Below are 43145 nucleotides of genomic sequence, written 5' to 3' on the forward strand. Positions count from 1 at the left end.
CCCAGCATCCCCGTCGACGGTAGTCTCCTGAGCGCCAGTGGTCTCATCGCCCTGGCCATCGCCGTCCTGGTTCCCCTCATTGGGGCGATCCTTGGCGGCAAAGCCGGCATGCATTTCCACCGCAAAGTTGACCAGGCCGGCATCGACCACCAGGCCGGGCTGACCTCCTAACCCGAAACACCAGGCCTGGCCAGGCGCGCAGTTCAGCATCGCGCGCCTGGTCAGGCCGTCTTCCATCACCCCACCAGATTGTTGAGGCAAGGCACCATGCCAAACGAGGTCCCCACAGATGCACACGACAGCTCCACACCCCGCGCCGGACAGGATCCAGCTGACCAGGACATTTTTGATGAACCTTCCGAAGGGGATTCCGGGCAGGCAGAAAACTTTCTTGAGAAACTCTCCGAAGCTCCCGCCCTTGAAGTGGACGAAGACAGCCTGGTGAAACCGGAAAACAGCTGAGCCCTAGGGTTATCTTGGCAGCACGGTTGGGGAGGCTAGGTCTGCAAGAGGAGGTGAGCAGGTGCTCGTCGGGATGTTCTGGCTGTGAGCGGCTCCGGTCTCTGGTCGTATCGTTTTACGCTATCGAACTTCTGAATGAGGACCCATACCGGCATCGACGCCGATGGGGCTCTTTCACCTCCAAAGCCCGGGCGACAGGGTCGGTGGAGGAGAGCAGCGTTTCGGCGGCAGTGGCACTGAAGATGGGCACTGCCGCGCCTGATATCAACGAAGGAATCAGCCAACTATTTATACCCGCAAACCTGCCCGTGGCGCATGGACAAATAAGTTCCGGCGGTGGTGCACGAATTGATCTACGCTGGTATTGCTGCCCCAGACCCCGACAGTGCTTACGACCGGAAACTCCGGCCGGATTCCAGGCAAGGGGTCAGCACATGCAACCTGGCAGCGAAGCATCCGGTGCAGTCCGATCCGATGTTCCAGCAGTCCCTTCCCACGGTATGCCACCACGGCAACCGGCCATCACCCTTAGGGATAAGGACAAAGCCGTGCGCAGGGTTCAACTGCTGCCTCAGAACAGTGTGGTCGCATCCTATGCCGCGCTCTTGAAGGAGGTGCGGCGGGACGGTCTCCTGGTGAGATGCAGGCGTTTCTACCTCACCGTAATCCTGATCCTGATGCTGGCTGCAGGCGCCGCGGCGGCGGGATTTCTGCTGCTCGGCGATACCTGGTTCCAACTGATCGTCGCCGGCGTCCTGGGTATCATCCTCACCCAATTCGCGTTTTTGGGACACGAGGCCTCCCATCGGCAGATCTTCGAGTCACGGGCGGTCAACGAGAGGGTGGGCCGCTTCCTTGCCGCCGGGGTGGTGGGGATCAGCTACGCGTGGTGGATCGACAAGCACACGCGCCACCACAATGATCCGAACACTGTGGGGAAGGACCCGGACATCGCCATGGGCACCTTGGCGTTCAGGGAGGAAGACGCAGCCCCGCGAACAGGCTTTCAGGCCTGGTTCACCCGGCGTCAGGGATACCTGTTCTTCCCCCTGCTGATCCTTGAAGGCCTCAACCTCCACGTGCAGTCCATCCGGACCCTCACCCGGCGTGCAAAGGTCGAGGGCCGGTGGCTGGAACTGGCGCTCATTGGTTCACGGTTCGGAGCCTACCTCGGCATATTGTTCTGGTTCCTGCCGGCCGGAATGGCTCTAGCGTTCCTGGGTGTTCAGCTCGCCGTCTTCGGGATCTACATGGGGGCTTCATTCGCCCCGAACCACAAGGGAATGCCGATGCTTCCCGACGGCAGCACCGCCGATTTCTTCGAGCGCCAGGTGCTGACTTCACGCAATGTGCATGGAGGTTCCTTCGTCAACACCGCGTTCGGTGGCCTGAACTTCCAGATCGAGCATCACCTGTTCCCCGACATGCCCCGCCCCCACCTGCGCAGGGCCGCGGTGATCGTCCGCGAACACTGCCAACGCCTCGGCATCACCTACACCGAGGTCGGCGTTCTGCGTTCCTATGCCGCGGTGATCACCCATCTCAACCGGGTCGGCCTCGCCGCCCGGGATCCTTTCGACTGCCCCCTTGCGCACCTCTACCGCCGCCGCTGACCGGGGCGCCATGCTACCTGGAAGCGGAAAGGGGGTCCAGAACGCGCCGCCTGTGCCACACGCAGGCACCGCATCAACGGATCTGACCGCGCCCGTGAGGCGCCGCGGCGTTGGAGCGTTACGGTCGCGGCGCCTCCGGAACGTAGGGCCCACGCCTGAACGCGGGATGACTTCAAAAGAGTCATCCCGCGTGCCGAGCGCAGCCATACGGACTCGAAGCTGAGAGAGGGGACCCGTGGGATGAAGAGCAGGCTCAGGTCATTCACCGCTCTCCGTGCGGTGCTTTCTCAGATCTGGTTGGTGCCTCCGTCGACGTAGATGTTCGAGCCGACGACGTAGCTGCTCTGTTCCGAGGCCAGGAATGACACGACGGCGGCGGCCTCCTCCGGCTGACCCATGCGGCCCTTCGGGACCGTTGCGGCGACGTGCTCCTTCATGGCCCGGGCGGTTTCTTCATCGCCGAAAGCTGCGGTACCCCCCGGAGTCTCGATCCACGCCGGCGACACCACGTTGACCCGGATGCCGCGGTCCTTGAGTTCGGTGGACCACGTCCGTGCGAAGGACCGGACGGCAGCCTTCGACGCCGAGTACGCACCGAACGCTTCCATGCCGCGGTCGGCGGCGGTCGATCCGACCAGAATGATCGAGGCATGGTCGTTCAGGAGCGGCAACGCCTTCTGGACGGTGAAAAGCATGCCTCGAACATTGACCGCGAAGGTCGAATCGAAGTGTTCCTCGGTGGTCTGCTCCAGTGACATGAACGAACCGATCGCCGCGTTCGCCACCAGCACGTCCAGGCCCTTTCCGCGCGCCCGGACCGCTTCGTAGAGCCGGTCCAAATCCTCAGGATTCGCGACGTCGCCGACAACCGCGCTGGCCCGGTCCGACCCAATGGCCTTTACGGCGGCTTCCAGTTCGGCCTCGCGGCGGCCGGTTATGAAAACGAACGAACCCTCGTCTGCCAGTCTCACGGCGGTAGCCAGACCAATGCCGCTGCTTCCTCCGGTGATCACCGCTGTCTTGCCGTCAAGCTGTTCCATGTATGTGTCCTTTATTGAGGCTCGTGTCGGATTGAACATGATCAATACTTCAGGAGCGTAGGGTACGATTCAACATAAATCGTCCGCATTTGTTTACACGTCGTCCGAAGGGGGCGTCATGCTTGGGTTTGGAGATCCAGTAGCCGATGCGATCGGTCTCTTGCGGCCCCGTACAGTCCTCGAGCCCAGCCTGCGGGCCGCGGGAGACTGGGCCCTGCGCTTTGACACTTTTCCCCATGTGAAGGTGGGTGGCGTCGTACGTGGCAGGTGCTGGTTGACCCTCGACGGACACGAACCGGTGCTCCTCGAGGAAGGCGACACCTACCTTCTAGGCAACCCGCCACCCTACGTCATGGCGAGCTCGCCGGAGGCACGTCCGCGCCCTGCGAAGCCGCTATGGGAGGGCCCCACTGCCGGCATCGTTAGCATCGGCCCTGACATCGAACAACATACATACCTTTGCGGCGGTCATCTCGCGTTCGATGACAGGAATGTATCCGTCCTGACGGATTTCCTGCCGCCGCTTGTGATCGTCCGCGCGGCCGATCCTCGCGGAAGGCACCTGGCGTATCTGATCGAAATGTTGGCCAGCGAGGTCGAGGCCTCGGCCCCCGGTGGATCGCTGGCGATGAATCACCTGGCCCAGATCCTGCTCGTGCACATGTTGCGCGCTCATGCCAGTCAGTCGGACCGGCCCACAGGCTGGCTGCGCGCCTTGGACGAGGACGGTGTCGGTGCAGCCCTTCGCGCCATGCATGCAGACGTGGCACATCCCTGGACGCTCACCGAGCTGGCTCAGATCAGCCATATGTCACGATCCGTATTCGCTCAGGCCTTCAAGAACCAGGTCGGGGTTCCGCCGTTGGAGTACTTGATCAAATGGCGCATAAGTCTAGCGCGTGACGCCCTCGCCCATGACAGCTCGTCCATCTCAGAACTCGCTCAAGCCACCGGGTACTTGTCGGAAAGCGCGTTCAGCACCGCCTTCCGCCGCGTGGTTGGATCATCACCCGCCCAATTTCGGCACCAGGCACGGCAGACGCTGCGCTCGACAGCGAGCGGAGGCTAAGGAGGGTATCCACGAGGAGCTATCCCAAGACCAAGGCGGTCTCAACCGGTTGGATCAGGATCCAACCATTCGCTGTGAACTTCGCCGAAGCACCACTAGCGGTATTCAGGATTTTTGTTCGAACCGGAGTGATCACGTTTCCTCCACTCCTGCTGCGAATCAAGCGGCAGCGGATTCGGTGTGGTTCTGGCTGTGGGGAACTGAAGGCGTCAGGGTATTCAGTCCTCCGGGTTGACTGATCCGCGGTTTCCTCGCCCACTTGCACGCGGGCTTTTTTTGAGTTCGGTCCGTCGTGATGACAGGCTCGACCAGTGACGGCTGAACAGGACGTGTTGGATGCAGCACTGAAGCGGGTTCAGTTCCTGCGCGGACGCGACCCTCGGTCGCTCACCGAGCTCCTCCACCCTGCGTTTGGGTGGATTTCCTATACGGGGGAACATTTCGACCGGGACTAGTACGTCCGCTCGATTACCGGAGGCTACCCGGATTGGCACGGGTAGGAGCTGCGCGACCCGGAAATCATTGTCCTAGCCGAAACCGCAATTCTTCGATGCCTTGTGGTTGACGACGTCTCGACAGGCCAGGGTCGCAGGCAGTACCGCACGCCCATGACCCAGGTGTGGGTGGACCGGGGTGGGGCATGGCTGCTGCTGGCCGGCCATGCGGGCCCGTTGTTGGAATCCGCTGAAGAGGCATAACCCTTCTGGGCCGGACAATGCGAGGTGATCAGGCGTGAGCGACGATGAGCCAACCGCGACCGGGTGCGTAGGGAAGATCGCGGATCTCAATCCGGGAGAATCCTGCTTTTGACAGTGACTGGCGAAGCGCCTCCTGTGTGCGGAAGCGCAAGGTGGACGTGGAATCGATGCGCTCACCATCGGCCAGAAAGATAGTCGGGGAATCGAAGGTCACGAACTCCCCGTCGACCTTGGTCACCTGTACCCAGTCCTCCACAGGCCCTTCGCCCTCCACCTCGACCACCCGCTGGGTGAGTTCCTTGGTCCACTGCTCCCAGCCTCGATCCGAGGGCACGCGGGTCTCGAACGCCAGGTGTCCATCAGGCCGCAGACACATGTGGATTGCCCGCAGGTTGGCGAGCCATTCCTCGTCTTCTAGGAAGACTTGAGCGACATTGGCGGTCATCGTGGCGAGGTCGTATTGATGCTGGTGGGCGGGTTCAGCGGCCACGTCGACCGCGGTTCCGACCACCCACGTTACTCGGTCTGCTCCGGGCTTTGTCTGGGCCACTGCGACGGATGCTCCAGCAGGGTCAGCACCGACCACTCGTATGCCACGCTCTGCCAAAAGAGAGCAGAAGGTCCCCGTTCCGCAACCAACGTCCAGGACCGTAGCGGCGCCGAATTCATCGGCGAGGTTCACATAGGTCTCCAGATCCCTGCGGTCAGGATCAAGAGGGTCATAAACGCGGGCGACACGGGGATGATCGAAAACAGCGTCAGGCATCACCCCAACGTACTTCATCAGGTGAAGCCAGGCCGCTGCGTCATTGACCCCAGCACGTCACCCAGCCTCTCGCCAGGACGCCGAGCCCTCCGTAGAGGGACAACGGGTTTTCACGCCTGCGGCAGAGGATGTGGTGGACGGATTAGTTGGGCAGATGATCCCGACCTTGCGCGAGGCCGTGTGCTCTTCGCCGTAGCGCTGCATAGGGTCCGCAGGTCGTTGCTAAACGCCCGCGAAGAGACCGGCACTGTAGATGATCTGAAAGCAGGTCGAGACAAGTTTCCGAGGCGGGACAGGTCCCGCGGTTCCGGGGAGCGGGCATCCTGGTCCGGACGTTGGTTCCTGTCTTGAGAAGCGTTTGTTTTGGGGAGGCAGCGGGCCCATGGTGGCTGCGATGGCGGTCCCCGCTGAGAACTCTCCGGATTCTGTTGGCCGAAGTAGCGCTGGATTCTGCGGTCCGGGTGCCTGTTTTGGTGGCTGTTTTGGAGTCTTGCTGAGGGGCTGGGTGCCGCCTTTCTGTCTCGAAGCCCGGTTTGGGCGTTCTTACTACTTCAGGGGGAGCGGCGGGGTAGCTGCATGACTTGGGTGAGGATTCTTTGACCTGGTTATCCTCCTAGCCGGGCAGCTCTGCCGAAGCATCAACCCCGCATTGGGTGGACTGCCGCCGCGGTCATAGCCGTGCGAGGCTGCCGGCGATGTGGTCCAGGGCGCCGGGGGTGAGGGAGAAGTAGGCCCAGATGCCGCGCTTTTCGCGTTGGAGCAGGCCCGCGTCGAGAAGGACCTTCAGGTGGTGGGAAACGGTGGGCTGGGTCAGGTTCAGCGGGTCGGTCAGGTCGCAGACGCAGACCGTCCCGGTCGGTGCTGTCTTGATGATAGAGAGCAGGCGGAGCCGGTTCGGGTCGGCCAGTGCCTTGAAGACCACTGCCTGCTCCTTCGCCTGGGCGGCATCCAGGGCAGGGGGCCCCGCCGGGTTGCACGCTGCGTCGCCGGGGGCCGGAGCGAGGGCGGGCTGAGGGTTCATGCACCCATTATGGCGTATCGACGCACATCAATGTCGGTCGCTGGCTGCGGCCCTGCGGTAGGGGTCAGTTTCTGGCCAGTTGCCCCTCCTGGGGAAGTACGGCGTCGTCCGCTTTGTCGGAGGCGGAAGGAAAAAGGGCCAGGACCAGGACCAGGCCTGCCGCGGCACCGATCAGCTGCGCGGCGATAAAACCCGGGACCGAGCCCGGGGCGATGCCGGCGAAGGTGTCGGTGAAGATCCGTCCAATTGTCACGGCGGGGTTAGCGAAGGACGTCGAGGAGGTGAACCAGTAGGCGGCCCCGATGTAGGCTCCGACCGCCGGGGCGGCCAGGACTCCGCGCTTGGTGGCGGTCAGAGAAAGGATCAGCAGAATTAGCCCGGCGGTGGCAACGACCTCACCCAGCAGGTGCCCGCCGGTGGCCCGGTGGGTGGTCGATAGGGAGGTTCCCACGTCGAACATGGCGTTCGCGGTGATGCTGCCGCCGATGGCGCCCAGCGTCTGGACGAGGACGTAGATGCCCAGCTCGGTGAGGGACAGTCCGGCACCACTGCGCCGCTTGAGAATCCAATCGACCAGGGACACCACCGGGTTGAAGTGCGCACCGCTGACCGGGCCAAAGATCAGGATCAGCACGGTAAGGCCCAGCACGGTGGCGGTGCTGTTCTGGAGCAGCTGCAGCCCGACGTCGTTGGGGGAGAGCTGCCGGGCGGCAATCCCGGATCCGACCACGGTCATCACGAGAAGGCTGGTGCCGAGGAATTCGGCCAGGGCGCGGCGCCGCAACGGAGGCAAAGGTGAGGTCATGGCACCAGCTTGACGGATCCGAGTCACTCAGTCAAAGTTGAGTCAATGAACACTGAACCAGCAGGGGAACTCCGCCGGAGGGCGGCCAGGCACGCCGCGCTGGCCGATCCGGCACGCCTGCGCATCGTCGACCTGCTCACCCTGGGGGACTTGTCCCCGACGGAGCTGCAGGCCGAGTTGGTGATGCCCTCGAACCTGCTGGCTCATCACCTGCGGACCTTGGAGGAGGCGGGCCTGGTGACGAGGCGCCGTTCAGAGGCCGACCGGCGCCGCAGCTATATCCGGCTTGCGTCCGGTGCCCTGGAGGGCCTGGTTCCCGGAGCCGGGCACGCAGCGCGGCGGGTGTTGTTTGTCTGCACCCGCAACAGCGCCCGGTCCCAGCTGGCGGCCGCCCTCTGGCAGCAGGTGAGCGACATTCCGTCGGCCTCGGCCGGAACTCACCCGGCAGAGCGCATCGCCGAGGGGGCCCTCGAGGCCGCCCGCCGGCACGGGCTCGACCTTGCGGAGCGGTCCCCGCAGGGCCTGGACCAGGTGGTCGGAGATAAAGATTTCATCGTGACCGTGTGCGACAACGCCCACGAGGAGCTTCCCGCCCTGCGGGGGATCCATTGGTCCGTGCCCGATCCGCTGCGGGCCAATACCGAGGAGGCCTTCGAAGACGCCTTCGCCGACATCTCCCGCCGGGTCCGTGACCTCGCCCCCCGCCTGCACGCCGCCTGATCGTCACCGGGTCACCACGCACCACGGGCGACCCGGGTCGGCGCAGAATCGGCCAAGTGCAGATATTGACAATCATCGATTTAGCGTCCGATACTCCGTATATCGACATCCATCAATGCGTGCCGGTTCGTGCGGAGAGCGGATGTACCAGCACCACCGATCCACTCCAATCCCACACCACCCTCAGGAGACCCAGTGAGTACCGATACCATCCAGAAGCCCTCCGTCCTCTTCGTCTGCGTCCATAACGCCGGGCGATCCCAGATGGCTGCGGCCTTCCTCAGCAGCCTGTCCCAGGGCGCCATCGAGGTCCGCTCCGCCGGCTCCCAGCCGGCCGAGAAGATCAACCCCGCGGCGGTGGAGGCGATGGCCGAGGTGGGCATCGATATGTCCGCGGAGGTCCCCAAGGTCCTGACCACCGAGGCCGTGAAGGACTCGGACGTGGTGATCACCATGGGGTGCGGTGATGAATGCCCGTTCTTCCCGGGCAAGCGCTACGAGGACTGGGTGCTGGAGGATCCCGCCGGCAAGGGCGTGGAGTCCGTGCGCCCGATCCGGGACGAGATCAGGGGACGCATCGAGGAACTGATCGCCTCGCTGGCACCCGCCGCGAAGTAACGCCCGATTCCGACCCGAGCACTAGGAGACTCCACCGTGAGTGAGACCGTGAACACTGAGCAGCTGATCATCATCGGCTCGGGCCCCGCCGGGTACACCGCGGCCATCTACGCTGCCCGGGCCGGGCTGGCACCGCTGGTTCTGGCCGGGTCGGTCACCGCCGGCGGCGCCCTGATGAACACCACCGAGGTGGAGAACTTCCCCGGCTTCCCCGACGGAATTCAGGGCCCGGAGCTGATGGGCGGGCTCCAGGAGCAGGCCGAACGGTTCGGCGCGAAGGTCCTCTTCGAGGACGTCACCGAGGTGGCACTGGCCGGTCACCTCAAGCGTGTGGTCACCGGCGGCGGCGAGACTTACCAGGCCCCGGCGGTCATCCTGGCCACCGGTTCGGCGTACAAGGAACTGGGCCTGCCGGAGGAGAAAAAGTTCAGCGGCCACGGGGTCTCCTGGTGCGCCACCTGCGACGGGTTCTTCTTCCGCGACCAGGACATCATCGTGGTCGGCGGCGGGGACTCCGCCATGGAGGAAGCCACTTTCCTGACCCGCTTCGCCCGCTCCGTGACAGTCGTGGTCCGCAAGGACGAGCTGCGCGCCTCGCGCATCATGGCCCAGCGGGCCAAGGACAATCCGAAGATCAGCTTCGCCTGGAACTCCGCCGTCACCGCCATCCACGGGCAGGACAAGGTCACCGGGGTGACCCTGACCGACACCCGCACCGGTGACACCCGGGAACAGGCCGCCACCGGCCTGTTCGTGGCCATCGGGCACCTGCCGCGCACCGGACTGGTCGCCGGACAGGTCGAGCTGGACGCCGAAGGCTACATCAGGGTCGATGCCCCCACCACCGTCACCAATCTGAACGGCGTATTCGCCTGCGGGGACGCGGTGGATCACCGCTACCGCCAGGCCATCACCGCCGCCGGGACCGGCTGCGCCGCGGCCCTGGACTCCGAACGCTACCTCGCGGCACTCGATGACGCGGACAGCATCGCCACCGCCCTAGTGGAAGAACCCACCCACGCCTAAACCCTGTACGACCGCCGAAATCCGCCGCTTGAGGAGACCGAGGACCCCATGGAATCAACACTTGACCTTCCCGTTGCGGTGATCGGGGCCGGGCCGGTCGGCCTGGCTGCCGCGGCCCACCTGCTCGAGAACGGCCTGGAGCCGCTGATCTTCGAAGCCGGGGAGTCCGCCGGGGCCGCCATCGAGCAGTGGAGGCACATCCGGCTGTTCTCGCCCTGGCGGTACAACCTCGACCCGGCCGCTTCCCGCCTGCTGGAGGCCTCCGGCTGGCAGCCACCCCGGCCCGCGGCGGTGCCCTACGGCGGGGAACTGATTGATGATTACCTGACACCCCTGGCCGCCCTGCCTGCAATCAGGACCCGGCTGCACACCCGGGCACGGGCCACCGCGGTGACCCGGGCCGGGATGGATAAAACCTCTACCCGGAACAGGGCGACCACACCCTTCACCGTCCGCGTCGAACACCAGAACGGGGGAACGCGGGACCACACGGTCGCGGCGGTCATCGACGCTTCCGGCACCTGGTCAACCCGCAACCCGCTGGGCACCTCCGGGCTGCCCGCCCCCGGAGAGGACGCCGCGGCATACTGGATCTCGGCGCCGCTGCCCGATGTCACCGGCCGGGACCGCGCCTCATTCGCCGGCCGCCGGGTCCTGGTCGTCGGAGCCGGCCACTCCGCCGCAAACACCCTGATCAACCTCACGGACCTGTCCAAAAAGGACCCGGCCACCCGGATCCTGTGGGCCGTGCGCGGGGCCTCCGCCGAGAAGGTCTACGGCGGCGGGGATGCGGACGGGCTGCCCGCACGCGGCCAGCTCGGCTCCCGCCTCCGGCGCCTCGTGGAGGCCGGAAGGATCGAACTGCACACCGGCTTCGGCATCGACTCCCTCACGCCCACCGGATCCGGGGTAGGCATCAAAGCCCTCGACGGGCGCACCCTGGAGACGGACATCGTGGTGCCCTGCACCGGGTTCCGCCCGGACCTGGGTATGCTGCGTGAGCTCCGGCTCCACCTGGACCCGGCCGTGGAGGCCCCGGTGCAGCTGGGCCCGCTGATCGACCCCGAATTCCACTCCTGCGGCACCGTCCCTCCGCACGGGGCCCGGGTGCTGGCCCACCCCGAAAAGGACTTCTACCTCGTCGGCATGAAGTCCTACGGACGGGCCCCGACCTTCCTGCTGGCCACCGGGTACGAGCAGGTCCGCTCCGTGGCAGCCGCCCTCGCCGGAGACCAACAGGCCGCCGACACCGTCCACCTCGAACTGCCCGAAACGGGAGTCTGCTCCACCGACGCCGGCACCAGCAGCGACATCCCCGCCGCTGCCAGGCCGGCCGCGGAGCAGGCCGGATGCTGTACCGAACCGTCACCGGGCCTGATCGGATTCCCCACCGGGCTGGCCCACGGCCGCTCCGGCAGTAACTAACCCCCGAACCGACCCCATGCATTGGAGCGTCATGAGCGAGAACTACGAAAGCCTTCTGGGACTGCAGGACAACACCGTGCTCCTGCAGCGGATCAGCACCCGCCTCGCCGACAAATACACCGGGATCTTCGCCGCCGAAACCGTCGAACGCTACGTCTTCGAGTCGTACACCGCCCTGGCCCGCACCGCGAGAATCACCACCTTCCTGCCCGCCACCACCGAGCACTTCGCCAGCGACCGGCTCACCGCCTTGGCCATCTCCAAGGGAGCTCTCGCCTCCGAGGTACCCGAGGTGTTGTTCGTCTGCGTGCAGAACGCCGGACGCTCCCAAATGGCCGCCGCCCTGCTCGCCGTTGAGTCTAGGGGAAGAATCCACGTTCGCTCCGCCGGCTCCCTGCCCGCGGCCGATCTCGACTCGACGGTCGTGGCCGCCATGTCCGAAATGGGCCTGGACCTGTCTCGGAATTACCCCAAGCCCCTCACCGACGATGTCGTACGCGCCGCCGACGTGGTCATCACCATGGGCTGCGGGGACTCCTGCCCCATCTACCCCGGCAAACGCTACGAGGACTGGGACCTGCCCGACCCCGCCGGACAGAACCTTGAGACGGTCAGGGACATCCGCGACCGGATCCACGACCGGGTCAAGACCCTGGTCCACTCACTGTCTTAGCACGCATCGCACGGACGACTTCCTAAAGGGCAGCCAGACACTGCCCCAGCGGTGTGGTCAGTTATTCGCCCTGAGCCATTTGGTGGGTGTGGGAGGAACCGGCTCAATTGTGGGTTCCTCCGGTAGGTCATCACCGACTCCTCGTCGGCGGGTGTGAGTGGGCGCAGGATGAAACAGGCAGTTCTCAGGATCAGATCGGCGTCGGGCATGTCCTCGACCACAGCGGGTGCCCAGGCAGGAATCCTTCACCGCGGCGACACATCCTGCACGGCGACCTCGGATGCAAGCAGCACGGCTTCGCGCAGCCGGAAACCAACGCGGCCCTGACCCGATGGAGCGACTGCCTGGTCGCCACCAGGTTCGGGGAGGTCTCCACCCGTACTGTGTAAATGAAGCCGGTGCATCACTCATCCCGGGGCACCTTCTGTCACTGCAGTAACTACCAGCAAAGCCAACCGTCATGCAGAAAGTGAAATGGAATGACCATAAGCCAGCGCTCCCGATCAGGGTCCATCCCTGTCCATTTCGAAACACCCCGTCTTCGCGTCCGCCCGTTTGTTGCGGCGGACGCTGGGACCTTCACCGCCTATCGAGCCCATCCCGACGTTGAGCGGTACCAAAGCTGGAGTAATTACACCATCGAACAGGGCCGAGCCCTTATCGACTCGATGCAGGGCGCCCTACCGGGCGTGCCGGGGCAGTGGTATCAGTTCGCCCTCGAGGAGCGCGAGGGCGGCGCACTCATTGGCGACCTCGCATTGAAGGTGAATGACACCGAACCGAGTATGGCCGAATTAGGGTTCACCCTCGCGCCCGAGCATCAGGGGAACGGCTATGGCCTTGAGGCAGTTCGGGGATTGCTCGGCTACGCCTTCGGGACACTGCACCTCCGCCGCCTCACCGCGGTCACCGACGCCCTGAACTATTCCGCGGCCCTGCTTCTCGACCGGGTGGGAATGCGGAGGGAGGCGTATTTCCAAGAGAACATCTTCTTCAAAGGGGTGTGGGGAAGCGAGTGTGCTTTCGCGATACTGGACCGGGAATGGGCAGCTGGGTGCGGGGTCGAGCCGGATCCGCTGATGACCCGATCCGGGCTTGTGACACCTAGCGATCAGCGAGGCTAGGGCCCGGGCCCCAGAGGCTGACGCTGGTGTCCGCCTCATAGGCACGAGGGCTGTTGAACGTCAGCACCTCGATGACCTGTCCCCACGGAGTCTCGAAGAAAAAATTGGTCAGACCGGCGAGCTCATGTGGTCCGCCTGGACTCAGGGGGCGGACCACGACACCTTCCTGGCCGCGCAAGTACGCTGCTGCCGAGGTGGCTAGCGAGGCGCTTGTCGAGAAGCTGGGCATCTCCGGTGAACGGCCGAGCGACTAGGGGCACCCCGGTAGTCGATGTGGTGAACAACTTCCCCGTGTTCACGGTCCCGGGCTACCTTCACGGCAAGGTACTTCCGAGGCCCGAAGGCGAGTCGCCGGCAGCGGCTTAGTTTGCACGCGCCGCTTATCGTTCCTCCTTCGTTAGTACGGCGAAGACCGCACTCACGACGGCGCCATACACGATGTGCGCGGACAGATCGTCGCGAAGCGTCCGTGCGTCGTAGGCCCAGATCGGCTTGTACACCTTCGCCAACGGGAGCACGACGTAGCCGGACAGCCACACCACAGGAACAAACGCGACCCGCCTCACCCACGGGTGCAATGACGCCAAACTTGCCACCGCACCGTATTGCCCACCCCATCCCACACCTGTCGCCCAGTGCATGATGTTGGTCGTAGCCCGAGCCCACTCAGGTGGCGGTTCGTGCCCCGTGGAAAGTCGTAACGCTTTCCGCCCGAGCTGCCCCGGAGCCGAGGCGTTCTCCCAACTTGTGACGTCGCTGGCAAACTCCCAACGCCAGATCCCGGACTTGCCGCCGCTGCGGCGGTACCGCTGATAGAGCACCAAATCCATCGCCGCGGTGCCGAGTGCGCCCGCCAGCAAGCCGACACCCGCGTTTCTCACCAATCTCATGGTTCTGCCTCCCTTACCGCCTGCACCATGAAGGCCGGGTACCAGTCGGGGCAACTCTCGTCCGCATCGCCGCTCCGAGACTCAAGCATGCAGTATGAGACGGCCACCCGTCGCATCGCGGTCGCGAGGTAGCGACGGACGCGCACGACGTCGTGAGGTCGTCGAAGACGGACGTCGCCAAACAACTCCGACTTTATCCCCGCCGCCCCTCGAACACTAGCCAAAGTTCCAAGCCAGTGCATCGCGTAAGAAGTAACAGTCCTCTGCGGGACCGGTGCTGGCGGGTGAGCTGAAGAACGGGCAGTCGGCGTCATCGCCGCTCATAGGGGTCGTCAGATAGTTCACTTCTCACGCCATCCAGGGTCATGATCCCTCGCGCTGACCTCGGCAGATGTGTACCGAGGGACTGTTCGACGGGCTCGTTCGCTGGCGAGCAGATGCGGCAGTCCCCACATAGCCGTGCGGCAGCGGAGCGTCTACACTGTCGCCGGAAAACCGTCGGCTCAAAGTCTTCGCTGTTTCGGGGTTCAAGGGGCCATATGCGAGTGATACAGAGTAGTCGAATTATCCCGGACCCGTTGTTGAGAACGGTCTTGTCTGGATTCTCGCCGCTCCCCACAACGGCGTGCCCGCGCATCTGATCGCCTTGGACGAGGTGACCGGCGCCGTGCGCAGCACCACGATACAAAGCTGTCATGCAGCCCTGGGACACATTGCCGTCGCTCAGCGCCGCATCTTTACGTCCAGTGACTGTGGGGTGCTGACCTATGTCTCGCGCGAAATGCTGCCCGATCCCGGCTTTGAACTGGGGACGGGTGGATGGAAGGCCTACTCCACCGGAAGCCTGACCCCGGTGACCAGCCCGAAACACGAGGGTGCCAAGGCCCTGCGCGTGACGGCCACCTCCAGCAGTCCGGGGAGAACCGGCCTAGCCCACCATTCGGTCATCACGAACAGCAGACAGGGCAAGCCCTACACCGCCTCATGCTGGGTGTACGCAACAGGAACGAACCTGAACCTCACCATGCGATTGCTCGAATACCCTCAGGACTATTCCACCAGGGTCCAATTGACTTCCAAGACAATAACCAGCCTCCCGGCCAAGGTCTGGACGAAAATCAGCGTCACCGGGACGGCGGCGAAATCAGGGGAACGCATAATTCCCCAGGTCTACTCGACAAATCAAACGACGCTTACAGGAAATATCGTCTACGACAACTGCTCGGTAACCGGCGGCTAAGCGGAGCGAGGAAGTGTATGGAGCTACACTTCCGGTTCGGAGGTTCCAAGCAGAGGCTGGACAGTATTGACGGGTATTGTCCTTCTCTGCCTAGGAGGCATCGTTCTCATCGTCGGGGTTATCACCGCGATAGCCGATGGCCCCATTGGGGAACCGTTCAGTAAGTTCGGTGAAGGGCGCGGGGCTGCCCCTACGACGTGGTGGTTGGTCGTGCCGACGCTTCTTTTCATATCGGGTTTCTTTCTGGTGAAGAACGCCAGGCGGGGGAGATAGCAACCACTGCTTTCATGGTGCAGATCCAGCCTAGCCACGCCCCGTCGGAGAGCGTGGCTCCCTCAGCGCCCGAGCGGGCCAAGATTCGTCGTCATGGTCGAGCCGTGGGGAAAGTTGAATGCGCCTTCGACGCGCAGTACGACCCTCTCCGCTCTGGGTCCCCGCTGCCGGACTATTTGCCGGAGTCCCTGGGGTGTGGACAGCGTCCACACTTCGGGTCTCGGACTGGGCCGTACCGGTGCCGGACTGGGCCGGATTGCGGATGTTTGCGGGGGAGTGGCGGATTTCCGGGGCCTGGAGTCCGGATCGAGTCCCACTTCGGGCACATGTTTCCACTAGTCAGAGGCCCTTTTGCTCTCTGACTGTGGACAGCCGGCCCAATTCTGCGGTCCGGGTGCCGGTTCTGGTGGCTGTTTTGGAGTTTTCTGGGGGCTGGGTGCTGACTTTCTGTCGCGAAGCCCGGTTTGGGCTTTCTTACTACTTCATGGGGGAGCGGCCCTGTAGCTGCATGACTGCGGCTGCGGTTTAGGACCCGGTCATCCTCCTCGGGCAGTTCAGGCGAGGGAGCCACCGTAGGTTGGCGACTGATGAGCACCATCGCTACGAGCAGACCTAGGTTGGGGTGACCTCCCGTCTGCTCGCTGGCGGCTACACACGCACAGGATGCGGCGACGTGGGATCCGAGGGCGGCCCTCAGACCCTGTCATGTGGAGATAAGACCCTGCCTGCTCCGTCTGGTCAGAAGTCAAGGCAACCCGGGGCGGTCTCGCCTGTCGGTATCGCTAAGGTAGGTGCAGCAGTGGGGTGTTCAGTGGTGCAACGATGGGGGTCGAGATGGTGGCAACAGCCGAGGATAGTTTGAACCCGGTGATTCCGGATGCGTGGGAGCTCAGCGCGCAGGGAGCCGGTGCGCTGGCGGTCGCCATTGTCGTGGTGGCCCTCATCAGCATCGCGCGGTCCCGCCACCTGACCAGCACGGCGCAGGCCGTCTGGGTTTTGATTGTGCTCGCTTTCCCCATCCTCGGTCCGGCTTCCTGGTTCGTCGTTGGCCGGCGCAGCGCCGCACCGACTCCGAGCAACCTGCAGAGCATTGCGCCAACGACCGGGAACCGCGACGGCCGATAGGCGCACTGCGGGATCCTCGACGGGCGGTTCTCCGGGCGGACCGAACGCGACGTGGGGCAGTTCGGCTTCCGGCCCTGGGGGCAATCCCGCCTCATGGACCGGCGTTGAGGTTGTAGATCTTGTCCTTTTCGGCGGATGTGAGGTCGGAGCCCGCCAGGATGTCCCGGGAACCACCCCGCGGTCGACGATGATGTCGATATCGAGGATCGGTTTGGCCGACAGACCGGGTACGGCGGTGGAACCGACATGCTCGATGGGAGGGATGGGCACCCCGCGCCGGGCCGTGTGGAGTGCGGCGGCAACGCCCTGAAACAGGGGTGGCCAGTCGGGCGAGTAGGCTACGACCTTGACGCCCCCGCGGTGTCGATCCGTCACATGAACAGGGTAGGCGTATCCGTGGGATGCTCCCCGGCGCACCCGAATATTCCAGGGCCCGTAGTTCGGTGTCTTCTGCCCCTCATGAGTCCCTGTGTACCGGTGCTCGGTACGAGCCTTTTGATTCGTCGTGTCTTCAGCTAGCAACCCCATCCTTTACCTGAGGACGGTAGCGGAAGCCTTTCCGAGGAGCCCTGTGTCGTACAGGATGCGGTGGCCGTCGCCGAGCACACGACGCGTTCCTTCGTCCAAGGGGACGTCAGCCCAGCTCGAGGGAGCGATGCCCAGCTCGACGATCAGTCCCGAGGACAACCGGTATCTGCGTTCGCGGACCGGCCCCGATGCCTTGGATCGGATCAGACGCGCCCCCGGACGGAGTTGTTCGAACCAATGCGCGTCTTCAAGGGTTTCGGGGGTGTCACCCAACACCATCAGGTCGACATCGCTGGCCATTCGCTCAGCTCCTCGGGCGTAGGACCCCACGAGAGCAACCGCTCTTACTTGGGTTTCCTGCTCCGCCCAGGCAGCGACCTCCCTGATGATCTGCTGGGCAGCCCGCCGCCGAGCTTTCAGCCTTGGTGTCATGAGAGGGATGCTATCCGCCGCGGCAGCCCCGCTGGGGATCCCTCGCTGCGACACGAATCGAGTCAGACAGCGGCAACGGTCGCTTCCCGGCCAACGATCATAGCTAAGAGGTCATCCAGAGTTCCGTGGCACTTCTCCACCTCGGGTAGGTGGGAGAACGTGCTGGTGGTCTCAGGGTTGCTGAGGACTTCCTCCGGGGAATGCAGGATTGTCCTGCTGCCTTGAGTGATCGCGGTGCCAAGCTCAACATGGGTTCCCTTCCCGTACGGATGAAGGATAACGGGGGTACCAAGTAGCCTGCCGGTCAAAACAGGTACTCCCTTTGCTATAAGTGCGGGTAGGGGCAACCTAGGCTGAATTTACCGTCGGCAGACGGCGCTGAAATTGCGTTCCAAAACTCGACAGGCCACAATCGCTGGTCCGGGTGGATGACCCGTTCACACCACGAGTCTGGGGCCGCTAGCCCACAAACTTTTTCTCCCTACTGACAGAGGGCACTCCCACGCGACGCTGCTGTGAGTGCCTGCACCGCAGCACACCATTATGGCCGTAGCCAGGGCAAGGGAGCGACCATCTTCCCATTCACAGTTATCACAGGTGTTGACGGCGCCCGCCTAGGCCCTCCCGTTGGTCCTAATTGTTCCCCGCGCAAGCCTCAGGGCGCGGTCATGTCAGCGACGGGCGTCAACGTGGGGCGGGGAAGTTCCGATGGGTACATGGTTCTATCCACACTGTTCAGCAAGGGAAGTTGGCGCAACCGAGTGCGCTCTATCTTCCGGATGAGCCGGTTTGTCGCGGTGGGAGCTTTCGGGACCATGGTCAACCTGCTGGTTATGGCACTGCTTGTTCATGACGTGGTCAACCTCAACTATGTTGCCGCCGCGGTCATCGCAGCTCAGGTCTCCATCCTGCACAACTTCGTGCTCCACGAGCGGTTCGTGTTCGGCGATCTGCGGGACGGGGCCGGATCCAAGCCGGGCCGCCTGACTAAAACCCTGTTGTTCAATAACGCAGAGGCGCTGGTCCGGCTGCCGCTGCAGATCCTCCTCGTCGAGACCATGCGCGTCGGGGCACTGCTTTCCCAGGGGGCCACGCTGGGCATTGCATTCATCCTTCGGTTCCTGTTCGTGAGCCGGGTGGTCTACCGTCCCAGGGTGGTCAAGCCGGCCGCCCGTCACCGCGGACACCGCAATGGCAAGAAGGCGATTCACGCATGAGCGTGTTGATCTTCGTCCTGTTGCTCGGCACTGTCATGTTGTTCGCCGTTTGCGCAGGAACAATGTGGTGGATGCTCCACGCGTGGCTGACTCCCGAGAATTACGAGTCGACCAACTTCCCTGCCGGCGGTGTGCTTAATCGGCACTCCTTTTCGGTCATCATTCCCTGCCGCGACGAACCCTACGATGTCATGGCCGCTACCGTTCAGAGGTTGCTGGACCAGACCCACCGCAGAGTCGAAATAATCCTCTCCGTAGGCGACGACGATGTCGACACGGCCGACCGCGCTCGGATGCTCGCCGCTCTGTACCCTCAGCGCATCCGGGTTTCAGTCAATGGCGATCCAATCAAGAACAAGCCCCGTCAGCTCAACTCGGCGCTTCAGCTCTGCACGGGGGAGATCGTTGGGATCGTCGATGCTGAGTCCCTAACCGCTCCTGGACTGCTCGCTCGGATCGACGCCACGTTCCAGCTCACCGGTGCGGACGTCGTCCAGGGAGCGGTTCACCTGGTCAACTACCGGAGTCGTTGGTTCACGCTGCGCAATTGCCTGGAATACCGCATCTGGTTTCGGTCCCGCCTGCACGGGCACGCCAGTTCCGGGTTCATTCCGCTCGGTGGGAACACCGTCTTTGTGTGGCGTCATCTCCTGGAACAGGTCGGCGGTTGGGATAGCGACTGTCTGGCCGAGGACTGCGAGATCGGCGTGCGGCTCTCGGTTATGAAGAAGCACACCGTATGCGTCTACGACCCAGAACTCACGACGCTCGAGGAGGCGCCGACGACGGTTAGGGCATTCGTCAAGCAGCGGACACGGTGGAGTCTCGGCTTCATGCAGGTGCTCGCCAAGGGCGAGTGGAAGAAGCTTCCGACCTGGCAGCGCCGCCTGGGAGGTTGGTGGACACTGGTCCAGCAGTACGCCATGGCGCTGGCCGGGGTGCTCCTGCCCCTCGCTTTCGTCACTGCAGTCGCGTTCTCCCTTCCCGCCGGCGTCGTGATCATTACCTATGTGCCGCTCATCCCGCTGCTGCTGACCGTGGCTTTCGAGATACTGGCGCTGCGCGAGTTCGGACGTGACATGCACTTCAGGATCGGACTGCGGGACTACGTGCGCTTGGTCGTCTCGACGCCGTTCTATCAGGCTCTACTCCTTTACTCCGCCGTGGCCGCCGCGGTGAAGTTCAGGCGGCGGGACTTCAATTGGGACAAGACTCCCCACACGGGGGCGCACCTGAACATCTCATCCGCCAGCACCATTGACGCTCAGAAGCTGAAGAGGGCGGCGTGACCGTGGCGCAGAAGTCCACTTCCACCACCCCTGTATCGCTGGTGCGTCCGTCGGGCCGGTATCTCGCTGATCTGAAGCGCCTTGGCTACCTGCTGCTGCGGGTGATCCCGCTGACTCTGGTCCTCACGCTCACCGCGATCCTCTATGGCGTCAACCTGCACGGCTACCCGGAGTTCGGCAATGACGACGAGGGTACGTACTTTGCGCAGGCATGGTCAGTTGCCAACCGTGGAGACGTGGCGCACTACACCTACTGGTACGACCACCCGCCCGTGGGGTGGATGCAGATGGCCGTGCTGCTTCAGCCGCTCCAGTGGGTGTGGGGCGGTGATGGCATTCCCATCCAGACGGCGGGACGCGGCATGATGACTCTGATCGCGGTAGGTTCGGCTGCACTGATTTATAAGATCTCCTGCAACCTCGGTATGGCAAAGCCCGTGGCCCTCGTGGCTCCGCTGGTGTGGGCACTGTCCCCGTTAGCGGTCCACTACGGGCGACAGATCTTCCTAGACAACATCGCGCTGATCTGGCTGCTCGCCTGCTTCGCCCTGATCACTGGTAAGCCGAAGCTTCATCATCATGTGGCTGCGGGAGCTGCGTTTGGACTGGCGGTCCTGAGTAAGGAGACCGCGGCCGTGGCGTTGCCCGCGATACTGGTAGCCCTGTGGGTGTCCTCGTGGCCTCGGACCCGGGCTTTTTCGTTAGTGGGGTTCCTCGGAGCCGGGGCGCTGCTCATTAGCGGATGGGTGCTTTTCGCTATCGTCAAGAACGAGCTGTTTCCTGGGCCTGGTCACGTCTCGCTCTGGGACGCCATTGTTTGGCAGCTCCACGGCCGAGCCGGCGCAGGGTTCATATTCGCTGACGGCTCGGGAGCGAATAACATCCTCGAGGAGTGGCTGCGCCAAGATCCCTACCTAATTTGCGCGGGGATGCTGCTGAGTTTGGTGGGGCTCTTCTTCCGGCAGGCGCGTGGCATTGCGCTCGTCCCGGTGGTGTATTTGGTGGTGGCGCTGCGCGGTGGCTACATCCCAGCGATGTACATCATCACACCATTGCCGTTTTTCGCATTGATCATCGTCTACCTCACGTGGAAGCTCTGGCAGAACGCGAGCACTCGATTTCAAGGAGCGATCAAGTGGCCCGGCCGTGTGGTGGTCGCTGCCGTGGTTTCTGCGTCCGTATTCGTTGTCACTCCCTCTTGGGCGGCAATGTCCACCGCTGCTGTGACCGAGAATCGGAACGCTTCGTACCAGGCGGCCCTCGCTTTCGTGGACGCTAACCTTCCCCGAGACACCACGGTCCTCACCGACGACAACGTGTGGAACGACATGGTGGAGATGGGGTGGAATGCGGACGGCTGGTCCGGTCCGCTGTGGCACTTCAAGCTCGACCGGGATCCCGAGGCCCGTGAAAAAAACCTGCCCGGCGAGTGGCGGCAAATCGATTACATTTTTCTGGGGCGCGCCATGGATGTGTTCGTCGGAGGTGAGATCCTCAGCAAGAAGGAGGCTCCTCTCGCGTATGCCGCACTCTCACACAGCGAGCTCGTCAAAGCCTGGGGCCCTGTGGGCCGTCAGGTTCGCCTGCTGAAGGTGAATCCGGACATGGAGCCGGTCGACCCGGAGTGGATGCGTGCAAATCCCGACCAAGCACCCACCACCACTATCTCTCCGTAACCACGGCCCGGAAGGTTGGGCTTCAGTCGGTAGCGTGAGGACCCGGCTAATCGGCCCCGGGCCGGTGGCGTCGGTGGGAGGAGGACCAGGGTGTTCCGCTAGCCCTCCCGTTCATTGGACGCTTTAAGCACAAGTGAAGAGCGAAGCAGGCTGGGTACGCGGGTGCCCTCCGTTGTTCCGCGGCCTCGACGCGGTGCGCCGGGCAGGCAGGAGCACGGAACACGGTAGGGCGGGGCGCTAATTGAGTCTCGTCTGCGTTCGTTGGTGACAACCGATGCCCGCGATGCCGGACCGGATGGGAAGGTACGCCCGGTCCTATAAGTTCGCTTCGCCCTGCAAAGGAGCGCCGCCCCCTGACCATGCGAGGTGCGGCTGTCTGGCAAGGCCCTGGTGGGGAGAAGCGCGGGTGTGGACAGTGTCCACACGTCGAGTATCGGACTGGGCCTTACCGTTGCCGGTCTGGGCCGGATGCCGGATGTTCCGGCGGAGCCCATTTTTTCCAGGGCATGGACTGTTGTGGTGTCGGTGGAAAAACCTAGTAGTCGTAGCCAAAGTCTCTACGAGTGAAAATCTCATTCTCGAGTCTAATCCGCAGATATTCGGGATCATACTTGTATGCATCATAATGTATTCCATAAATCAAAATCGCCTCGGAGGCCGCAGGTCATCCGAAGGTTTCCCGCAGTTTTGCGGATATAGGTCCTCGATCCAGTTGGAACCGCCTTTCGCTGTTGTCGTAAGGCAGATCAGGTCAAATCCCGTAGGTCGCCCGGGATGGGATACCCCGTAGATGAGTCGGCCACGGCGGGGTGGTCACGGTCCGAACCCAGAGCAAAGGTGAGGACCGGAGGGATCTGTGCGAGCACCGCAGGATCATGGACAGGGGAGGATGGGAGCTGGCCGAGGTTCGTCGGCGTTGGTTGGTGACGTCTGATGACCGATGGCGGATCAGATGCAAAAGAGCGCTCGGTCTGAAAAGCTCGTTTCACCTGTAAAGAAGCGCTCGACCCTGTCACAAGGGGGCGCGGCTGTTTGGGGGGCTCCGGTGGAGAGAACTGGGATTGTGGACAGTGTCCATACTTTCCGGCTCGGACTGGGCCTTACCGGTGCCGGGTCGGGCCGGATCACTGATCTTTTCGGGGGAGTGGCGGATTTCCGGGGCCTGGAGTCCGGTTAGAGTCCCACTTCGGGCACATGTTTTCCCTAGTCAGGGGCCCTTCTGTTCTCTGTCGTGGACAAAATCGGCGCAATGTGTGCGGCGCGGGTGCCGGATCTGGTGGTTGGGTTGGTATTTCATGGGAGCGGGATGCCTCGGCCCCGTGGAATCCGGAGGCCGCCGCTTCGGCCCCGGCATATGGCAGTTACCCAGTCGGCTCCGTTTGAGTCAGGAGTCGAGCAAACGCGGGGCAGCCCCCTTAGGTGTATTGGAAAGCTTTAGGTTTTCGAGACGCTCCAGAACGGCTCGGCGGCCGCAGCCGCTTCGGTCAGGGTTCTGGCCGGGGCGCCCTTCACCCATCCGAACCGGCGGCATTCTGCTCGCCGTCCCTGCAGGCATCGGCGCACAACCCGTGCAACGGGAAACTCTTATCCCGCGCTAGGACGCAACAAACTCGCCGAGCGCGTCCAGTAGGCGGTCGACGTCGTTGTTGTTGTTGTACGGCGCCAGACCTATTCGCAGGGCCGCGCTGTCCTCAAGGTTCAGGCGGCGGAAGGCCTCGTACGCGTAGAAAGAGCCGGCCGGCGCCAGAATGTTCCGATCCGCGAGGAACCGGTAAGCGTTCGCGGAGGACCGGCCCGGGAACGTCACTAGCAGTGTCGGTGTCCGATCCTGCGCCTTGGAGTGCAGCGTGACGGCGTCGCCCAGATCGGCCAGCCCTGCCTCGATCCGCGAGCGCAACGCGAGCTCGTGCTCATCGACGACGTGGGCGGATGCGACAAGGCGCGCACGGCGTCCGGTCGCGTCACCGGGCGCGATCGCGGCGAGGAAATCCACGGCTGCCGTGGCGCCGGCCATGATCTCGTACGGGAGGGTGCCGAACTCGAACCGCTCAGGAACCTCGTTCGTGGACGGCAGCAGCTTGTCCGGCTGCAGCGACTCCAGCAGCTCCGGGTCGGCCGCGAGAACGCCGCAGTGAGGTCCGAGGAATTTGTAGGGCGAACAGGCGAAGAAGTCAGCTCCCAGCGCCTTCACGTCGACCGCCGCATGAGCGGTGTAGTGCACCCCGTCCACGTAGACCAGTGCGCCGACCGTGTGAGCGGCGTCGGCGATGCGACGCACCGCCGGTTTGGTGCCGAGCAGGTTCGAAGCGGCGGTGATCGCTACCAGCTTCGTGCGCTCGGTGATCGCGGCGGCGAGGGACGCTTCGTTGATCTCCGTGGTCTCCGGGTCGAAATCGATCCAGCGTACGGTGGCGCCGACCACCTCGGCTGCTTGCAGCCAGGGGCGGATATTGGCGTCATGGTCCAGGCGTGAGACCACGACCTCGTCACCTGGCTGCCAGGTCTTGGCGAGGTGGCGGGAGAAGTCATAGCCGAGTTGCGTGGCGCTTCGCCCGTAGACGACACCGCGAGGATGCGCCCCGAGCAGGTCGGCCATCGCCGCCCGGAATCCGCTGACCGCCGACTCGGCGTTGCTCTCCGAGACCACTCCGAAGCCGCGGTTGGACAGCGGCCCGGTGATGGCATCGGCTATCGCGGCTCCCACGACGGCGGGGGTCTGCGTTCCGCCGGGCCCGTCGAAATATGCGGTGCCGCTGAGCAGCGCGGGGAAGTGCGCGCGGAAGGACTCGACGTCGAAGGTCATGTCGTCACTTTCTCAGGTGAACGTCGAAACGGGAAACGGTGCGGGCAAGAGCCGTGATGGATCAGTTTGAGAGGTTTGCTCTGATGGCGATGAGTGCCAGGTCGAGCAGCGGAGTGGGTTGCTGCAGCGCCTTGGCCCGGAGCGCGTAGTCGCCGAGGATATGGTCAAGCTCCGATGGAAGTCCTGCCGCGAGGTCCCGGTACAGCGACGTGGTGAAGGAGGATCCCGGGTCGATCAGGAGCGCCACTGCCTGACGGTGCGCCGGATCCGACACGGGGTGTCCGGACTGGGTGGCGACGGCCTCGAGCTCCTCGATTGCCGCTCGTATCGCGCCTTCGCCGCCGGCGTCGAGTATGCGGCCGATGGGAGCATGAAACAGGCAGTTGACGACGCTGGCAGCGGCGATGAACGCCCATTTGTCCCATAGGGCGCCCACCACGTCATCGGTAACCGAGAAGTCGGTGCCCGGGACGTCGAGTGCGTCCCGGATGTCGTTCGGGACCGGGTTTTCTGTCAGGGAACCCACCATGAGTGAAGTCATGGGCGTCTTTTGGTGAACGACGTGCCCGTCGAGGGTCGCCACGATGCGGGCCAGACCGCCCAGTACCTGTCCCGGATACGCTGCTTGGAGTTGGTCGATGTGCGCCATGCCGTTGAGGATTGGAAGGATGCGTGTGTTCGCGTCAATGAACGGGTGAACGTCCGTCACCGCGGCGGAAAAGGCTGTCGCCTTGACCGCCATGAGCACGAGATCGAAGGCGGGCGCCGTGTCGGCGGCCGTGAGGACCTGCACCGGGTGGGTCCGGTCGGCATCGGGGGATACGAACCGTAAACCGTCACGGCGCAAGGCTTCTGCCTTGCGATCACGGACGAGATAGGTGACGTTCCGCCCTGCTTCCTGCAGCAGGGTTCCGAAGGCGCCTCCGGTGGCTCCTGCCCCTACAACGAGTATCCGCACAATGATTCCTTCCCTCAATAACGAACTACATGACGACCAACTCGCACCGCACGTTGACCCGCACGGTGAGCTACGTGGCTCCTCTGCTTGGCCCTCTTGCCCATTATCAGTGGCGGGTGGCAGGCGGATGAACGGGCCAGCCGTCTGTAGCCGCGGGTAACGTCACACCCTGACCGGCGGAACCTGGTGGCCTTGGTTGAGGCGGAAGATCGCGATTTTCTTGCCCATCGTGTACCCGCCCGCGGACGCGGGCACCAGTACGGGGGCGAGCCCCGGTCAAGGGGAAGGCAGCAGGAGCAGGACGGCCAGCTCGGTGAATATCAGGGGGTAGATCGGCCCGTACGGCCCACGGACACCCGTGACGAGCCCAATCAGACCGCCCGCCAGAACCCCTGCACCCGCGACCACCCGGGCGGGAGGAACGGCCTCGAGCGGGAGAAAGCTGACGATCAAGACGAGCAGCCCGATGAGAAGCACCGCGGGAATCAGCAGTCGAAGCCAGAACTCACGCACTTGGTTGGTAGACAACGTAGCTAGATACACAAGGAGCAGCAGAGATGGGGGAGTGGTCGTGTCTCACCGCGGTGTAACGAGACGTTTGCCACCGCCACATCTCGGGCTTCCTCAACACTGCTTCAGGGCGCTCCCGTCATTTCGACGGAGTGCATGGGTCGAAACTGATCTCCGTGCAACTCTTCATTGTCACGGGTTCTGTACCCGAGGAGACTTGAGGCGACGGCATCCCACCCCGGGCCGCCCGCGGGGCCTCACAGTACCCTGTAGCGGCTTGGTGGATCGATGAGCTCCATGACCCCCCTCGAGAAGGCCGCTCAGCGGTCGCGCCATCTCTTACCCTTGGTGGCTATCGCACTGATTGGATGTCTCGCCGGATGCGAGTATGAGCCCGACGACGCCTCCCTCCCGTCCGCCAGCTTCCCGACTACGGAGGCTAGTACGGTTCTACCGCTGCCGGACGCCGGCGACATCGACGCCGGCACATACCTCGTCACCAGCTACACGGAGCCTTTCGAAATCACGGTCCCAGACGGCTGGTTGACCACCGACGGCGACGCACTGTCCAAGGAGGACCCAGATGACGCGGATGAAGGGGCAGTCTACGTGGCGTGGTGGCCTGCGGACTATGTACCGACGGACTCATGTGCGTGGCAGGGTGCGCTCGTCGAGGTCGATCCGTCGGCTGAGGCCTTCGTCGACGCCATGAGGGCGCAGACGTCAACGGCAAGCACCCCTCCCGTTGAGGTCGTGGTGGGCGACCACTCCGGCTTCGAGTTCGACCACTCCATCGAGGGTGATGTAGACATCACGGCTTGCGACCGCGGTAAATTCTGCATCCACTCAGGATTCTCAAACGAATGCTCACGCTGGTACTCGACTCAGAATGAACGCGAAACCTACCGGGTGGTCGACCTGAACGGCCAGCGCGCTGTGATCTGGGTGGCCCAATCCGACGAATCGATCAATCCGGAGCTTACGACAGAGGCACGCGCCGTCTTCGACTCGATCGAGTTCAAGTCCGACAAGTGACCAGCTAATGCGATAGGCGATCCCGCCCGTGGGCCCCGACTGCTTCTCTGAACCCACCCGGGCGTTCCCGTTGAAGGTTCGCAAGGTTGACCCGCTCGGCGCGGTCGGGGGGCTATCCGTCTCCTACGACAGCACGATCGCTAACCCAAAGCTTCTCGGAGCAGGCATTCTTTCCCGGCCCCTGGATCAGAATCGAGTTGAACTGAGGAACGTACCCGTTCGCTGGAACTGGCGAGCGATAAAGCCCAAGAGGACCGTCAGGGCCAGCAGGAGCAGGACCATCACCACATCGAGGACGGACGTGATTCCGCGGGACACGGCCTGCCCGCAGAGCAATGCGAGTGAACCGGGCGTTGTGAGCAGTTGTTTGGCCAGGCCCTCACGGATTTGAACGGCGGCCCCTCGGAGGACTGTTAGCTTCTCAGGGTCGGTCGGCTTACCAGTCAGGACCTGACGCCGGACGTGCTTCGCCTCATCAGCAGTAAGGCCTACCATGACACCCATTCGCCGGGGCTGGACCAATGGTCCGACTTTCTTATTTCCGTAAATGAGGCCGATGATCAAAAGAGCGATTCCGGCCAGTAGCAGGCCGAGGTGAATTCCGGACCGCAGGAGATTCTGTTCTGGCCCTGTCCACACGGCCGCAAGCACGAAACCAAGTACAAGTGCGACTGCAATGATCGAGGGGAAGACGACGAGGAAGTAGCGTCGGACGGCAGCCCCGATGCCCAGATCCGTCACGCCCTCTGCCCTCGCCGCAGCCTTGGCCCAACGGACCTCCGCCCCCGCATTTACATCACGCATGTGGACCCCCAACTCGCCGTCGTTTAGGCGCAATGATAAATACGCCATAGCCCGAGGTGCCTGAACCTAGCGCCGTTCAGTCGCGTATACCCCGCCGGAGAAAACGCCCGGTGAGCGTAGCCACGCGCTGCACCGAGTGCAGGCGTCACATACAGGTCGAGGAGGCTACCTACGGTCGCGTAGGGCGGTCCCGGCTTGGCAGGATGGGCAGGTGAGTGAAATTCAGCCAATCCATCCGGCCGACATCTCCTCCAGGGAAGCCGTCGCCGTCGCGGTGCCGCACCCATGGCGGCGCTACGTCGCCCTGGGGGATTCCTTCACCGAGGGCATCGGTGACCCAAGCCCCGATAGCATCGGCGGGAACCGGGGCTGGGCCGACCGGGTGGCCGAGGAGCTCGGCTGCGGCTGCAGCAGCTTTTCCTATGCGAACCTCGCGGTGCGCGGACGGCTGCTCCAGCAGGTCGTCGATCAGCAGGTCGGGCCCGCGCTGGCACTGAAGCCGGACCTCGTGAGCATTTCGGCCGGCGGCAACGACCTGCTGCGTCCCGGAGCGGATCCGGACCGGATGGCAGCCCGCCTCGACGCGGCTGTGCAGGACCTCGGCAGCGGCGGCGCGACGGTCGTGCTCTTCACCGGGCCGGACGTACGCGACACGGTCCTGGTGGGAATGCGCCTGAAGATGGCGGTCCTCAATGAAAACCTCCGGGTCATCGCCGCGCGGCACGACACCGTGATCGCCGATATGTGGGCGCTGCGGCAGCTTTCCGATCCGGGCATGTGGGCCGAGGACCGCCTTCACTTCTCGCCCCTAGGGCACCACACGGTGGCAATGATGGTCCTCGATACGCTCGCCGTGAACCACACCCTGGAACCGATGCATGCCAAGCCGCTTCCGCCGAAGACTTGGCGCATGGCCCGTACCGAGGATGCTGTCTGGGCCCGCGAGTACTTGGTGCCGTGGGTGCTGCGGCGGCTGCACAACCGCTCCGCGGGCGACGGGATCACCCCCAAGCGCCCGGAGGCGACGACGATCTTCGGTCCATGCATGCCCCCTGGTGCAGGAATTTAGAAGGACAGGAGAGCGGAATTGCATCCAGGCGGTGCATCTGCCGCGTTTCAGAAACACCGGCGGTTGTTTGCAGGAGTGAAGTCCGACTCAATCATGGGCACGAATCTGCGGCGAATGTTGCCCGTCTGATTGGAGGATTGTTGCAGCCTCGAAGCCCTCCAGTTGAGCAGCACCAGTCAACCCGGAAGGGCTGGTCCCTTTGATGGATCCCTTATGGATCATGGCGATGGTCAGAAGCACTAACTGGTACGAGTCCCGCAAGTGGATCCCTCAACGGACACTTTTGCGGGCGGGTTCAACGTGGCAGGGAGCGGCACGGGAGGCGGGCTACTATCGATCATGGGGAAATGGGGGACAATCCTGCACGCCAAACTTCCCGTGATCCGCGCCGCGGGTAGCGGTGGAAGGGGCAGGAGATGATTGTTCGTGGTGTCGTTTTCCTGAATCAGGTGCTGAGAGCGGTGATCCTGGTGGCGGGTGTCGCGGGCACTGTGGTGACCATCGTCGAGTTCATCAAATTCGTACACGCAGCTCCGCTGCCGGGACTTCTCCCCGGCGCCTCCGGCCCCGGAAACTTCATCGCCGTGGCTGGCGGCCTGACGATTGCGTTTTTCGCGGCCCTCCAATTCTTTCTGGTGCGGCGCGGCCATCGATGGGCTTACGGGTTCAGTGTTCCGATCTGGATCATCATCTGGCAGATGGCCCGCCGGTTACCCTTTTCTTCACCCGGCTCGTCCCGGGGTGGTACCCGGCAATGATCCGGGACAGGGCCGATGAGATTCTGGTGAACCTGGTGTGTGTTGCCGGTGTGGGGCTGGCAGCAGCAGGCTTTTTCTCGGCGCGATCCCTCACGCACGACACAACGACAAGACCGGGGAGCTCCGGGGCGTGACGGCGGTTCGGTGCCGCTGCCGGCCGGGTCTTGTTTGCCACGACGGCGCCATAGACGTGGTAAATACTGCAACCGCGTCAGAGACACTACGAGGATAATTCCAGGCGGCCCGTGACAACGGAAGGATGCCTGAAACATTCTCCCTATCGTCCCGATACTGCTCGCGCCTAGGGGCGATTGCCATAGCTACCGGGCCAGCGGTCATCGTCCGCTGAAGGATCACTCAGCGGGCGCGCCCGGTGGCATCTCGATCAGAACCAATCAGCCGCTGGTTGAGGTAATGAATGTGAAGGCATAGATCAACAGGGTCAGGTTCCCGAGGACGAAGAGAGTGCGGTAGGGCCAACGCGTGCGGCGTATATCTGACGGCGCAACTGAACGCTTCCCCTCCATAGACGGCGCGACGAAGCGCCACGCAGGGAGTTGAACGGGATACACGAGCAAAGCCGTAGTCACTAGGACTACCGTCGCATAAGCCAACCACGGCTGACCCTTGAAGGCGGTGACAACGGGAAGGACTGCGGCAAGAGGGATGGAAATGAAATTCAGGCTGAGCTGAACCCTGACGAAGAACCGGTCGAGTCCGTTTCCTTCTTGTACCGCCGGGAAGTTGGAACGACCTCCCACGAGTCCCGAATAGGCAACCAGAAGGCAAGCAGCGATCAGCAGTATGTTTTCCATCGGCACGACCTTCGCATCACTACCACTCGCAGTCCGCCCCTGTCTTTGTGGCGCCCGTGTGCCGATCCCTCAGCGGGCGCTTTTGCTGGTGGGCCTAACGCGGCAGGGGAGCGTGTTCCTCGGCTTACCGTCTCCGTGCCAGACGAAAATATACTACTGACCAAAACAAGGTGATCCCGACGCCTGTCGAGAACAATGCCCAGGCCAGATTGAAGGCGGTACCTGTCAGCGATTCACCCTGAATGAATGCGCCCAAGAACATGCCGAAGCCGATGAGGGACATTGCCCCAGCGGTTATCTGCCCCTTAACGGCGTTCCGTTTACTGAAGAGCGGGCCCGAATTTTTCATCCCCCAAACTAGCGCGGCCTGCACGGTAATGCACCCACCCGTTTACTGATTCTGCTCCGACGCTGCGCCTGCCTTAGAGCGCGTTCGAGGTACGTATACCCCGCACGCTGAAATGCACGATGAGGGGGCGCTAGCAGCAACGCGTATTCGACAGGTCCTCGACTGGACCCTGTGCCTCCTTCACCAAATTGGTGAGGTGTAAATAAGCGACAGATTGAGCACCGGTAGGTATTGCTGCGCCTCAAGCGGATTGTTAGTGCGGCAGAAACCGTGTGTGGAAGCGTCGCCGCTGTCTTAGTGAGTTGAGGTGGGCTTTGCCGCTCGTCCCGAAGTGGTGCACCAAGTACGACCAGTGCACCACTTCCTGCGTCAGGTGAGGGAAACGACTTCGTAGGTATGGCCTGCTGCGCGCAGCCGCTCAACCAGGACGTCGCCGAGGGCGGTCGCTGGGGTCAGCGATCCTGCGGCGGGCTGCAGGCGGTCGCCGTCGAGGGCAAGTGAGAGCGCTGTCTCACCGGCCATCACGGCGGTGGCGGCGTATCCCGGGTCGCCGGGCCCCTCTGCGAGGGCCCGGTACCGCCTGCCGCTCTCGGTGGAAGCAGTCACCTGGGAACGGAACCAGCCTGAGCGCCGCGCGGCCTCGCTCGGGCCCTCACCGGGCGACGGAATGACGGGGTCCAGTAGTTTCCTCGTGAGAGGCAGGGCCAGTGCGGCTCCGAACACCCGTAGGCCGAGCGCCGTCGCTCCGGCGGTGACGGCACCGGCGGGCCCCCGCCCCATACCCATCACCTCGCCGTACCGCAGGGACCGGCCGTAGGCCCAACCCTGCAGGGCGTTGCTGCGACGCACGATCCGCGTGTTCGCCGACGCCATGATGAAGGGCGCGGTTCGCAGGCCGTCCTCCGCACGGCCGACCCACCCCAGGTCCGCCGGTTGCCGGGTCGAGGGTTCCGCCGTCCGGTCCGGACTGAGGGAGTAGGGATCGCCCGCGAGCGATCGCAGCACCGGGTCCGACCGTATGCCGTCGAGCTGCCCACGCATCGACTCGATGGTGCCGCCGCTGAAGCCACCCTTGGCCCTGGCGACGAGCTGCACCTCGGTCAGTCCGCCCGCGCCGTCGGCCTCCGCGGCCTGGTGTAGGAGCAGCACTGCGAGGTCTGACGGGACGGAGTCGTAGCCGCAGGCATGGACGATCCGTGCACCGGTAGTCCTTGCCAGGGCGTCGCAACGGTCGATGGCTTCACGCACGAAGGACACCTCGCCCGTCAGGTCCCCGTAGTGGGTGCCGGCGCGGGCACACGCCTCGACGACGGGCAGTCCGTACTTCGCGTAGGGGCCCACGGTGGTGAAGAGAACTCTGGTGCCCGCAGCCAGCGCAGCAAGCGAGTCAGGGTGATCCGAGTTGGCCTCGATGAGGGCCCAGTCGTGTGCGGCGACGGGCAGCCTGGACCGTACGGCCTCGAGCTTCGCTCTCGACCTCCCGGCGAGCCCCACGCGCCGGTCCGGCGGAGCGTGGTCCGCAAGATATCCGGCGATCAGTTCACCGACGAAGCCGGTCGCACCGAAGAGGACGAGGTCGTGGTCGCGCGCTGGGGCCTTCATGGCAGCAGTCTTCCACGGCAGCGGCCGGTCCGGCGCCGGGAAGTGCCTACCTCTCTTGTAGCTGAAGCGCCTCGTCACCCTGAAACTAGATTCCAGATCATCACGGGACCGCGAGGGCCGATGCCCTGATCAATCATCAACTCCTCAGGTGTTGCGTCAAGTACACCTGATGCAACAGTCGATCAGCCCTCGACTTACCCGGCTTTAGGGTCCGATTACCGTTTCTGCAACACGAGAACGCGAGGGTCTAGACGCGATGCAACGCCGGCCTCCCGGGTCGTTCCGCTGAGGATCCTTTGATGAACGCTCCACGTGGAAGGTTGTAGGGGCGATGCGACAGAACCTTTGGGAGGTCCTGGTCCCGTGGCGCGGACCTGGGCCTCCTAGGGGATGACGCGGGCATGCTCTTCGAACCAGGGGGACTCGTAAGGGACAACACCGAACAGCAGCCCGGCGGGATCTTTCAACACGACCCATGCCCGCCCTTCGCCAACGATTTCTGCACCCAACGTGACCAGGCGCTGAATCTCGGCATCCACATCGTCGGTCTCAATATCGAGATGTAACCGAGCGGCTGCGGCTCCCACATTCTGAAGACCGACCCAGGACATTGCAGCGGTGCCGGCGAGGCCTTGGCTGTACGTAACCCGATTCTTCACTGCTCCTATCGGCACGTGCGGTAGCCACTCGATGGCCGCTGAAGAAGATGGAGCTCGTTTGACCCGTGCGGCAAGGATGCTCGGAAAGGTACGACTTGCGTGTGTTCAACAGGGCTTCCGACTGCCGATCAGCTGTGTCGCCAAAGTTTTCTGTGACGTCTGCACAGGTTTTGTTCAGACCTAGATGGTTGTCGTCAGCGGGGGGTGACCGTTTAGCCTTCCGGGTTATTCAGGAGGGCCAGTTGGATAAGACCACCTTCCCGGTGACGGTAGAGCTCTCGAGGAGCTCATGGGCGCGCCGAAGTCCTTCGGCGTTGATGGGTTCGATGTGTGTTGTCAGGGTTGAACGGATGCGTCCGGCGTCAACCAGCCCGGAGAACTCGTTGAGTAGCTGATGCTGGTAGTAGTCGTGAGGTTCGAACAGAGGACGGGTGAACATCAGCTCCCAGTGCCAGGTGATGCTCTTGCTCTTCAGTGCGTCGATGCTGCCGCCGGACTGATCGATGGATACGACCTGCCCGCGAGGTTTGAGCACATCAGCGATGGCATCCAGGTTCGTTGGAGTGAAGGAGGTGAAGACGTAGTCCACTCCATCGGGTGCCAGCCGTTTGACGTCGCCGGCGAAGTCGCGCGGGACTACCTCGTCGGCGCCCATACGTTGAACCCATTCCGAAGACTCAGGTCTGGAAGCCACGGCGATGACCTTCAGGTTTGTGAGGGCTTTGGCCAGTTGGATGATCAACGATCCGACGCCCCCCGCGGCGCCGATCACAAGGAGAGTCCCTGAGTCCGACGGAGCGATTTTCAGCTTATCGAACAGCGCTTCCCACGCGGTGATGGCAGTCAACGGCAGCGCTGCTGCATCAGCGTCGCTGAGTGACTGGGGTTTGCGTCCGACGATGTTTTCCCGCACCAGGTGGTATTGGGCGTTTGTTCCGGATCGGCCGATGGATCCTGCGTAGTAGACCTCGTCGCCGATAGCGAACCTGGTGACGTCACGGCCGACAGCAACGACGGTTCCTACAGCGTCGTAACCAATCACCCGGGGAGTCTCAAGAGACGGCGAGCCTTTCCGGACCTTCGTGTCGACGGGATCCACCGACACGGCACGGACCTCTACGAGCAGGTCGAAACCGGTGGCTTCCGGCACGGGCAACTCGAGATCCCGGAGGCTGTTGGGTGAGGAAATGGGCAGTCCGGTGTCGAAGCCGACGGCTTTCATAGTCTTCATGCCTTCAGGGTACTGATCGAACCGTACCTACCCGCAAGGTCTCCTGGTATCCTGACCTGCCGCGGGTTCACCGGCACGACGACGGCCCGCCGGACCACTACTAACGGGTCCGCGGTCGCGAAGCAACCTTTGATGCCCACGCAGCCGATCCTCCTCGGGCATATCGTGTTTCTCAAATTTCGGCGGTGGCGGAGATAAACTCCGGCTATGGATCCCACACCTGTGGTGGAAATTGAGCGGAAGTACGACGTCGGGGACGGGACCGCGGTTCCGGCTTTGGAGCACCTGCCCGGCGTTGCCCGCGTGGACCCGCCGGCGGAGCACCGGCTTGAGGCCACGTACTTCGACACCGCGGACCTGCTCCTGGCATCGCTGCGCATCACGTTGCGGCGGCGGACCGGCGGCGGCGACGCAGGATGGCATTTGAAGCTTCCCTTGGACGCGGATGAACGGTGTGAGTACCGCGAGCCGTTGGGAGAGGAGGCCGACGGCGTCCCAGAACCGCTGCTGCGGTTGATCCGTGTCCACAGCAGGGACGCTGCCCTGGTTCCGGTGGTGCGGCTGCGGACCCGGCGCACCGTTCACCTCCTCCGCGGCGAGAGCGACGGTGTCCTGGCCGAGTTCAGTGATGACCGGGTCAAGGCGAAGGTCCTCGCCCCGAAAGGATCCGAACTGCATTGGCGGGAGTGGGAGTTCGAACTCGTCGACGGATCCCGGGAACTGCTCGATGCCGGGCAGGAGCTCCTTGCGGCCGCCGGCGTCCGGCCGGCCGGACACGGTTCCAAGCTGGCACGTGCACTAGGCGCCCGCCTGAACCCCGGCACCGCGGCATTGCCCCCTTCCAAGCGCAAGGCTTCCGCCGCCGACGTCCTGCTTGCCTGCCTCCGGGAGCAGGTCCAGGCGCTGAAGGATCAGGACCCCCGGGTGCGGTTGGACGCCCCCGCCGCGGTCCACGGAATGCGGGTCGCCACCCGGCGCATACGCTCAGTGCTGGCGACCTACCGCGGACTGCTGGCCGACGCCGACGCGGTGAATCTCCTGCGCCAGGAGTTGAAGTGGCTGGCCGGTGTTCTCGGCGAAGCCCGGGACGCCGAAGTCATGCATGAACGGCTCAAGGACCTGGTCGCCGCGGAGCCCGTCGAACTGGTCATGGGTCCCGTCATTCGCAGGATCGATCTGCAGCTCGGAGCCGATTACGAAAATGCACATACAGACGTGGTCAATGCACTGGACGGGCAACGGTACTTCCGTCTGCTTGACGCGCTCGAAGCCCTGCTTGCCGCCCCGGCCCTGACGCCGCTGGCTTCCGGACGCGCGCACAAGGTGATTCCAAAACTGGTCAGACGCGACGTGAAACGGCTGCGCAAGGCAGCCCGGGAGGCAGTGAGACATACCGCAGGAACCGGAGACGATCCGGCCCTGCACGAAGCACGCAAGGACGCCAAGCGCCTGCGCTATGCCGCCGAAGCAGCAGCACCGATCAACCCGGCGCAGGCCGCCCAACTGGCCGACGCCGCCCACGGCGTGCAGAAAATCCTCGGCGACCACCAAGACAGTGTTGTCACCCGCGAGCTGCTGCGCCGGCTCGGCGCCGAAGCGTTCCTGCACGGCGAGAACGGCTTCACCTTCGGCCGCCTCCATGCCCTTGAGCAATCCCGCCCTGGAGGCCGAGGCCCGATTCCACCGCGAATGGAAGAACTTCCGTACCCCGCCACTGAATAAATAGCGGTCATTGAAGAAGGAACGCCTCGGAACTGCACCGGAGCTGCGCCACAATAATGCAGGCGGGGGACGCGCCCGGGCGGCGATTAGCCGACCGGGCCAGTCCTCGGACAGAATGGGACCGTGAGAGCCCTCCGTCCGCAGCTGGCCCGCGCTGCCCATGCGGCTCCGCCACGCACCCTCGTCCATGTGCTGAGGGAAACCGCAGAACGGTTTCCTGACTCATCCGCCCTGGATGACGGAGATACGTCGCTCAGTTATGCGGAGCTCCTCGCCGAGGTGAAGCGGCATGCCAGGGCACTGCACGAGGCCGGTATCGGTGCCGGAGACAAGGTCGGCGTCCGAATCCCGTCCGGCACAAATGAGCTGTACGTGGCGATCCTGGCCATTCTGTATGTCGGTGCGGCCTACGTTCCGGTCGACGCCGAGGATCCGGACGATCGTGCCCGCCTGGTGTTCGAGGAGGCAGGGGTAGCCGGGATCGTGCGCGCAGGCGAGATCATCACTGCCCCGGACCGTCTCCGGCCCTTTTCCGCGCCCCGCGAGGCAACCCCGGACGATGACGCGTGGGTGATTTTCACGTCCGGATCCACCGGCACCCCGAAGGGGGTGGCGGTCACTCACCGCTCCGCGTCGGCCTTCGTGGACGCCGAAGCGCGCCTGTTCCTGCAGGAGGAACCCGTGAACACCTCCGACAGGGTACTGGCCGGGTTGTCCGTGGCGTTTGATGCGTCGTGCGAGGAAATGTGGCTGGCCTGGCGCAATGGAGCCTGCCTTGTCCCGGCGCCGCGGTCCCTGGTCCGGACGGGTATGGACCTGGGGCCGTGGCTGATCACCAACGGCATCACCATCGTCTCGACTGTTCCCACCCTTGCCGGGCTCTGGCCGCCCGAGTCGCTTGAAGCGGTCCGCTTGCTGATCTTCGGCGGCGAGGCCTGCCCGCCGGACCTGGCCGCCCGCCTCGCGGTGGAGGAGCGCGAGGTCTGGAACACCTACGGGCCCACCGAGGCGACCGTGGTGGCGTGCGCGGCCCGGATGGACGGGGCGGGACCGGTGAGGATCGGGCTGCCCCTGGACGGCTGGGACCTCGCGGTGGTGGACCCGGACGGGATCCCCGTGGCGGAGGGGGAGAGCGGGGAACTGATCATCGGAGGCGTGGGCCTGGCGAGGTACCTCGATGCAGCAAAGGACGCGGAGAAATACGCGCCCATGGCCACCCTGGGTTGGACCCGGGCGTACCGGAGCGGTGACCTGGTCCGCTACGAAAACGAAGGCCTTGTCTTCCTCGGGCGCGCTGACGACCAGGTCAAACTCGGCGGGCGCCGGATCGAACTGGGCGAAATTGACGCCGCCCTCCAGTCCCTGCCAGGCATCCACGGGGCGGCGGCCGCGGTGCAGACCACGGCCGCTGGAAACCAGGTCCTCATCGGCTATCTAGCGCCGGCCCCGGGCACCGCGCCGGATCTGGGCCGTGCGCGGGAACTGCTGGCGGATCTGCTGCCGGCGGCGCTGATCCCCCTGCTGACCGCCGTTGAATCCCTTCCAGTCAAGACCAGCGGAAAGGTCGACCGGGACGCCCTGCCCTGGCCGCTAAACTCGACCCCCTCCGAGGACTCCGGTCCGGGCCTGAACCTGGATCAGCGGACAGCATGGATCGCGCAGCAATGGGCTGACATTCTGGGCTCGGCGCCGGAAAGCCTGGATGCCGACTTCTTCGCCCACGGCGGCGCGAGCCTGGCCGCGGCCAGGCTCGTCTCGGCCCTGCGAGTGCGCTACCCGACCATCACGGTCGCGGACATCTACGCACGCCCCCGGCTCGGCGCCCTCGCGGAACTGGCCCGCCTGTCCGACCCGGAGGGCGGTGACGAAGCGGCCGCCGGGGCGGAACGCACCGTCAAGCCCACCGCGGTGAAGTTCCAAATATTCCAGATCCTGGCCGGAATACCACTGCAGCTGTTGGTATCCATGCGGTGGCTGACGTACCTGATGGCCATCAACAACCTCCTCGCGTCCTCGGGGGCGCTGCGGCTGGCCCCCGTGGTGTCCTGGTGGTGGGTGCTTGCCTCCTGGGCCGTCTTCGTGAGCCCGTGGGGACGAATGGCCGTCTCGGCCGGGGTGGCCCGGGTCCTGCTGCGCGGCGTCACGCCGGGCAGTTATCCGCGTTCCGGGAAGGTCCACCTGAGGCTATGGCTGGCCGAGCAGATCTCGGACCTTTCCGGCGCAGTCAGCCTTGGCGGAGCGCCCTGGATCCCTTACTACGCGCGTGCGCTGGGGGTGAAGATCGGCAAGGACGTCGACCTGCATTCCGTGCCTCCCGTGACCGGGATGCTGAGCCTGGGTGCTGGATGTTCGATCGAGCCCGAAGTGGACCTCTCCGGGTGGTGGATCGACGGAGACCTGGTGCACATCGGGGACATCCGGGTCGGTCCGGGCGCCACCGTAGGCTCCCGCAGCACCCTGATGCCCGGCACAAGGATCGGAGCCGGCGCGGAGGTTGCCCCCGGCTCGGCGGTCACCGGCAAGGTCAAGGCCGACCAGCGGTTTGCCGGTTCACCGGCACGACGCCTCGGCAAAGCACAGCACGACTGGCCCGACCCGCCGCCGGGACGGCCCGGTACGCGGTTCTGGTTCCCCGCCTACGCCCTCGCATCGGCACTGCTGGCCACCGTGCCCTATCTATCCGCCGCTGCAGGAGCCGTGTTCGTGGCCGGTGCCATCGAAGGCCAGGACTCGCTCTGGTCCTCCTGGCCCGTGCTGCTGTGGGCGGTTCCGGTGGCGGCACTCATCTGGTTCCTCTTCAACATGATCCTCATCGCAGCCATTGTCCGGCTGCTTGGGCGCAACCTTGCTCCTGGCCACTACCGCGTCCGCAGCCTCACCGGTTGGCGGGTCTGGGCCACCGAACGCCTCCTGGACCTCGCACGGGACCTGCTCTTTCCGCTCTACGCCAGCCTGTTCACCCCGGTCTGGCTGCGGCTCCTTGGAGCCACGGTGGGCCGGAACGTTGAAGCATCAACCGTGCTCCTCCTGCCGTCCATGACGACGGTTGGAGACGGGGCGTTCCTGGCCGATGACACCATGATCGCCTCCTATGAACTCGGCGGCGGCTGGATGAAGATCGGCCCGGCCAGGATCGGGAAACGGGCCTTCCTCGGCAATTCCGGCATGACCGGGGCCGGGCGCAATGTCCCGAAAAACTCCCTTGTCGCCGTCCTGTCCGCGACACCGGTCAAAGCCAAGTCCGGGACATCCTGGCTGGGCAGCCCGCCGGTTCGGCTACGCCGGGCGCGGATGGACATGGACCAGAGCCTCACCTTCAACCCTTCGCTTCGGCTGAAAATCTACCGCTCCTGCTGGGAGCTGGGCCGGGCGGTCCCGGTCATCCTGACCACCGCCATCGCCGCCGGCATCCTCGCCGTCCTTGACCTGATCGCTGCGTCGAACGGGTACCTTGCCGCGGCGCTGCTCGGAACCGTGGTGATCCTGGGCGCCGGCGGTGTCGCCGCGGGAAGTTCCGTCGCGGCGAAATGGCTTCTGGTGGGCCGGATCCGCCCGGGAGAACATCCGCTGTGGAGTTCGTTCATCTGGCGCAACGAGGTCGTAGACACCTTCGTCGAGATGGTCACCGCACCCTGGTTCGCCCGGGCCGCCGCCGGCACCCCGGCCCTGGTGTGGTGGCTTCGAGCACTCGGTGCCCGGATCGGGCCGGGTGCCTGGTGTGAAAGCTATTGGCTCCCGGAAGCGGACCTGGTCAGCCTGGGCGCGAACTCGACGGTCAACCGCGGGTGCGTCATCCAGACCCACCTTTTCCACGACCGGGTCATGAGTATTGACACCGTCACCCTCGACCACGGTGCCACCATGGGCCCGCACGGGGTGATCCTGCCCGCCGCCCGGATAGGCGCCGGGGCCACCGTCGGCCCGGCTTCCCTAGTCATGCGCGGCGAAACCGTTCCTGCCGGAAGTTACTGGATCGGCAACCCCGTCAGCCCCTGGACCGCCCCGCCGGGCTCAGAACCACCCACCACCCCTGCCTCGAAAGTCCTGGCACGGTGACCCTCGACCGCCAGCCCGCGCCCACTGAAGGAACCACGAGCATGCCAGCCACCGCTGCCCACGGTCCTGCCGATTCCTACACGCCCGGCCACGGAAGCCTGGACTACCGGGTCTCCCGCTATGAGCTGAACCTTGACTACCGGGTCAGTTCCAACCGGCTCGCCGGCCGCGCCACCATCACGGCACGGGCGTCCATCACACTCGCCACGGTTGTCCTGAACCTCGCCGGGCTCCGCGTGCAGAAGGTCCAGCTCGCCGGGCAGCGCGTGAAACGGTTCGTCCAGCGCGGCACTCAGCTGATCATCACCCCGGAGCGGCCCCTGCCCGCCGGCACCTGGTTCAGCCTCGATATCCGCTACGGCGGTACCCCTGCACCCCTGCTCGGAAACTGGGGCGAGGTCGGTTGGGAAGAACTTACCGACGGGGTCCTGGTGGCCGGGCAACCCACCGGTGCGGCATCTTGGTTCCCCTGCAACGATCATCCGGGCCAGAAGGCCAGCTTCGGATACACCATCACCACCGATGCCAACTACCGGGTTATCTGCAACGGCGTCCTGGTCTCCCACTCCACCAGAGCCAGCCGAGAAACCTGGGTTTTCGACCAGCCGGAACCCATGGCCACTTACCTCGCGACCGTGCAGATCGGCCGCTATGATCTGCGGACCCTGATGTTCCCCGCCGACGCGACGGACCACCGGGCAGGCCGGCGGGACGGGCACCGGCCTGTTCCTCAGTACCTGGGCGCCCCACCGGCCCTGATGGCCAAAGCCCAAACCGCGCTGGCGCGCCAGGGGGAGATGATGGAAACCTTCCAGACCTTTTTTGGGCCCTACCCGTTCCCCGCCTACACCGTCGTCGTGGCCGGCGACGAACTCGAGATCCCGCTCGAAGCCCAGTCCCTGTCCGTCCTTGGGCCCAACCACCTAACCCAGGACTGGGAGTCCCAGCGCCTCATCGCCCATGAACTGGCCCACCAATGGTTCGGGAACTCACTGACCGCCACCACATGGGCCGACATCTGGCTTCACGAAGGATTCGCCTGCTACGCGGAGTGGCTTTGGTCCGAGGCGTCCGGGAACTCCACCGCAGCAGACCGGGCCGGGGCCGCGTGGCGTGGGCTGTCGGTGAGCCCGCAGGACCTCATGGTGGGCGACCCGGGGCCCGAGAGCATGTTCGATGACCGGGTTTACAAACGAGGCGCCCTCGCGGTCCACGCCCTCCGCCGGGCCGCCGGGGACGGGCCGTTCTTCAGTCTCCTCCGAGCCTGGACCGAGGAACACCGCTTCGGATCAGTAACGACCAGCGACCTGTGCGCCACCGCCGACCGGATCTGCGGTGCCGTCCCGGGCTTCGATGCCCGCACCATCCTCACTCCCTGGCTATACCGGCTGCCGCTGCCCGCACTTTAGAGCGCTCATCCCCGTACGCTCCGGTCCGAATCCATCCCAGGACCCCTGCGGGGGAACCCGCCGTGAGGCCAGGACGTTCCAACGACCGCAGCCAAGTGCCGGACCCCGCGCCGCAGGCCGCCACCGGTAATAGCCGGCGTCACTGGATGGTAACCGCCGTTCCGATATGGCCGCGGCCCAGCGCTCCGAAACTCGACCATCGCCCGGGGAAAGTATTGATCCGCCTTCCCCTCACCACCGGACCCGGAACCCGAAGAGCTGCGGTGAAGGTGAACTCATCGGGCTGCAGTGTTATTGCGCAGTCGGTGAAATCGAGCCATTGTCCGGTCAGAGGGAACCATGCCTTGAACACGCTCTCCTTCGCGCTGAAGAGGAGCCTGTCCCAGGCAATGGCCGGACGTGAGACCGAGAGGGAGGCGATCGCTCTTCTCTCTTCCTCACGGGCTATCACCCCCAGCACGCCGTCGGGCAAAGGCATGTGTGGTTCGGCGTCAATTCCGACAGAGGCGACGGAAGGGACGCGGCCGACAGCCGCGGCCCGGTACCCCTCACAGTGGGTCATGCTCCCCACCACGCCGGCCGGCCAGAGCGGTGCACGCTGCACCCCCGGCACAAGAGGGCCGGGCTCAATGCCGAGCCGCGAGAGAGCCCGGCGGGCGCAGAGCCGAACCGTCGCAAATTCTCGGCGCCGCTCATCCAGGGCATTTTCGAGAACCGCTTCCTCCTCCGGATAGAGCTCCACCGCGGATGCATCGGTGAAGGCCTCCTCGGCCATAACATCGGCCGGGACGAGGTTCGGGATCAGGGATGACGTCGGTGAAGCCTCAGCCACAACCGCCGGCCCGCCGCAGATCGGTGGATGAGCCACGGGACCTGTTAGCCACCGCCCGTTCGTTCCCACGGTTAATGGCCCAACGGGACATCACCGGCCCCCAGACCGAGACCGGACCGGGCTGGGACGCTGCCCGGTTGCACGATGTCCGTGCACTGTGTGCACGCCCACCAGTACGGCCCGGCGTTCGCCAAGGATAGTCATCGCGTCCGCGATCGAGCACCGGTCAGCCATGGACATCAACCCTACCGGGAGGTTCTGGCCAGACTCTGTATGACCCGGCCCATGACCTTGACGCGGTATGGGCGCGCACCCTGTCAATCTCGGGAGCGGATGTCAGGAAAGGCCCCTGATGGGGGAGAGGTGGGAATGTGGACAGTGTCCACGCTTTGGGTCGGACTGGGCCGTACCGGTGCCGGACTGGGCCCGCGGCTGCAGACGTACAGGACGCGGCGACGTGGAATCCGGGGGCGTCCCTCAGACCCTGTCATTTGGCGATAAGCCGATCCCTGCTCCGTCTGGCCAGGACTCTGCAAAGAATTGGGGTTCGGGGGTTGAGGCGGGTTCCGCGACCCGCGCTGACCTGACCGGCCGGAGCCTGCGAGGGACGGGCGGGGGAATGGGTCTCAGGATGTCAGCGGCAGATTGCGGAGCGCGAGTTCAGCGACGTCTTTGAGATCGGAGCGCGGGACCCCGCCGGCTGCCTGCACGGCGATGCCATTGACAACCGTCATGAGGTACCGCGCGAGAAGATGTGGGTCGGCATGTGGTGGCAGGTCTCCGAGAGCCACCGCTTGTTCGAA

At 64.4% G+C, this 43145-nt stretch carries 36 protein-coding genes and 1 pseudogene; 21 read left to right on the forward strand and 16 right to left on the reverse strand.

Annotated elements, in window-relative coordinates; translation table 11 throughout:
• Positions 1–267 precede the first annotated feature (267 nt).
• On the forward strand, positions 268–462 hold the full coding sequence (locus I6N91_RS15840; protein ID WP_198814149.1) for a hypothetical protein: 195 nt from the start codon (positions 268–270) through the stop codon (positions 460–462).
• Positions 463–1010: 548 nt separating this feature from the next.
• Complete coding sequence (locus I6N91_RS15845) at positions 1011–2075, forward strand: acyl-CoA desaturase (protein ID WP_307843395.1); 1065 nt, start codon at positions 1011–1013, stop codon at positions 2073–2075.
• 287 nt (positions 2076–2362) lie between these two features.
• Here I6N91_RS15845 and I6N91_RS15850 read toward each other — a convergent pair whose 3' ends face one another.
• Positions 2363–3115, reverse strand: a complete 753-nt coding sequence (locus I6N91_RS15850) for an SDR family NAD(P)-dependent oxidoreductase (protein ID WP_198814153.1) — start codon at positions 3113–3115, stop codon at positions 2363–2365.
• Positions 3116–3233: 118 nt separating this feature from the next.
• Here I6N91_RS15850 and I6N91_RS15855 point away from each other — a divergent pair, with 118 nt between their 5' ends.
• Positions 3234–4184: an AraC family transcriptional regulator gene (locus I6N91_RS15855; protein ID WP_198814155.1), complete on the forward strand. Its 951-nt coding sequence runs from the start codon at positions 3234–3236 to the stop codon at positions 4182–4184.
• 311 nt (positions 4185–4495) lie between these two features.
• A complete protein-coding gene (locus tag I6N91_RS15860; RefSeq protein ID WP_198814157.1) occupies positions 4496–4639 on the forward strand; it encodes a hypothetical protein in 144 nt (47 codons plus the stop codon).
• Positions 4640–4910: 271 nt separating this feature from the next.
• On the opposite strand, the gene I6N91_RS15865 is transcribed toward I6N91_RS15860, so the two are convergent.
• From I6N91_RS15865 to I6N91_RS15875, 3 genes are all read right to left on the reverse strand, one after another.
• Complete coding sequence (locus I6N91_RS15865) at positions 4911–5666, reverse strand: bifunctional 2-polyprenyl-6-hydroxyphenol methylase/3-demethylubiquinol 3-O-methyltransferase UbiG (RefSeq protein ID WP_233091947.1); 756 nt, start codon at positions 5664–5666, stop codon at positions 4911–4913.
• Between the two features lie 652 nt (positions 5667–6318).
• Positions 6319–6669 (reverse strand): helix-turn-helix transcriptional regulator, encoded by a 351-nt coding sequence (locus I6N91_RS15870; protein WP_198814159.1) that lies wholly within the window; start codon positions 6667–6669, stop codon positions 6319–6321.
• Positions 6670–6733: 64 nt separating this feature from the next.
• Positions 6734–7474, reverse strand: coding sequence for an MIP/aquaporin family protein (locus I6N91_RS15875; protein WP_198814161.1), 741 nt, complete (start codon positions 7472–7474; stop codon positions 6734–6736).
• A 45-nt stretch (positions 7475–7519) separates the two neighbouring features.
• Here I6N91_RS15875 and I6N91_RS15880 point away from each other — a divergent pair, with 45 nt between their 5' ends.
• The 6 genes from I6N91_RS15880 to I6N91_RS15905 all read left to right on the forward strand — a co-directional run bounded on the left by I6N91_RS15880 (position 7520) and on the right by I6N91_RS15905 (position 13060).
• Positions 7520–8194 (forward strand): helix-turn-helix domain-containing protein, encoded by a 675-nt coding sequence (locus I6N91_RS15880; protein ID WP_198814163.1) that lies wholly within the window; start codon positions 7520–7522, stop codon positions 8192–8194.
• A 195-nt stretch (positions 8195–8389) separates the two neighbouring features.
• On the forward strand, positions 8390–8812 hold the full coding sequence (locus tag I6N91_RS15885; protein WP_198814165.1) for an arsenate reductase ArsC: 423 nt from the start codon (positions 8390–8392) through the stop codon (positions 8810–8812).
• A 48-nt stretch (positions 8813–8860) separates the two neighbouring features.
• Positions 8861–9838: a thioredoxin-disulfide reductase gene (gene trxB / locus I6N91_RS15890; protein ID WP_198814214.1), complete on the forward strand. Its 978-nt coding sequence runs from the start codon at positions 8861–8863 to the stop codon at positions 9836–9838.
• A 48-nt stretch (positions 9839–9886) separates the two neighbouring features.
• A complete protein-coding gene (locus I6N91_RS15895) occupies positions 9887–11263 on the forward strand; it encodes an FAD-dependent oxidoreductase (RefSeq protein WP_198814167.1) in 1377 nt (458 codons plus the stop codon).
• A 31-nt stretch (positions 11264–11294) separates the two neighbouring features.
• Complete coding sequence (locus tag I6N91_RS15900) at positions 11295–11936, forward strand: arsenate reductase ArsC (RefSeq protein ID WP_198814169.1); 642 nt, start codon at positions 11295–11297, stop codon at positions 11934–11936.
• Between the two features lie 479 nt (positions 11937–12415).
• Positions 12416–13060 (forward strand): GNAT family N-acetyltransferase, encoded by a 645-nt coding sequence (locus I6N91_RS15905; protein ID WP_198814171.1) that lies wholly within the window; start codon positions 12416–12418, stop codon positions 13058–13060.
• Positions 13061–13440: 380 nt separating this feature from the next.
• On the opposite strand, the gene I6N91_RS15910 is transcribed toward I6N91_RS15905, so the two are convergent.
• A complete protein-coding gene (locus I6N91_RS15910; protein WP_198814173.1) occupies positions 13441–13950 on the reverse strand; it encodes a hypothetical protein in 510 nt (169 codons plus the stop codon).
• Between the two features lie 625 nt (positions 13951–14575).
• Between I6N91_RS15910 and I6N91_RS15915 the strand changes: the two genes are divergently transcribed.
• Both I6N91_RS15915 and I6N91_RS15920 read left to right on the forward strand, forming a co-directional pair.
• On the forward strand, positions 14576–15190 hold the full coding sequence (locus I6N91_RS15915) for a carbohydrate binding domain-containing protein (RefSeq protein WP_198814175.1): 615 nt from the start codon (positions 14576–14578) through the stop codon (positions 15188–15190).
• A gap of 1107 nt (positions 15191–16297) precedes the next feature.
• Complete coding sequence (locus I6N91_RS15920) at positions 16298–16588, forward strand: PLD nuclease N-terminal domain-containing protein (RefSeq protein WP_233091948.1); 291 nt, start codon at positions 16298–16300, stop codon at positions 16586–16588.
• 192 nt (positions 16589–16780) lie between these two features.
• Here the strand turns inward: I6N91_RS15920 and I6N91_RS15925 are convergent.
• Positions 16781–17116 (reverse strand): annotated as a pseudogene (locus tag I6N91_RS15925) (GrpB family protein); the annotation flags it as partial.
• Positions 17117–17119: 3 nt separating this feature from the next.
• Positions 17120–17548: a nucleotidyltransferase family protein gene (locus I6N91_RS15930; protein WP_198814178.1), complete on the reverse strand. Its 429-nt coding sequence runs from the start codon at positions 17546–17548 to the stop codon at positions 17120–17122.
• 779 nt (positions 17549–18327) lie between these two features.
• Here I6N91_RS15930 and I6N91_RS15935 point away from each other — a divergent pair.
• Genes I6N91_RS15935 through I6N91_RS15945 form a run of 3 tightly spaced genes read left to right on the forward strand, consistent with a single transcriptional unit; the run spans position 18328 to position 21730 of the window.
• Positions 18328–18765 (forward strand): GtrA family protein, encoded by a 438-nt coding sequence (locus tag I6N91_RS15935; RefSeq protein WP_269823109.1) that lies wholly within the window; start codon positions 18328–18330, stop codon positions 18763–18765.
• Positions 18762–20054, forward strand: a complete 1293-nt coding sequence (locus I6N91_RS15940; protein ID WP_198814182.1) for a glycosyltransferase — start codon at positions 18762–18764, stop codon at positions 20052–20054. Before I6N91_RS15935 ends, I6N91_RS15940 begins: the two co-directional genes overlap by 4 nt.
• The gene (locus I6N91_RS15945) at positions 20051–21730 is read left to right on the forward strand and encodes a glycosyltransferase family 39 protein (RefSeq protein ID WP_198814184.1); all 1680 of its coding nucleotides are present in this window, start codon (positions 20051–20053) and stop codon (positions 21728–21730) included. The genes I6N91_RS15940 and I6N91_RS15945 overlap by 4 nt, the downstream gene beginning before the upstream one ends.
• A gap of 1594 nt (positions 21731–23324) precedes the next feature.
• On the opposite strand, the gene I6N91_RS15950 is transcribed toward I6N91_RS15945, so the two are convergent.
• The 3 genes from I6N91_RS15950 to I6N91_RS15960 all read right to left on the reverse strand — a co-directional run bounded on the left by I6N91_RS15950 (position 23325) and on the right by I6N91_RS15960 (position 26019).
• Positions 23325–24533, reverse strand: coding sequence for a cysteine desulfurase-like protein (locus tag I6N91_RS15950; protein WP_198814186.1), 1209 nt, complete (start codon positions 24531–24533; stop codon positions 23325–23327).
• Positions 24534–24594: 61 nt separating this feature from the next.
• Positions 24595–25491 carry a ketopantoate reductase family protein gene (locus I6N91_RS15955; protein ID WP_198814188.1) on the reverse strand — a complete coding sequence of 299 codons (897 nt, stop codon included), beginning with the start codon at positions 25489–25491 and terminating at the stop codon, positions 24595–24597.
• A 276-nt stretch (positions 25492–25767) separates the two neighbouring features.
• Positions 25768–26019 (reverse strand): hypothetical protein, encoded by a 252-nt coding sequence (locus I6N91_RS15960; RefSeq protein WP_198814190.1) that lies wholly within the window; start codon positions 26017–26019, stop codon positions 25768–25770.
• Between the two features lie 279 nt (positions 26020–26298).
• Here I6N91_RS15960 and I6N91_RS15965 point away from each other — a divergent pair, with 279 nt between their 5' ends.
• Positions 26299–27036, forward strand: coding sequence for a hypothetical protein (locus I6N91_RS15965; RefSeq protein ID WP_374058958.1), 738 nt, complete (start codon positions 26299–26301; stop codon positions 27034–27036).
• A 186-nt stretch (positions 27037–27222) separates the two neighbouring features.
• On the opposite strand, the gene I6N91_RS15970 is transcribed toward I6N91_RS15965, so the two are convergent.
• Positions 27223–27840: a hypothetical protein gene (locus I6N91_RS15970; protein WP_198814194.1), complete on the reverse strand. Its 618-nt coding sequence runs from the start codon at positions 27838–27840 to the stop codon at positions 27223–27225.
• 220 nt (positions 27841–28060) lie between these two features.
• Here I6N91_RS15970 and I6N91_RS15975 point away from each other — a divergent pair, with 220 nt between their 5' ends.
• On the forward strand, positions 28061–28909 hold the full coding sequence (locus tag I6N91_RS15975) for an SGNH/GDSL hydrolase family protein (protein ID WP_307843396.1): 849 nt from the start codon (positions 28061–28063) through the stop codon (positions 28907–28909).
• Positions 28910–29325: 416 nt separating this feature from the next.
• A complete protein-coding gene (locus I6N91_RS15980) occupies positions 29326–29667 on the forward strand; it encodes a hypothetical protein (RefSeq protein WP_198814196.1) in 342 nt (113 codons plus the stop codon).
• Positions 29668–30062: 395 nt separating this feature from the next.
• Here I6N91_RS15980 and I6N91_RS15985 read toward each other — a convergent pair whose 3' ends face one another.
• From I6N91_RS15985 to I6N91_RS16000, 4 genes are all read right to left on the reverse strand, one after another.
• Positions 30063–30482 carry a hypothetical protein gene (locus tag I6N91_RS15985; protein ID WP_198814198.1) on the reverse strand — a complete coding sequence of 140 codons (420 nt, stop codon included), beginning with the start codon at positions 30480–30482 and terminating at the stop codon, positions 30063–30065.
• 718 nt (positions 30483–31200) lie between these two features.
• Positions 31201–32433: a trans-acting enoyl reductase family protein gene (locus I6N91_RS15990; RefSeq protein ID WP_198814200.1), complete on the reverse strand. Its 1233-nt coding sequence runs from the start codon at positions 32431–32433 to the stop codon at positions 31201–31203.
• 383 nt (positions 32434–32816) lie between these two features.
• Positions 32817–33092: a VOC family protein gene (locus I6N91_RS15995; RefSeq protein ID WP_198814202.1), complete on the reverse strand. Its 276-nt coding sequence runs from the start codon at positions 33090–33092 to the stop codon at positions 32817–32819.
• Positions 33093–33321: 229 nt separating this feature from the next.
• The gene (locus I6N91_RS16000; RefSeq protein WP_233091950.1) at positions 33322–34323 is read right to left on the reverse strand and encodes a zinc-binding alcohol dehydrogenase family protein; all 1002 of its coding nucleotides are present in this window, start codon (positions 34321–34323) and stop codon (positions 33322–33324) included.
• Positions 34324–34530: 207 nt separating this feature from the next.
• On the opposite strand from I6N91_RS16000, the gene I6N91_RS16005 reads away from it, so the two are divergent.
• The 3 genes from I6N91_RS16005 to I6N91_RS16015 all read left to right on the forward strand — a co-directional run bounded on the left by I6N91_RS16005 (position 34531) and on the right by I6N91_RS16015 (position 41510).
• The gene (locus I6N91_RS16005) at positions 34531–36045 is read left to right on the forward strand and encodes a CYTH and CHAD domain-containing protein (RefSeq protein ID WP_198814204.1); all 1515 of its coding nucleotides are present in this window, start codon (positions 34531–34533) and stop codon (positions 36043–36045) included.
• Between the two features lie 123 nt (positions 36046–36168).
• On the forward strand, positions 36169–40101 hold the full coding sequence (locus I6N91_RS16010) for a Pls/PosA family non-ribosomal peptide synthetase (protein ID WP_198814206.1): 3933 nt from the start codon (positions 36169–36171) through the stop codon (positions 40099–40101).
• A gap of 41 nt (positions 40102–40142) precedes the next feature.
• Positions 40143–41510: a M1 family metallopeptidase gene (locus tag I6N91_RS16015; RefSeq protein ID WP_198814208.1), complete on the forward strand. Its 1368-nt coding sequence runs from the start codon at positions 40143–40145 to the stop codon at positions 41508–41510.
• 139 nt (positions 41511–41649) lie between these two features.
• Here I6N91_RS16015 and I6N91_RS16020 read toward each other — a convergent pair whose 3' ends face one another.
• Positions 41650–42342: a 4'-phosphopantetheinyl transferase superfamily protein gene (locus I6N91_RS16020; RefSeq protein ID WP_198814210.1), complete on the reverse strand. Its 693-nt coding sequence runs from the start codon at positions 42340–42342 to the stop codon at positions 41650–41652.
• Between the last annotated feature and the right edge of the window lie 803 nt (positions 42343–43145).

This window comes from Arthrobacter sp. MSA 4-2 (assembly GCF_016405885.1).
Taxonomy (GTDB): Bacteria; Actinomycetota; Actinomycetes; order Actinomycetales; family Micrococcaceae; genus Arthrobacter_D.

Bases quoted from the DNA above. Each gene is read 5' to 3' on its own strand.
- I6N91_RS15980 (WP_198814196.1), top strand. From the start codon at position 29,326: ATGATTGTTCGTGGTGTCGTTTTCCTGAATCAGGTGCTGAGAGCGGTG.
- I6N91_RS15940 (WP_198814182.1), top strand. From the start codon at position 18,762: ATGAGCGTGTTGATCTTCGTCCTGTTGCTCGGCACTGTCATGTTGTTC.
- I6N91_RS15855 (WP_198814155.1), top strand. From the start codon at position 3,234: ATGCTTGGGTTTGGAGATCCAGTAGCCGATGCGATCGGTCTCTTGCGG.
- I6N91_RS15865 (WP_233091947.1), bottom strand. From the start codon at position 5,666: ATGAAGTACGTTGGGGTGATGCCTGACGCTGTTTTCGATCATCCCCGT.
- I6N91_RS15910 (WP_198814173.1), bottom strand. From the start codon at position 13,950: ATGAGATTGGTGAGAAACGCGGGTGTCGGCTTGCTGGCGGGCGCACTC.
- I6N91_RS15905 (WP_198814171.1), top strand. From the start codon at position 12,416: ATGACCATAAGCCAGCGCTCCCGATCAGGGTCCATCCCTGTCCATTTC.
- I6N91_RS16005 (WP_198814204.1), top strand. From the start codon at position 34,531: ATGGATCCCACACCTGTGGTGGAAATTGAGCGGAAGTACGACGTCGGG.
- I6N91_RS15920 (WP_233091948.1), top strand. From the start codon at position 16,298: ATGGTGGCAACAGCCGAGGATAGTTTGAACCCGGTGATTCCGGATGCG.
- I6N91_RS15875 (WP_198814161.1), bottom strand. From the start codon at position 7,474: ATGACCTCACCTTTGCCTCCGTTGCGGCGCCGCGCCCTGGCCGAATTC.
- I6N91_RS16000 (WP_233091950.1), bottom strand. From the start codon at position 34,323: ATGAAGACTATGAAAGCCGTCGGCTTCGACACCGGACTGCCCATTTCC.
- I6N91_RS15985 (WP_198814198.1), bottom strand. From the start codon at position 30,482: ATGGAAAACATACTGCTGATCGCTGCTTGCCTTCTGGTTGCCTATTCG.
- I6N91_RS15950 (WP_198814186.1), bottom strand. From the start codon at position 24,533: ATGACCTTCGACGTCGAGTCCTTCCGCGCGCACTTCCCCGCGCTGCTC.
- I6N91_RS15970 (WP_198814194.1), bottom strand. From the start codon at position 27,840: ATGCGTGATGTAAATGCGGGGGCGGAGGTCCGTTGGGCCAAGGCTGCG.
- I6N91_RS15895 (WP_198814167.1), top strand. From the start codon at position 9,887: ATGGAATCAACACTTGACCTTCCCGTTGCGGTGATCGGGGCCGGGCCG.
- I6N91_RS15880 (WP_198814163.1), top strand. From the start codon at position 7,520: ATGAACACTGAACCAGCAGGGGAACTCCGCCGGAGGGCGGCCAGGCAC.
- I6N91_RS15990 (WP_198814200.1), bottom strand. From the start codon at position 32,433: ATGAAGGCCCCAGCGCGCGACCACGACCTCGTCCTCTTCGGTGCGACC.
- I6N91_RS15840 (WP_198814149.1), top strand. From the start codon at position 268: ATGCCAAACGAGGTCCCCACAGATGCACACGACAGCTCCACACCCCGC.
- I6N91_RS16015 (WP_198814208.1), top strand. From the start codon at position 40,143: ATGCCAGCCACCGCTGCCCACGGTCCTGCCGATTCCTACACGCCCGGC.
- I6N91_RS15870 (WP_198814159.1), bottom strand. From the start codon at position 6,669: ATGAACCCTCAGCCCGCCCTCGCTCCGGCCCCCGGCGACGCAGCGTGC.
- I6N91_RS15935 (WP_269823109.1), top strand. From the start codon at position 18,328: ATGAGCCGGTTTGTCGCGGTGGGAGCTTTCGGGACCATGGTCAACCTG.
- I6N91_RS15900 (WP_198814169.1), top strand. From the start codon at position 11,295: ATGAGCGAGAACTACGAAAGCCTTCTGGGACTGCAGGACAACACCGTG.
- I6N91_RS15850 (WP_198814153.1), bottom strand. From the start codon at position 3,115: ATGGAACAGCTTGACGGCAAGACAGCGGTGATCACCGGAGGAAGCAGC.
- I6N91_RS15930 (WP_198814178.1), bottom strand. From the start codon at position 17,548: ATGACACCAAGGCTGAAAGCTCGGCGGCGGGCTGCCCAGCAGATCATC.
- I6N91_RS15965 (WP_374058958.1), top strand. From the start codon at position 26,299: ATGACCCCCCTCGAGAAGGCCGCTCAGCGGTCGCGCCATCTCTTACCC.